Source organism: Cyclobacterium xiamenense (genome assembly GCF_009467825.1).
Taxonomy (GTDB): Bacteria; Bacteroidota; Bacteroidia; order Cytophagales; family Cyclobacteriaceae; genus Cyclobacterium; species Cyclobacterium xiamenense.
This window is the reverse complement of record NZ_WIOK01000019.1, coordinates 57672-115342: the sequence shown is the minus strand read 5'-3', so window position 1 is coordinate 115342 and position 57671 is coordinate 57672. Positions and strand designations below refer to the sequence as shown.

At 49.4% G+C, this 57671-nt stretch carries 43 protein-coding genes (2 of these 43 cut by a window edge); 33 read left to right on the top strand and 10 right to left on the bottom strand.

Annotated features, from left to right (window positions below):
* Positions 1 to 1098: the 3' portion of an N-acyl-D-amino-acid deacylase family protein gene (locus GCU44_RS15205; RefSeq protein ID WP_154857329.1), read on the top strand. 579 nt of this gene lie to the left of the window's left edge; only the last 1098 of its 1677 coding nucleotides appear in the window; its start codon lies beyond the left edge, outside the window; the stop codon is at positions 1096 to 1098.
* A gap of 38 nt (positions 1099 to 1136) precedes the next feature.
* On the opposite strand, the gene GCU44_RS15200 is transcribed toward GCU44_RS15205, so the two are convergent.
* Positions 1137 to 3398 carry a ligand-binding sensor domain-containing protein gene (locus tag GCU44_RS15200; protein ID WP_154857327.1) on the bottom strand — a complete coding sequence of 754 codons (2262 nt, stop codon included), beginning with the start codon at positions 3396 to 3398 and terminating at the stop codon, positions 1137 to 1139.
* Positions 3399 to 3717: 319 nt separating this feature from the next.
* On the opposite strand from GCU44_RS15200, the gene GCU44_RS15195 reads away from it, so the two are divergent.
* Together GCU44_RS15195 and GCU44_RS15190 are read left to right on the top strand one after the other, a co-directional pair.
* Positions 3718 to 5217 (top strand): sulfatase, encoded by a 1500-nt coding sequence (locus GCU44_RS15195; RefSeq protein WP_241684971.1) that lies wholly within the window; start codon positions 3718 to 3720, stop codon positions 5215 to 5217.
* Positions 5218 to 5240: 23 nt separating this feature from the next.
* Complete coding sequence (locus tag GCU44_RS15190; RefSeq protein ID WP_143057685.1) at positions 5241 to 5420, top strand: hypothetical protein; 180 nt, start codon at positions 5241 to 5243, stop codon at positions 5418 to 5420.
* Between the two features lie 227 nt (positions 5421 to 5647).
* Here GCU44_RS15190 and araD1 read toward each other — a convergent pair whose 3' ends face one another.
* Positions 5648 to 6610 (bottom strand): AraD1 family protein, encoded by a 963-nt coding sequence (araD1, locus tag GCU44_RS15185; protein WP_154857325.1) that lies wholly within the window; start codon positions 6608 to 6610, stop codon positions 5648 to 5650.
* Between the two features lie 338 nt (positions 6611 to 6948).
* Positions 6949 to 9843 carry a PVC-type heme-binding CxxCH protein gene (locus GCU44_RS15180; protein WP_154857323.1) on the bottom strand — a complete coding sequence of 965 codons (2895 nt, stop codon included), beginning with the start codon at positions 9841 to 9843 and terminating at the stop codon, positions 6949 to 6951.
* A gap of 325 nt (positions 9844 to 10168) precedes the next feature.
* Between GCU44_RS15180 and GCU44_RS15175 the strand changes: the two genes are divergently transcribed.
* The 12 genes from GCU44_RS15175 (at position 10169) to GCU44_RS15120 (ending at position 26749) form a co-directional block, all read left to right on the top strand.
* Entirely contained in the window at positions 10169 to 11572 is a 1404-nt protein-coding gene (locus tag GCU44_RS15175) for a Gfo/Idh/MocA family protein (RefSeq protein WP_154857321.1), read from the top strand.
* An 8-nt stretch (positions 11573 to 11580) separates the two neighbouring features.
* On the top strand, positions 11581 to 12573 hold the full coding sequence (locus GCU44_RS15170; protein WP_154857319.1) for a sugar phosphate isomerase/epimerase family protein: 993 nt from the start codon (positions 11581 to 11583) through the stop codon (positions 12571 to 12573).
* Between the two features lie 775 nt (positions 12574 to 13348).
* A complete protein-coding gene (locus GCU44_RS15165; protein WP_154857317.1) occupies positions 13349 to 16510 on the top strand; it encodes an FAD-dependent oxidoreductase in 3162 nt (1053 codons plus the stop codon).
* A gap of 20 nt (positions 16511 to 16530) precedes the next feature.
* The gene (locus tag GCU44_RS15160; RefSeq protein ID WP_154857315.1) at positions 16531 to 17610 is read left to right on the top strand and encodes a hypothetical protein; all 1080 of its coding nucleotides are present in this window, start codon (positions 16531 to 16533) and stop codon (positions 17608 to 17610) included.
* Positions 17611 to 17880: 270 nt separating this feature from the next.
* A complete protein-coding gene (locus GCU44_RS15155) occupies positions 17881 to 18735 on the top strand; it encodes a sugar phosphate isomerase/epimerase family protein (RefSeq protein ID WP_154857313.1) in 855 nt (284 codons plus the stop codon).
* Between the two features lie 210 nt (positions 18736 to 18945).
* On the top strand, positions 18946 to 19503 hold the full coding sequence (locus tag GCU44_RS15150; RefSeq protein ID WP_154857311.1) for a Uma2 family endonuclease: 558 nt from the start codon (positions 18946 to 18948) through the stop codon (positions 19501 to 19503).
* A 226-nt stretch (positions 19504 to 19729) separates the two neighbouring features.
* Positions 19730 to 20788 (top strand): zinc-binding metallopeptidase family protein, encoded by a 1059-nt coding sequence (locus tag GCU44_RS15145; protein WP_154857309.1) that lies wholly within the window; start codon positions 19730 to 19732, stop codon positions 20786 to 20788.
* A gap of 254 nt (positions 20789 to 21042) precedes the next feature.
* Positions 21043 to 21903, top strand: a complete 861-nt coding sequence (locus GCU44_RS15140; protein WP_154857307.1) for an alpha/beta hydrolase — start codon at positions 21043 to 21045, stop codon at positions 21901 to 21903.
* A 242-nt stretch (positions 21904 to 22145) separates the two neighbouring features.
* Positions 22146 to 23477 (top strand): hypothetical protein, encoded by a 1332-nt coding sequence (locus GCU44_RS15135; RefSeq protein ID WP_154857305.1) that lies wholly within the window; start codon positions 22146 to 22148, stop codon positions 23475 to 23477.
* A 13-nt stretch (positions 23478 to 23490) separates the two neighbouring features.
* The gene (locus GCU44_RS15130; protein ID WP_154857303.1) at positions 23491 to 25089 is read left to right on the top strand and encodes a BCCT family transporter; all 1599 of its coding nucleotides are present in this window, start codon (positions 23491 to 23493) and stop codon (positions 25087 to 25089) included.
* Positions 25089 to 25949 (top strand): universal stress protein, encoded by an 861-nt coding sequence (locus tag GCU44_RS15125; RefSeq protein ID WP_154857301.1) that lies wholly within the window; start codon positions 25089 to 25091, stop codon positions 25947 to 25949. Before GCU44_RS15130 ends, GCU44_RS15125 begins: the two co-directional genes overlap by 1 nt.
* 62 nt (positions 25950 to 26011) lie before the next feature.
* Positions 26012 to 26749, top strand: a complete 738-nt coding sequence (locus GCU44_RS15120; protein ID WP_092177515.1) for an NYN domain-containing protein — start codon at positions 26012 to 26014, stop codon at positions 26747 to 26749.
* Here GCU44_RS15120 and GCU44_RS15115 read toward each other — a convergent pair.
* Entirely contained in the window at positions 26746 to 28149 is a 1404-nt protein-coding gene (locus GCU44_RS15115) for a sensor histidine kinase (RefSeq protein WP_154857299.1), read from the bottom strand. The genes GCU44_RS15120 and GCU44_RS15115 overlap by 4 nt on opposite strands.
* Before the next feature lie 225 nt (positions 28150 to 28374).
* Here GCU44_RS15115 and GCU44_RS15110 point away from each other — a divergent pair, with 225 nt between their 5' ends.
* From GCU44_RS15110 to argJ, 11 genes are all read left to right on the top strand, one after another.
* Positions 28375 to 29652, top strand: a complete 1278-nt coding sequence (locus GCU44_RS15110; RefSeq protein WP_161993947.1) for a DUF445 domain-containing protein — start codon at positions 28375 to 28377, stop codon at positions 29650 to 29652.
* A 297-nt stretch (positions 29653 to 29949) separates the two neighbouring features.
* Positions 29950 to 30927 carry an endonuclease/exonuclease/phosphatase family protein gene (locus GCU44_RS15105; protein ID WP_154857295.1) on the top strand — a complete coding sequence of 326 codons (978 nt, stop codon included), beginning with the start codon at positions 29950 to 29952 and terminating at the stop codon, positions 30925 to 30927.
* 49 nt (positions 30928 to 30976) lie between these two features.
* Positions 30977 to 32404: a Ca2+-dependent phosphoinositide-specific phospholipase C gene (locus GCU44_RS23295; protein WP_154857293.1), complete on the top strand. Its 1428-nt coding sequence runs from the start codon at positions 30977 to 30979 to the stop codon at positions 32402 to 32404.
* A gap of 43 nt (positions 32405 to 32447) precedes the next feature.
* Positions 32448 to 34451, top strand: coding sequence for an alpha-amylase family glycosyl hydrolase (locus GCU44_RS15095; RefSeq protein WP_154857291.1), 2004 nt, complete (start codon positions 32448 to 32450; stop codon positions 34449 to 34451).
* Between the two features lie 110 nt (positions 34452 to 34561).
* Positions 34562 to 35908 (top strand): Trk system potassium transporter TrkA, encoded by a 1347-nt coding sequence (gene trkA, locus GCU44_RS15090; protein WP_092177502.1) that lies wholly within the window; start codon positions 34562 to 34564, stop codon positions 35906 to 35908.
* A gap of 2 nt (positions 35909 to 35910) precedes the next feature.
* Positions 35911 to 37362: a TrkH family potassium uptake protein gene (locus GCU44_RS15085; protein ID WP_154857289.1), complete on the top strand. Its 1452-nt coding sequence runs from the start codon at positions 35911 to 35913 to the stop codon at positions 37360 to 37362.
* A 17-nt stretch (positions 37363 to 37379) separates the two neighbouring features.
* Positions 37380 to 38141 carry a PhzF family phenazine biosynthesis protein gene (locus GCU44_RS15080; protein WP_154857287.1) on the top strand — a complete coding sequence of 254 codons (762 nt, stop codon included), beginning with the start codon at positions 37380 to 37382 and terminating at the stop codon, positions 38139 to 38141.
* 182 nt (positions 38142 to 38323) lie between these two features.
* Positions 38324 to 39148, top strand: a complete 825-nt coding sequence (gene argB, locus GCU44_RS15075) for an acetylglutamate kinase (RefSeq protein WP_154857285.1) — start codon at positions 38324 to 38326, stop codon at positions 39146 to 39148.
* A gap of 2 nt (positions 39149 to 39150) precedes the next feature.
* Positions 39151 to 40353 carry an aspartate aminotransferase family protein gene (locus tag GCU44_RS15070; RefSeq protein ID WP_154857283.1) on the top strand — a complete coding sequence of 401 codons (1203 nt, stop codon included), beginning with the start codon at positions 39151 to 39153 and terminating at the stop codon, positions 40351 to 40353.
* Positions 40343 to 41389 (top strand): N-acetyl-gamma-glutamyl-phosphate reductase, encoded by a 1047-nt coding sequence (gene argC, locus GCU44_RS15065; protein ID WP_154857281.1) that lies wholly within the window; start codon positions 40343 to 40345, stop codon positions 41387 to 41389. The genes GCU44_RS15070 and argC overlap by 11 nt, the downstream gene beginning before the upstream one ends.
* Positions 41390 to 41402: 13 nt before the next feature.
* The gene (argJ, locus tag GCU44_RS15060) at positions 41403 to 42614 is read left to right on the top strand and encodes a bifunctional glutamate N-acetyltransferase/amino-acid acetyltransferase ArgJ (protein WP_092177492.1); all 1212 of its coding nucleotides are present in this window, start codon (positions 41403 to 41405) and stop codon (positions 42612 to 42614) included.
* A gap of 60 nt (positions 42615 to 42674) precedes the next feature.
* Here the strand turns inward: argJ and GCU44_RS15055 are convergent, their stop codons facing one another.
* A complete protein-coding gene (locus tag GCU44_RS15055) occupies positions 42675 to 43259 on the bottom strand; it encodes an outer membrane beta-barrel protein (RefSeq protein WP_154857279.1) in 585 nt (194 codons plus the stop codon).
* 144 nt (positions 43260 to 43403) lie between these two features.
* On the opposite strand from GCU44_RS15055, the gene GCU44_RS15050 reads away from it, so the two are divergent.
* The 6 genes from GCU44_RS15050 to GCU44_RS15025 all read left to right on the top strand — a co-directional run bounded on the left by GCU44_RS15050 (position 43404) and on the right by GCU44_RS15025 (position 49590).
* Entirely contained in the window at positions 43404 to 45155 is a 1752-nt protein-coding gene (locus GCU44_RS15050) for a c-type cytochrome (protein ID WP_154857277.1), read from the top strand.
* Positions 45156 to 45502: 347 nt separating this feature from the next.
* Complete coding sequence (locus GCU44_RS15045; RefSeq protein ID WP_154857275.1) at positions 45503 to 45763, top strand: hypothetical protein; 261 nt, start codon at positions 45503 to 45505, stop codon at positions 45761 to 45763.
* Positions 45764 to 45956: 193 nt separating this feature from the next.
* On the top strand, positions 45957 to 46154 hold the full coding sequence (locus tag GCU44_RS15040; RefSeq protein WP_154857273.1) for a hypothetical protein: 198 nt from the start codon (positions 45957 to 45959) through the stop codon (positions 46152 to 46154).
* A gap of 994 nt (positions 46155 to 47148) precedes the next feature.
* The gene (locus tag GCU44_RS15035) at positions 47149 to 47727 is read left to right on the top strand and encodes a YceI family protein (RefSeq protein WP_154857271.1); all 579 of its coding nucleotides are present in this window, start codon (positions 47149 to 47151) and stop codon (positions 47725 to 47727) included.
* A gap of 19 nt (positions 47728 to 47746) precedes the next feature.
* Entirely contained in the window at positions 47747 to 49033 is a 1287-nt protein-coding gene (locus GCU44_RS15030) for a hypothetical protein (protein ID WP_092177479.1), read from the top strand.
* 20 nt (positions 49034 to 49053) lie between these two features.
* On the top strand, positions 49054 to 49590 hold the full coding sequence (locus GCU44_RS15025) for a hypothetical protein (protein WP_154857269.1): 537 nt from the start codon (positions 49054 to 49056) through the stop codon (positions 49588 to 49590).
* Positions 49591 to 49597: 7 nt separating this feature from the next.
* Here GCU44_RS15025 and GCU44_RS15020 read toward each other — a convergent pair whose 3' ends face one another.
* Together GCU44_RS15020 and GCU44_RS15015 are read right to left on the bottom strand one after the other, a co-directional pair.
* Positions 49598 to 50254, bottom strand: coding sequence for a DUF2911 domain-containing protein (locus GCU44_RS15020; protein WP_154857267.1), 657 nt, complete (start codon positions 50252 to 50254; stop codon positions 49598 to 49600).
* 158 nt (positions 50255 to 50412) lie between these two features.
* Positions 50413 to 53574 (bottom strand): AsmA-like C-terminal region-containing protein, encoded by a 3162-nt coding sequence (locus GCU44_RS15015; RefSeq protein WP_154857265.1) that lies wholly within the window; start codon positions 53572 to 53574, stop codon positions 50413 to 50415.
* A 58-nt stretch (positions 53575 to 53632) separates the two neighbouring features.
* Here GCU44_RS15015 and GCU44_RS15010 point away from each other — a divergent pair, with 58 nt between their 5' ends.
* Positions 53633 to 53809, top strand: a complete 177-nt coding sequence (locus GCU44_RS15010) for a hypothetical protein (protein ID WP_154857263.1) — start codon at positions 53633 to 53635, stop codon at positions 53807 to 53809.
* A gap of 14 nt (positions 53810 to 53823) precedes the next feature.
* On the opposite strand, the gene GCU44_RS15005 is transcribed toward GCU44_RS15010, so the two are convergent.
* From GCU44_RS15005 to GCU44_RS14995, 3 genes are all read right to left on the bottom strand, one after another.
* Positions 53824 to 54672: a DUF2490 domain-containing protein gene (locus tag GCU44_RS15005; RefSeq protein WP_154857261.1), complete on the bottom strand. Its 849-nt coding sequence runs from the start codon at positions 54670 to 54672 to the stop codon at positions 53824 to 53826.
* A 95-nt stretch (positions 54673 to 54767) separates the two neighbouring features.
* Complete coding sequence (locus GCU44_RS15000; protein WP_154857259.1) at positions 54768 to 56732, bottom strand: hypothetical protein; 1965 nt, start codon at positions 56730 to 56732, stop codon at positions 54768 to 54770.
* 115 nt (positions 56733 to 56847) lie between these two features.
* Positions 56848 to 57671, bottom strand: partial view of an arginine decarboxylase gene (locus GCU44_RS14995; protein ID WP_154857257.1) — the 3' portion only. Its footprint extends 568 nt past the window's final position; the window shows 824 of its 1392 coding nt (coding positions 569–1392); the start codon falls outside the window, past its right edge — the gene reads right to left on this strand; the stop codon is at positions 56848 to 56850.

The following is a 57671-nucleotide window of genomic DNA, read 5'->3' as shown; positions in this document are numbered from 1 at the left end:
ATGGAAGAGGGTGCCCTGGGCATCGGCTCTTCGTTGATCTACGCTCCTGCCTTTTATTCCACTACCGAGGAGTTGATTGAACTCAGCAAGGTGGCCGCCAGCTACGGAGGCATGTACATCTCCCATTTGCGTAGCGAAGGAAACCAACTGCTGGAAAGCCTGGACGAGCTGATTCGGATCGCAGAGGAGGCCGGTATTCGGGCGGAAGTATACCATTTGAAAATGGCCGGCAAGGAAAATTGGGACAAGTTTGATGTGGTGGTAAACACGATTGATTCGGCCCGCGCAGCGGGATTGACGGTCACCGCAAACATGTACACCTATACCGCCGGATCTACCGGGCTCGATGCCTCCATGCCGCCCTGGGTGCAGGAGGGCGGGTACGAGCAGTGGGCGGAGCGCTTGCAGGACCCGATCGTCCGAAAACGCCTGTTGAAAGAAATGGTCACTCCCACGACAGAATGGGAGAGCTTACTAATGGGGGTGGAGACCTACGAGGACATCCTCCTGATTGGGTTTAAGAACGATAGCCTGAAATACCTGACCGGCAAATCCCTGGCGGAGGTGGCGGAAATGCGCAAGACCTCTCCGGTGGAAACCGCCATGGACCTGGTCGTTCAGGACGGAAGCAGGGTGGGAGCCGTTTACTTTTTGATGTCGGAAGAAAATGTGAAAAAGCAATTGCGGCTGCCCTACATGAGTTTTGGATCGGATGCCCGATCCCTGGCGCCAGAAGGGGTTTTTCTTAAATCCAGTACCCACCCCCGTGCCTTTGGGAATTTTGCCCGGCTTTTGGGAAAATACGTTCGCGACGAAAACGTAATTCCCCTGGAAGAGGCCATTTACAAGCTCACCAGCCTGCCGGCTACCAATTTGAGAATTAAAAAACGAGGTGCCCTGAAGGAGGGCTTTTTTGCGGATGTGGTCTTGTTTGACCCGGGTGAAATCCAAGACCGGGCGACCTACGAGGATCCCATGCGGTACGCGACTGGAGTGATGCACGTATTTGTTAACGGGACGCAGGTGCTCAAGGATGGGCAACATACGGGTGCTCTGCCCGGTAGGGTGGTACGAGGACCCGGCTACCATCCCAACTGACCGGAATTCGGCAGGGTTGTTCGTGGTTTTTACCGGGCTTACCGTATCAATTGCTGGTACCTTCCCATCCAATAGGGTAGGAGCCAGTACACCGGTTCCCGTTCCTGGGATGGATTTCCGGCCAGGGCAAAGTAGGGGTTCCGGTCCCAGCGCATGGTCCGGTACTCGCTCGGCGGTCGGAGTTGATTAACCTGCACTTCTTCCAATATGGGAGATCGCACCAGTTGCAGGTCTTCTCTGCGACCATTGTCAATTTCCCAATCGACCAAACTGAGCGGTGCATCCTGAAGAAAGAATATGGAGGCTGCCAATTCCTCCGTACCGCCAGTTAGCAGGTTATACGTGAAATTTAAAAGGGGACTTTTTGTTTCCTTGAATTTTAAAAACCATTGATCCAGGTGTTGCCGGTAGGCAGCAGCCAACTCAGGATCTTCTTCCAACTGTAGCAGAGGCGGGTAGGTATAAAGAGCGAGGTAGGTGTCAAAATAGGTTTCCCAGGCGGGATTGGTGGTGAATAATTTCTTTGCATTTTCCAAATAATCGTGTTCGTTTATCAAACGCAGGTACGCATCCTGAAAGGATTTCTTACCGGTAATTGCATGGGCGAATTTCAGAAAGGAAAGAATTTCCAAAGAGTTTAGGGGTTGTTCCGGAGCCCATTCCGGATCTTCATTCAGGCTTTGAGGAGACCAGACGCCCCATTTGGTGGGCTTTCCGTCTACGCCAATCAGGTAAAAATCGTTGCGCACCAGGTGATCCATGATTTTCTCCACATGACTGGCAATCCGCGCTTTTTCCTCCTCGTCCGCAACCAGGAAATAATACCAGTAGTAACCAAAAAAATGGCCCGAGAGCTCGTCGCTGCTGGTATCTCCTTTCCACAACCACCGGCCATCCCGCGAGCGATGCCAGCGAATTTCAACTGGTTTTTGTCTTGGGTTGCGGATAATTTCTTCGGCATATTCCTGGGGGCTGTACGTTCGGTTCCCATCGTGTACGGGTTTGTCCCAGTCGGCTGGAACAACGGTTCGGGCAAAAAAGCCGTCCATGCCCGTCACTTCCCTCAAAAGGTGTAAAAAATCGAAGGCTTTTTTTGCCCGCTCTCTGGCCTCCTCACTTCCGGTGACCGCATAGCGGAAGGACTCCATGGCCAGGTACATGGCGGTGTATTCCCCGTCGTTATCGTCGTCGTCGGCCACCAGTGTGGACGTGTCGCCAGGTACTTCCAATTTGAATCTCCCGACGATCCAGGGTTCCCGGACGTGCCGATTGATTAGTTGGTCGTAAAAATACGCTGCCTTCTGTGAGAGGGTCATGGCTTGCCTCCGTATCGCACTGACTCCTGCGGAAGTGGCCACCCAGGCATTGCCGTTTCCGTCAAAGTCAATGTCCCGCACCTCGTCGGCTACCAGCCATCGTCTACTTAGTCGGACGGAGTATTCTTCCTTTCCGGGTTGAAATCGCGTAATTCCGTAGTCGGTACCTACCCACATGGTTCCGTCAGGAGCCCTTTTTACCACATTTACGTTGGCGTTGGTGATACCATTTGCCGGTTCCTTTTTGCCAATGACCCGATTCCCATTCCGGATGGTGACGCCTCCGAGCCCTCCTACCCAAAGGTTGCCCAATTCGTCAAAGTCCATTCCACGTACGTAGGCGCTAATCAAGTCTTCGTTTGCCTGAAACACCTTTGTCTCTTGCGCGGTACAGTGATAGAGCCCCACGTCGGTACCGATCCATAGTCCGCCCTGCTTATCGGAAGCGACGGCCCGCATGCTTCGGGCCTTTGTATAGTCCTTTTCTTTCCATTGATTTTCCTGGAAAAGCCATATTCCATGCGGTCCCAAAGCAACCACTCCCTGTTCGGTGGCGTGAACGCGCGCAATGGGTGGTGTTGGTCCGGGCATTTTCGATAGCTCCTTTCCGTCAACTACATACACCCCGTCCCAGGCGGCGATCCACACGCGTCCGGAGGCGTCTGAATCCAGGTCGTACGCTGGTCCGGGGTTTCTATCCGGTATTTTTTGCTGCCATTCGTCGGATTTGGGTTGTTTGGAAAAAACCCCTTGTCTGGTGGCGATCCAAACGGCTTTGTCCCGGTCCACATGAATGGCCCGTACGTCGTTCGCACCAGTCATTTCTTTACTGACAATAAACCCTTCGTGGTATTCTTGGACGAAAAGGGTATCGGCATGGCTTTTTTTGACGTCGGCAGTGGAACGGTCAGCAGCTTTTTGTTGCTTGCAGGCACTGGCGAGCAGCAAAAGCGGTAAGAGCGAGAGGAGGAAAGTGGGCTTCATTTTTTAACGGGTGATATTTTTTAAGAACGGTGGTAGGCCTGGTCCGTGTACGGTTATACTTCGGATATGCTTTCTGTGTATTACTGGAAAACAGTGAGTTGGTACCAATGGATGCATAAAAAAACTAGCCTTGAAGTACAAGGAGGAGCGGGGGACTAGCCAGCGATCCAAAAAAAATACGGTATATTTATCCCAATGTAATGTATGCGGGAAAAGGGATCCATTACCCTTCGAAAACGGCTTCCGTAGGGGTTTGTTCCCGGTTTTCGGAAAGGTTCTACCTGCTTTAATTGAATGTTAATTCCCAACAACGACAGCTATGAAGGTACATAAGGGCTGGTATGGATTGATTATCCAACTGACGATTTTAATGACTTATGGACTTGCTTCGCCGCTAGCAGTGGCCCAGCAGCCCAATATTTTGCTTATTATTTCGGACGACCTGAATACCCGAATCGGTCCGTATATGAAGGTGGCAGACCATACCCCAAATCTGGACCGACTGGCGGCAGCCGGAGTCCGATTTACCCGGGCTTACAGCCAGTTTCCGTTATGTGGTCCGTCGCGGGCTTCCCTGATGAGCGGCCTGTATCCCGAAACCAACGGAGTGACGCGAAACAACGATCAATTGGGCAGCTATCGAGAGGAAACGCCGGCGTTGGCAAACCACCCTTCTCTGGCCGGGTTTTTTCGGGAGCAAGGGTATTTCACCGCCAGGATTTCAAAGATCTTTCACATGGGTGTTCCCGGTGGCATCGAGCGGGGGGAGCCGGGAGGGGATGATCCGGATTCCTGGGACTATGCCTACAATGTACTGGGTCCAGAGACCTTAAGTCCGGGCAATCTGGAACTGCTTTCTCCCAAAAACAACCATTATGGGTCTAATTTTGCCCAGATGGTAATTGCCGATAGCCTGGAAGGAACGCAGACGGACTACCTGGCTGCCAGTCAGGCCATTGCGGTGTTGGAAAACAGGGCTGGAAAATTACCAGCCAATGGTACCAACAAGCAGCGGATAAAGAAAGAAGCCCCCTTTTTTCTTGCAGTTGGCTTTGTGCGCCCCCATGTGCCGTTGATCGCACCGGAAAGCAGTTTCTCCCCGTATTCGCTGGAAGAGGTGGTGTTACCTCCGGTCAAAATTGGTGAAAATGTACCCGAGATGGCCCTTCGCAGGCAAAACGAAAAAATCTGGGGTATGGATGCCTTGCAGCAGCGAAAAGCCATTCGGGCTTACCTGGCCAGCGTACGGTTTATGGATCAACAAGTGGGCAGGTTGTTGGATGCCCTGGATAGACTGGACCTACGAAACGAAACCATTGTGGTATTTCTGTCGGATCATGGATACAACCTGGGTGAGCACGATTGTTGGTCAAAAAGCAGCTTGTGGGAGGGGAGCATCCGGGTGCCGCTAATCGTTTCCGTTCCCGGCAAGGCCTTTGAGAAGACCTATGGAAGCATTTCCGAAACGACTACAGAATTACTGGACCTGTATCCAACCCTGGTGGGATTGGCGGGATATTCGGCCGAAACGCCCTCCATCCTTCAAGGAAAGAGTTTGGAACCGCAATTAAAGGGATCGGCTGAAAGTTCGGTACAGCGGTACGCCTACACCATTGCCAATGGGGGGTCGAGTTTGCGCACGAGTCGGTGGCGGTACACCCGCTGGGGAAGCAGCACCGACGGAGGCAACGAAGAACTTTACGACCATGCCACCGATCCGGAAGAATGGAACAATTTGGTTGGGCAAGCCAGCCACACGGCCGTTTTGGACAGCCTGCGAAATGCCCTGGATGAGGTCCAAGGGAATGTTCGTAGGTAAGCTAAAAACTAACCGAAAAAAGGATGAAAAAAATGCGTATTTTACTGGCCATCCTGGCATTAAGTGTAACTGGATTTGCGGCATTAAAAGTGCTACACGGACACCCAATGTATTCCGGGGGAATCGGGATAAGTTCCCTGCTATTTTTGATCACCCTGAGCTATTGGTTTATACGAATTAGCTGGAAAAAGCAGCGCAGCTAGCGGTCAGCCAAAACATCGACACAAGCCCACCAGGGGGCAACCCAGGAAAGGCTTGTTTTCCAGGCCGGTTGCCGTATTGGTTCGAACGATTCCTTTTCTAACCTGCGCCAGCAGTACCCCAAACCCAGTGTCTTTTTTTTTTAACTTCTCGTCAATCAGGTGTCTGAGCCTGTCGAAGGCCGGTGTCTGAGCCCGTCGAAGACCGGTGACTGAGCCCGTCGAAGTCCCTACAACTGCTTCAGCGGATTGACCAACGGCTTTCCAAATTCCGGAATGCTGATTTCGAACCGATCTCCATCCTGCACCACGATTCCATCGGCAAAGCTTGCCACGGCCGTTCCGAAATAGTGTACGTGCACATCTCCCGGTTGTCTGAAAAGTTCGTATTTGAAATGGTGGTGTTCCAGGTTCTCTATGTTGTGGCTCATGTTGGCATTTCCGGTCAGAAATTCCTTTTCCCAGATCACCGCATTTCCCCTTTTTATGGCACTACGCCCCTGCAGGTGATCCGGCAGTTCACTGATCAGCATTTCCGGACCATAGGCGCTTTGGCGGAGTTTGGAATGGGCCAGGTAGAGGTAATTGATCTTTTCCATTTTGTGATCCGAAAACTCGTTTCCAATGGCAAAACCTGCACGAAAGGGTTTGCCATCCGGATCAATGAGGTATAGCCCGGCCAGTTCGGGTTCCTCGCCGCCGTCCAGGGCGAAGGAAGGGGAGACCAGGGGTTTTCCGGAGGGAACCACACAAAGCCCGTTGCCCTTGTAAAACCATTCGGGCTGCACGCCGGGTTCGCCATTGTTCATTTTACCTCCTTCCAATCCCATCTGAAACATCTTCATGGAGTCGGTCAATTCATCGGGATCACTGCTGGCGAGTTTTTGGTGCATTTTGTTACGTGAGGCGGCTGACCCCAGGTGTGTCAGGCCGGTTCCGGTAATCCAGCAACGGTAGGGATCCGGATGGGTGAGCGGAAGGAGAATTTGGTTATTGGCTATCAGGGGCTCATAGGCGATCTTTTCGGTGCCAGCCCGGTCCTCAACGAGTTCGACGAGGGATTTGCCCGTTTCGAAGGCCTTTTGCGTCAACGCGTAGGTACTTTGCATATCCGTTACAACACGGAGGTGATCTCCGTCTACCAGGCCTACCTGGGTGGTGTTGTCCGCATTTTTAAATTGTACAATTCTCACGAGTAAATGGATTTAGGTTACGGAAACGGAAAAGGTAGCATGGTTCGGTATAAAAGACAAGAGAAAAAGCCAGCGAAAGGGATTTTTCAAGTCGGAAAAAGAGAGCGGCTGTACCTACTAAAATGGAATTTCCCGGTTACCCATCGTTTAATTACCCAAGCAACTATGTTCTTTCCCCAGCCCCCCTCAATCTGGTTCCTGCGCCCGCCGAAGGCTGTCGCCTGAGCCCGCCGAAGGCCAATCTCCCCTCAATCTCCCTCAATCTCCCTCAATCTCCTTCCATCTCCTTCCATCTCCCTTCCATCTCCTCTCAATCTCCTCCCTGAGCTTGTCGAAGGCTAATCCCCCTCCGAATTCAACCCCACCAGGTAAGCGGTAAGATGGGCTACGTCTGCTTCGTCCATATCCAGTTCCGCAGGTTCCGGCATGATGCTACGGGCAAAACGTTTCCGGGAAGCGATCTCCTCGGAAGGGATATTATAGGCTTCGTTTTGCATCCCCTCCAATACCACGATGGGGCCGTCTGCCTGAAGAAAACCGGCCGCTACCGTTTCGTCTTTGAGGGTTACCATCCACATTTCATAGCCAAAAGCTACCCCGGCACTTGGGTTGATAATGGCATCCATTAAACCTTGCTGGTCGAGTTTGGCGCCGATCATGCTGAGGTCCGGTCCTATATTCCGGCCTTCATTGCCGATCCGATGGCAGGTGGCACATTTACCCTGATACACCAGTTTTCCTTTGGTAGGATCCCCTTCCAGCGCGGTAATTTCCGATACGGATAGCGCATCAGGTTTGGCGGCATGGGTGAAATAATCTCCCGCCAGCACACGGGTGGCTTGCTCCGGATTTTGAAAGATTTCCGGGCTGATTTCGCCCATTAGATCTTCGGAAAGGGCCTTTTTTTCTGCCAGGGAGAGCAGCATGATGCCCCCGATACGGTCCCCCGCCATGGCTTTTCCTGCCTTGATTTTTTCGGCCGTGGAAGCAGTAGGGCTTTCCAGAATGGCTTTCAATGCAAGCATCTCTTTCTGAATTTCCGGGCTGATATTGGCTTCCAACTCGGGAATTTGCATGGCAAAGGCATTCCATTCGTTGTTTCTGCGGTACCGCAACCACCAGAGCGCCCGTTCGTTTACCCCCAGGATCTCCGAGGCGGCTATTTCCTGCATGGCGTTGACGGCTTTTTGGTCCGAAATAAAACCCAGCGCAGCGACCGACTGCTGCCGCTCGGCAGCGGATAGTTCGGTCGAAAGCGCCCTTTCTTTCAAACTTTCAACCGCCTGGCTTGGGTGCAAGCGCCATACCAGGTCGGCATAGCCGGGTTTCCAGGTAAGGGGATCCCCTCCCAGTTCCTGTTGCAGCACCGGGAATATCGCTTCTTCTTTTCCATCCATGGCCAATCCCAACGCTTCTACGTAGTACCGATCACCGCCTTCGTGCTGGGAGGCCAGGGCAATTAAAATTTCTTCTACTTGATCCTGGGGTAGATCCCGAAGGGCTACCGCCACTTCACGGCGAACTGCCGGAGAGGGATCGCTGCTCAATTGCCGGGCATAGGGTACGAAATCGGACTTCGCCTGCCGCAGCGCCCGGAAAGCCGTCATGCGGAGATCCGGGTTGTCGGCCTTCAACTGACCCTCTACAACAGCAAGGCCTTCCGCACCCATCGTTGCGAGCAGCCAAATGGCCCGTGCCCGATGGTAGGGATTTTCATCATTCAAGATTTCCTTTACCGCTTCCACAGCTGCGTCTCCTTTTTCAGCCAACAGCGCAAAACCCGCATTTCGCACATTAACGGCAGGATTCAATAGTGCTGCTATTTGCCCTTCGGTGCTGCTTAGGTCGATTTCAGGCTTCGGTAAATTTTTGCCTTTAGGGGTAATCCGGTAAATGCGCCCATACCCGATGCTGTCGATCATGCGATGGCCTCCCACCATCCCGTCGTACCAGTCGGCCACGTAGATAGCGCCGTCCGTACCCACCACCACATCGCTGGGGCGAAACCATTTTGTTTTATCTTCGCCAGTGGTCCGGCTTTGGGCTTCTTCCACCTCTTCTTCCCTAAGGGAGGTGATCAGGTTGTGGCGTTTTAACCGGAATCCGGCGCCCATTGGCTCCGGCTTGTAGGCCAGGATGACATTACGTCCTGCCTCACCTGCCAGTAAAGTACCGCGGTATTTTTCTCCCAACAAGTCACTTTCGTAAAAAGTAACACCGGTAGGCGATCCGGCACCGGTGCTGTCACCCATGGGAAGGACACCCGGATCATCCTGGTGCCAATGTGCCCTTACGGTAGACTGACCCGGACGGCGGTCTGCCTGCCATCTCCGCGACCCATCGGCATTGAAATAGCCCATATTGCCGCCTTCCATCAGCCAGGAAACACGTACGCCCTTATTGCCGTCGTCGTCGTTGTCATTTTGCCACATATTCCCATAGGAATCCAAGGCCAACTCGTAGGAATTTCGAAAATTATGGCCCAACACGGTCATGCCCGTGCCGTCCGGATTGATCCGCAAGGCAATGCCGCCTACCCACATTTTTCCATCGTCGCTGACCATGCCTGGTTTGTTATCCTTCATATGCGGAGAACCCCCATTGTACAAGCTTCCGGAGCGGAGTGTCCAGCCGCTTTTATCCGTCACAATATGTGGCCCGGCATTGCCGGCATTAAAGTAGTACTTGCCATCGGGTCCGGCCACCACTGCATGCAGGCCGTGGTCATGGTCCAATCCCCCAAAACCGGTTAAAAATACTTCTTTCTTATCCGGTTTATCATCCCCGTTTTCGTCGGTATAAATGATAATGGAAGGACCGCTCGAAACGATGACCTTGTTGCCGATAACCGAGATGCCCAAGGGTGCGGTCAGGTCACTGTCCTGCACAAAGACGTTGGAAGTTTCCGCTTTTCCATCTCCGTCTTTATCTTCAAGAATTACCACCCGGTCTCCTTCCTCGTGGTTTTTGAATTTGTCCGGGTCGTTCCGAAACAAGCGGTAGTTCAGGGCTTCGGTCACCCAGATTCGGCCCCGCGCATCCACATCCATATTGGTCGGATTAAAAAACTGAGGGGACTCCGCCCATAGGCTGGCTTCCAGATCACCGGGCAAATACAGCCCTGTACTGTCCGAAAAATAGCGTTCCTCCAGGGAAAATGGAGGAGCTGGCGCCTCTTTTTGGCAGCTCAGGAAAAATCCGCTGATACAAAGGGTCAGTAGCGTTGCAAGCATTTTATTGCTGCGATACCGTGTTGATTTAATCAACCTATAGGATGTTTTAGGAGAATTCATGGTATTTTATTATTCTTGTAATGACTTCTTTTGACGAGTTACTTCTTTTCAGAAGAAGTTAAAAGTAGGAAAAAATGAATAAAACGAAAAGACTATTTTCGTTTGCCCGAATTCTTTGATCCAGGCAAGTAAGGAAGCGTTCCACTAACACGGGGAGTAATCGCTCACCCAGGAAACTGTGGGCCTCTAAACCCGCTACCTTTGAATGTCCGATTGAATCGAATGTATTCGGAACCCTTTGTCCGTCACGTACAGTACATCCTTTATGACAAAACGCCGAGAATTTATAAAAAAGACCGCTCTGGGTTCCGCAGGGATCACCATGGCTGGTTTGGGTTTCAGTGCCAAAAGTTATGCCTCCATTATGGGGTCCAATGACCGCATTCACCTTGCCCAAATTGGAATCCGAAACCAGGGTACCGTACATATCAACAATTACTGCAGCCTGAAGGATAGCCACAATGTGGTGATAAAGGTGCTGTGCGATGCCGATGAAGCACTTTTTGAATCCAAAGCAAAAATTGTCAGAGAAAAAACCGGTCTCAGCCCCGAACTGGAGTGGGACCTGAGAAAGGTGCTGGAAAACAAGGAAATCGATGCGGTCTCCATGGCTACGCCGAACCATTGGCATGCCCTGGCCACGGTTTGGGCCTGTGAGGCAGGAAAGCATGTCTACGTGGAAAAGCCCGCATCCCACACCCTGTGGGAAGGCAGGAAAATGGTGGAGGCGGCTCAGAAAAGTGAGTTGACGGTGCAGGTAGGGTTGACCAACAGGGCCTTTACCAACGTACAAGAAGCAATCCAATTTCTGCACGAAGGAGGCATTGGAAAGGTGTACATGGCCCGTGCACTTACCTATAAGTTGCGCGATTCTTACGGTACGGCAAAAGACAGTACACCTCCGGATTCCCTTCATTACGACCTTTGGCTGGGCCCGGCCCCGTATCGGCCTTACAATGAGAAGCGCAGTCATTACAACTGGCATTGGTTTTGGGATACGGGCAACGGAGATTCAGGAAATACCGGAACTCACCAATTAGACATCGCCCGCTGGGGACTTCAGAAGCACGAGCATCCCGAAACCGTTTATTCCAGGGGAGGGATTTATGGCTTTGATCGGGATGCCTGCATGCCCGATACCTGCACTCCCGGCACCATGGTCTATGGGGATGTCGAAACCTACGGGCACGACCCTTCCATGCAGGAAACCCCGAATGTACAAACGGCCTTGTTTAACTATGCCGATGGGACCCTGCTGGAATACGAAGCCCGTGGCAGGTACACCAACCACGAGGGCAGTGAGGGCAGGGAAGTAGGAAACCTTTTTTACGGGTCGGAAGGCTGGCTGGAGATTTCCGGCACTTCCTGGAGGGCATTTCACCACCGGGACACCAAGCCCTTTGTCAGCTCAAAAGAAGCCGATTCCGGGCAGGAAGCCACACTTTTTTCCAACTTCCTGGAGGCCATTCGCTCCGGCGATCAAAACCAACTCCAATGCACCATGCAAGAGGGATTTTATTCCTCGGCGCTTCCCCTGCTGGCCAATATTTCCTACCGGGTCGGGCGCGAACTAAGATTCCTTGGAGACAGCGAGCAGTTTGCCAACGACCCCGAAGCCAATACGTACCTATCCAAGATTTACCGAGAACCATTTTCTTTTCCCAAATAACCGAAAAAATGAAAAAACATGTAGTTCATACCCTACTAGCGCTGCTCGTTGCATGCAGTGCTTTTGGCCAGGCAGTACCTACGGGAAATCCGGCCGATTTTGCCGTAAAGACCTGTTTGCATTCCATTGGTTATTCCGGACTGTGGCGGGGACAGGCGGTGCTTACCGTAGACGAGTTTTTGGTGAAAGCAAAGGAATTGGGTTACGACGGGGTGATGCTGATGGCGAAAGCCCCCCATCTCTCCCTGCTGGAATACGATAAAGAAGCCCGGGAGCGCCTCAAAAACAGGATTGCTGAGTTGGATTTAACCCTGGTGGGACTTGCCGGATACTCGGATTTTACTGCAGGTATCGATAAACCCGGAATCCCCCATACCGAGATACAGGCGGCCTATATTGGGCAGTTGGCGGAATTGGCCAGTGACCTGGGAACCGACATGATTCGTATCTTTACCGGCTACGAGCGTCCGGGGATACCCTACGACAAACAATATGCGATGGTGGTAGAAGGCATCCGCCTGGCAGGCCGGGAAGCCCAAAAATACGGGGTCACGCTGGCCATCCAAAACCACCACGATATCGCCATCCACCACGATGCCATGTACTGGTTGCTCAACGAGGTCAACCTGCCCAACGTCATGTCGGGCTGGGATGCCTGGTCGCCCACCCTGGAAGGGCTATCCACAGAGGAAATCAGAAATTCGGTGCGGAAGATGAAGCCTTTTTTGGTAAATACCATTCTGGCAGATTACATCCCCCTTCCCCGGTACCGTTACGAACATGCGCTCACCAACTACCGCTCGGAAAAGCCGGTAATGCGGGCCACGGCCATGGGAGAGGGGATCATCGATTACGAAAACTTTATCGGAGCGCTGAAAGAGATCGGTTACCAGGGGTACCTGGTCTATGAAATGTGTGAGGTGTTGGAAGGAGGCGGATCCATTGAAAACCTGGATGCCACGGCACGGAAGTTTCTGGACTACGTGAAGCAATTTGAATGAATCCTACAACAGGATTAAAGCCGCAACGCAGCCTGATGTTCCCGCGACCGAAAGGTAGTTCAACGGCTTTCTTTCGGGATGCGACAAAAAAATACCCGATCGTAACCTTATTAACCCCCAACATACATGACCCATGAGAAATCTATCTCTTCCTGTACTTGCTGTCCCAGGCATGGTTTCGGCCCGCACACCGGGCATCCGGTCCGGTTTTGAGGTAATAGCGTGCATGGCACCCTATACTTCCTACGAAGGCTACGTTAAACATGCGCTGTTACGCTGGATGCCTCGCAGGTCACGGACACCAAAGACAGGAAGTTTTCCAACCTTTTTGGATCAACAGCGGCGGAGATACGAAAACGGCCAGACGAAGCAGCATCCATTTATGCAAAGGCGCATACCGTATTGAGCTTTGAATGTCATTACCCCGTAATTGCTGCGGTCAATGGTACACCGATGTTTTACCTTAGGCAACCTGAAGACACAAATATATTATGACCTGGGATTTGATGATTGGGTAGTTGAAATCGGTCAAACCGAAGGGTATCAGATCGCAGATAGGCTTATGGAAATTTGGGCTGATTATAAGGAAACGAAACGCAAACTAACAAAGTCAATGGAAAAAATCGATCGGATATACCGTAAAAGTACCGACAGGATCCCTAAAATACGTGCGTAGCATGTATTTTTAGGGAATAAAAGATGGCGCATTACCGAGACAACCTGTCGTCGTTTATCCCGGTATCATTCCAAAAGAATCACGAGAACCCAACCTACCATGAACAGAAGAAAATTTCTAACAATCAGTCTGCCGGCTACCGGTGCCGTTTATTTGGCGCCAGGTATGATCAATTTAAAAGCACAGGCGGAGATTTACCAGCAGTTTTCCGGTGAAAGTGCCTTTGATACGTACGATCTGGTGATCAATGGTGCGGGCCTTTCCGGTTATTTTGCTGCGTTACATGCTGCGAAATCCGGAAAAAAGGTGTTGATCGTGGAAAAAAGAACCAGCCCCGGCTTTGAACTGTATGCGAAGCGTAAAATGTGGATGCATGCAGCGGGAATAGAACAATTCGATTCGGAATTGAGTCAACTTTTTTTACCCGAAGGGGAAATCGGCGAAATAAAAAGTACCCGGGGCGAGGGTCAAAATTCTAGTTTATTTGACGATGAACTGACGCTCTTCTCCGGGAGTATTCGGAAAGGAATGTTACGAAATTTACTTGTCCATAAAGTCCATGTGCTGTTGATGACGGATGTTTGTGGCATTTTCACGGATAAGAATACCATCAGCGGGGTATTGCTGGCAAGCAAGCATGGCTTTCACTCGGTGAATTGCACGAATTTTATCGATGCTTCGGACCAGGTTTTGTTTAGCCGTGATCTTTTAAACCAACCCTACCGGATCAAAAGGGCTGGATTTGTAATGGAATTGACCAACGTCCAGGATCCCAAGAAAAAAGTAATGGATGTCTCCCCGGAATTCGGCTTGTATGAAAACAAGCTTTATTCCCATCATGGAAAACTTTCAGACGAGCAGCTTTACCTGGAATTTGAATTTGCTGTTGGCAAGCAGGACCTGGAAGAAATCGAACAGCAGGCACGTCACAAGGCAGCCCAATTGGGGAAAAGGTTAAAAGATTTGGACGGCTCTTTTTCCAATGCCCAAATTTACCAATACGGCATGGAGACTTCCCTGGTGCTCGAAGACGATCGTTTACCGGAGGTGAAGGTAAAAGGCCACTACTTGCTGCCCGGAAAACCGGTCAGTGGCCCAGGAATCCTGGCCATGGAACAAGGGGCTAAATTGTTGATACAAAGCCTTTCCTTTTCCGGGAAACGTAGAAAAGCAACCGCTTTGCTTACGGTGGGAGAAGAAATCCCAATTGGAAACATTCGGTTTTCAGCGATTGAGGAGCCCCTCTTTTCCATTCCATTAAAAAAAGTAAGTTTTGATTATCAGACACATATTTCAAAAAAGGAGTACTGCCAGGTTTCTGTAGCTGGCGGGGGTACCGGAGGAGCTTTTGTCGCCAAAGGGGCTGCCGAAAAGGGAGCGAATACCATCGTGACAGATTATTTCAATGACCTCGGTGGCACCAAAACCATGGGTGGGGTTATGGGATACTACCATGGAGTCACCGATAATGGCTTTTTTAAAAAACAGAATGAGGAAGCAGAAGCAACGGCTTTTGAAAACAATATGACCAAGAAAATCGGAAGAAAATATTACCATCTAAAGGAGCTATTGAATTCCGGAGCCAGGTTTATTCCAGGCGCCATTTTATGTGGGGCCGTTACCGAAGGAAATACGGTGAAAGGTGTGGTGATTTGCCGGAATGGTACGCTGCAGACCGTAAATGCCGACATTACGGTTGATGCTACCGGAGATGGAGATATTGCTTTTTTTGCGGGAGCAAGCTACGGCATGGGTAATTCCCGCACCGGTGAAACACAGAATTATAGTCAATGGGACATCGCAGGAGCCGAGGCCGTTCCCTCCTCCCCAACCAACCGGGATTACGACATCCTGGATAACACCAAAATATCAGAACTTCAACGCGGACTATTTTTGTCGCATTACGAAGCTCATTTCTACGATTTCCATCCTTTTCTTACCGTGCGGGAGTCTCGGCGTATTGAGGGCAATTATAGTTTGGATCTTTTCGATGTGGCAGAGGGAACTCATTTTGAGGATGTCATTTCGCTGGCGAGCAGCGACTTTGATCCGCATAATGTGGGCAGTTCGGAATTTTCCAAGTGCGGATTTTTGCTTCCCCATTCCAATGATGTGACGGTGGAAATTCCCTACCGATGTCTGGTACCTAAGACAATCGACGGATTATTGATTTCCGGTCGGGGCATCAGTCAAACCAACAATGCCTTACAGTTTACCAGAATGACGGCGGATATCATTGTCCTTGGATACCTTACCGGGCAAATTGCCGCTGACCTGGCTTGGAATAACATGCGACCCCGAGATTACAATGTGTCCGCCCTTCAAAAGGAGTGGGCAAGTCAGGGATACCTGCCTGCAGACTACACCAAAAAGGGGACTGAAAACAACAGGTTCGCCGACGGCGAAGTCAGGTATCGGATTGAACAACTTTCCGGAGGAAAAAGAGAATACCTGTATGAATGCAGCCGTTTACCAAAGGAAAAAGCACTTCCGGTTTTAAGGGAGTATTTTGCATTGTCAACGGATCCTGAAAGCCGATTGCTGTTGGCAAAGGGGATAGCCTGGTTTGGTGGGAATGACGGTATGGACCTCATAGCGGCAGAATTACTGGAAATGTTCGGCCAGGAATTAAAAGACGGGTACCCTGAAGGGTATGTGGATAATTATGATTTTATCCGGGGAAGAGACAAAAATGTTCTGGAAGGCCTGTTTTGGCGCATCAATCAAAACATCGGTTTATTGGCCATGACCGGAGATCCCGGTGCAAATGACGCGATCCAATTTATTATGGAAAACACGGTTTCAGGAGGAGGGATGGTAGAACGCACCAATGACTATTACAATGGGAGGATTGATTTACGAATCATTCCATTTTATAACCGGATACTGAACCTGTGTTTTTATGCGGATAGAATCCCGGATCAAAATTTTATCCCGGCCATGGAAAAACTACTGAAGGATGAAAACATCGGAGGATTTAAGACCGTGGAATACGACAAAGTCAGATGGAGGGTGTATGGAGGGTTTCTTGAGCTGTCCATTGCCGCTACACTGGCCAGGTGCGGTTCCGAACTGGGTTATCGATTGTTAACGTCGTATATAGAGGATATTCACTACAATTACAAAAGATTTGCCGTGTCAGAACTAAAGGATTTGACCAAAGAGGATTTTGGATTCAACCCTTTGAAATGGAAAAATTACCTATCAGAACGCGTTTATCCACGGCAGCCGCAACGATTAGTAAAAGCACTTGAAGTTTAATTGTCAACAAATCAGAACCGATGGTTGCACCTACCTTTTTTCTATATCTCCTTCTTCCAGTCTGGATTCTATGGGCCAGAGACCCGGATCCGGTTTTCTTCCAAAGTGACAACCTGAGGGACTTAAAATTTGAGTCCCTGCCAGGCCACTATACTATTTTGGATGATGGAGGAGAGGAAATCTTCTTAACTGGCCTTAAAGACCGGGATGGTGTACTTTATTGGCACAGGAAGCTGCGAACACCTGTTTGTCTAACAGGGACGTGTAAACTCATTGACATCGGGATTTATTGGCACTGTACCGGTGATTTCCTCGGCCTTGAAGTCTACGGGGAACACCTTACCAAAACAGACCACAGTGATTTCTCTGCCGAGGATTACGACAAATTGATGGAGATTCTAACAAATGACTGGTCCAAACTGCGGGAGTATGAATTATCTGATCTGGTTGAAGAAGTGTATGTGGAGGAACCTGGTGTGGATGGCACTTCCGGCGCCACCAAAAAGGAAATTGCCGCCGAGGCCGTGAAAGATGCAGTGTACACCACCCATACGATTTGGCACTTGATTCATGTGGGTGAGAAAGAGCAGTTAATGAACCTGACGGCAGGGGAACTGAATAAAGATGCAAGCCTGATCGGGTCGTTACTTGCCAACGACCCCTCCGATGACTACCGGATAGTTGTATTGAAACTACTAGCTGATGGAAAATTAAGGGAGGGTAACTGGAAGAATTCCCTGGTTACCGAAAGCTTGGAAAATACCGATAGTAAGGAATTACAAAATCTGGCCATTAAATCCATTGCAAAATGCGACTATACAGATCCATCTTTCCTGGACTACCTGACAGCAGTTTTTCCGGATTTTCCAACGGAAAGAAAAATACAGTTAGTACGTGAATTTCAAAAATTACCATCCATTCCCGATCAACTGTACCGAGCTTTGGTTCATGATATTGAAAACCAACAAGATTGGTATATCATAGGGGTATTTCAACTTTTGAAAAATAAGGGGAATTACGGAAAAGAACTCACGAGAATGGCGGGCAAAATTGGCGAAACGGATAACCTGGCTCTAAAAAATATCTTGAGGGACCATTAACACGGAAACCGAAACGGTACTTCCGCGTAAAGGCCTAACTGAAATATGAGATGATTCTGACACATCGTATGAAATCCACCGGATTTCTATGCGCATGCGACCTTTAGTAATCCATGCTGGCTAACCGAATAAAATGAATGGAAGTCATAATAAAAACTAGCGTGCGAGGGGGATTCATTTACGCCAATACTTTGCTTTTTGTTTGGCAATCGTAGGATAATTCACTTAACTTGAACTGCAATGAACAAAAAACAAAACTGACCCAATAAAATGAAAAAAATAGTCCCTTTTTTAATCATCCTGCTCATTGGCATGGATAACCTCCTGGCTCAGGGCAACCGGCCCCTTTTCGAAGACATGCCGGGCATGGTTTCCTATACATACCGGGATAGCTTCTCCAAAGATGTGGCCGCCACCCTGGACACCTTGCAGGCCATGGGTATCAAAGACATGGAATTTTCCAACCTTTTTGGAACAACAGCGGCAGAAATTCGAAAACTGCTGGATGAACGCGGCATGCATTGTTCATCATTTGGTGTGGGGTATGCCGACTTGGTCACTAAAACGCAGGAAGTGGCAGCAAATGCCAAAACCCTGGGTGCTAAATTTGTCCGTGTGGCTTGGATACCCCATGAAGCTCCATTTGGACTTTCCGATGCCGAAAAGGCCATTGCGGATTTTAACAAAGCAGGAAAAATCTTAAAAGAGGAGCATGATCTCACCTTCTGTTACCATAATCATGGGTACGAATTTTATCCCTATAAAAACGGAACCCTCTTCGATTATATGATGGAGCAGACCGATCCGGAATATGTAAGCTATGAAATTGATATCCTGTGGACTTTTTTTCCCGGTGTAGACCCTGCGGCCCTGATCCATAAATACCCCGACCGCTTCAAATTGATGCATCTGAAAGATCTGAAAAAAGGGGTAGAAGGTAACATGTCCGGAGGCACTCCGAAAGAAAACGACGTGGTGCTGGGTACGGGCCAACTGGATCTTCCTGCCATCCTTAAAGCTGCGAAGGAAGCGGGCATTGAGCATTTCTACATAGAAGATGAAAGCCCGGTGTACTACCAGCAGGTACCCAAATCCATAGCATTTTTACAGGGTTTGAGGTATTGAACGTACCAAATTACCGTCAAGAAGCCTTCTTGAATGGAAAATCCGTATGGCCTTGTGTCAATCCCGCAAACGGGACCATAACACCCAATCTGGTTTCGTGATGAAGCAGGTTTTGATCGTGTTGATTAGCAGGATATCCGGACTCAACATTTGGATGCTTGATTTTGGCCGTTTAATTGCTAACTTTAAGAAGGTAAATTATTGAATACCATGGCAAATGAAGTAGTGAAACGCTTGATCAATGTGGATGAATATTACAAAATGGCCGAAGTTGGAATCCTAAAGGCAGAAGATGCGGTAGAACTTATTCAGGGAGAAATTTTTCAAATGAGCCCGATAGGAAGCAGACATGCAGCGATAGTTGATTACCTTGCCAAGGTGATGAATCAACTTTTTGATGGAAAAGCGATTGTCAGGGTTCAAAATCCAATTAGATTTGATAGTAATAACGAGCCAGAGCCAGATATCTCCCTATTGAAATATAGGTCGGATTATTATTCTACCGCACATCCAGGATCTACGAATGTGCTTGCCCTTATTGAAGTGGCCGGCTCTTCCATCCGTTTTGACAGGGAAGTGAAAGCCCCCCTGTATGCTGCACACAATATTCCGGAATGCTGGATAATTGATCTGGACAACAATCAAATTGAATATTTTTCCAAACCTCAAGGCCATACCTACACCGAAACCCGGGTAGTTGGGCCGGGGGCCGAGGTATGGCTAATGGGTGAAAAATTCGCTGTAAACGAGTTACTTATTTTGGACTAAACAAACAGGACTTATGCATGTAACCCCCGAAAGCTGCTGTGTTTCTTTCGGAATGGCAGTAGGTTGTTTTCTGAGATAAACCGTTTTTATCCGTTGGGGAGGACTACCTTATTCAGTTTTCCAGGTCCATAGGGTTTCTTTAGGTCTCGGATGATTATCCGTACCCTCGTTTACGAATCAAATTTTTGTGGTTCAAAAATTGCAAGTAGTTTTTCAAATTTGAAACATGAAACTATTCCAATGCAGCAATTGCCGGCAGTCGGTCTATTTTGAAAACACCCATTGTACGCATTGCCAGTCCCTATTGGGCTTTGACGCGGGGCGCTTGGAATTGATGGCGCTGCAGGCAGGGACGGAGGGTTTATTTCGCATAGATGAGGCGGAAGTGGTGTATCGCTATTGCGAAAACGAGCGTATGGGCGTGTGCAACTGGCTGATTCCCCTGGCTTCATCCGCACGCTTTTGCCGGGCCTGTTCGCTCAACCGGGTAATTCCCGATCTTTCCGTTCCCGCCTATAAACAACGATGGAAAACCATCGAGCAGGCAAAGCACCGGTTGGTATACGCCTTGCTGCGTTGGAACCTTCCATTTTTCCCGAAGGCCGGGCTGTCCGATGGTGGTCTGGGCTTTGATTTCAAAGCCAGCCAAAATCAGGAAAACGTCCTCACCGGGCACGCGTCCGGAATCATCACGATGAACATAGCCGAAGCCGATGATGTGGAACGCGCCATGGCCAAAAAGCAAATGGACGAGGTGTACCGCACGGTACTCGGTCATTTCAGACACGAGACGGGGCATTATTTTTGGGACGTTTTGGTGGCCGGGACCCGTTGGCACGAAGGCTTCCGTGAGCTATTTGGAGACGAGCGGGAACCCTATACACAAGCACTGGAAGCCCATTACCAAACCGGCCCTCCAGTGGGTTGGCAGGAAAATTTCATCTCTGCCTACGCCAGCGCACATCCCTGGGAAGATTGGGCGGAGACCTGGGCGCATTACCTGCACCTGGTCGACACCCTGGAAACGGCCTATTCCTTTGGCCTGACCCTCAGTCCCCGGCTGAATGAAGCGACAGAAACGAACGCCAGCCTACAGCTGGAAGATGGATATACTTGTTCCGATTTTTCGAGGCTTCTCCGGCAGTGGGTGCCCTTATCCCTGGCCTTGAATAGCTTGAATCGAAGCATGGGACTTCCGGATAGTTACCCTTTTGTGATTAGCAAGACGGTGGCCATGAAAATGGAATTTGTACACGAACTTATCCGCTACCAGGAGGATGCCTAGTGATCCTATTTTTTATTGCAACGGCTGGCAGTATTTCCGGTAATTTTCCAACCCTCCTGCTTCCGGAACCCTCGCTGGTGGAGGCAGTTGCAGACAACGAACGAATGAAAGTGGTTGATTGACTTACACTTCTCTGCATACACGCTGAGGAATGGTGTATGTGTAAAAAAAATAGTTTCGGTTGTTGCCAAATACCATTGGTATAGCTTATATTTCGAGGGTAGAACGTATTTTTTGGTGTTGATTGTAGCGGTATGAAAGCAAATATTTTCCTGGTGTCGATCCTGGCTATCGGCGGTTTACTGGTCTCCTGTTTGCCTCAGGAGGCAGATCCGGACACGACAGCCGCACTCCCCGTAAAAAATCTTATCAACCTGGCCTACGGAACGCATCCCCGTCAGGTGGTGGATCTATACCTACCTGCAAACCGGCATGAAAATACGCCCACGTTGATTTTGGTTCACGGGGGAGGCTGGATGGAAGGAGATAAATCGGATATGAATCCGTTTCGGGATTTCATCCGCGATCAGCTGCCCTATCTGGCGGTGGCCAACCTGAATTACCGGTTGGCAGATGCGGCCAATTCTCCCTACCCCATGCAGTTGGACGATATTCAGGCACTGGTAGCTCATTTGAACGAACACCGGGAGGAATACCGGTTGGGGCCTCGTTTGGGATTCATCGGAGTAAGTGCGGGCGGACACCTGTCCTTACTCTGGAGTTATACGCGGGATACGGAAGGCAGCGTTCAATTGGTATGCAGCGTGGTAGGCCCCACCGATTTGCTGGATGAATCCTACAGGACCGCGAGTGATCCGTCCCTTCGGAAGATGTTGGATTTATTTGGCGAAGGCGAGGAGTTACTGATGGCAGCGAGTCCACGCCAGCAGGTGACTTCCGACGCGCCGCCAACCTTGCTTTTTTATGGAGGGCAGGATCCGCTTGTTCCCAATTCGCAGGGTATGGGATTGCGGGATCGGTTATCGGAGCTTGGTGTGCCGCACGAATTTCATTTTTACCCCAATGAGGGACATGGCTGGCTGGGTTTGAACCTGGTGGACAGCCTGATTAAACTCAAATCCTTTGTAGAAAAGCGGCTTCCGGAAGAAGAGTAAAGCCGTACCGTTGTTCCCGCTACGCATGTTGATTGGCTTTTCCTGCCCTTTTTGGTCGGTGTGGTGATCGGGTACTTTTTACCTACTTCTAACGAAGAAAAAGGATTTACTGGCTTAATAAATTATATATTAATTTTTCGAAACAGATATAAATTGAACAAAAACAATATGCTATATGGTATTTTTTTCGTAATTAAGTAAAATTTCTTAGCTTTGAACTACTTGAACCAAACGAGAGGCGCATGCCCTATTTGCTACTGGTTGCATTTCTTTTCGGTAGTCACAGACAAGCGGAGGCAAAAGAGGACAGTTTAACCAACACCAAAGAAAACAAGGTGCTTGGCATCGGTCAGGATTATGGTACCGAAAAAAGCACCCTGGAATTGCCTATAAGCAGCTTTGAAGAAATATTAAAACGAGATACAACCTGGTTAAAAATTGGCGGGGCGTTTCGTTTGAATAACGTCTATGCCCACTACGAAGGACAGACTTTTCCCCTGGGAACTTTTTTACGAAACGAATGGACCTGGGATACCTGGCGGGTCAATGTAGACGCTTACAGTGAGGGCATTCAGCTTTCTTTCGAATACCGGTTTTATCCCACCTTCAACACCCATTTCCTAAAATACGGTTGGCTGGGGTACCAGCTGAGCAACGATACACAGCTGAAAGCGGGTATTACCCAGGTTCCTTTTGGCTTATTGACGTACGCATCGCATAGCTGGTGGTTTCAATTGCCCTACTACCTCGGCCTGGAAGACGATCACCAAATGGGGGTCCACTTCGCCCACGATACGGATAGCTGGCGTTTGGATGCGGCCTATTTTCTTTTGGCCGAGCCAAGGGGGACCAATGAAGCGACTTTCGGCGCTTTTTCTACGGCCAGGTACTCCTATGACGTGGTTCCGATCCCGGGCAATGCCAATATTGAGCGGCATCAAGTCAACTTGCGGGCTGTGCGCAAGTGGTCGGGGCAGGAACTGGGTCTATCCCTGCAGCGGCATGAATTGTACAATTTACAAACCGGACACAAAGGCTCCCAATGGGCTGCCTCTGTCCACCACGAAGGAAATTGGGGTCCCTGGAACCTGAAGGCAGAAGCCATTTATTATGCCTACAGTGATGTGAGAAACGATGCAGGAGAGGTACTGGACGTGGTACAAATGGGGGCATACGGTTTTGGTACCTACGATGTGGCCAGCCGTGCGGCGCTCTATGTACTGGGATTGGCTTACGATATACCGATGCACTGGGGGCCGGTGCGGTCCATTCAGTTGTACAACGACTATACCCTTATGCAAAAGTTAACCGAAGTGCCCGGTGGTCCTGCTTTTACCTTTCGCAATTCCCAGCAAAACGTCTTCGGCGCCCTGGTTTCTGCCGGACAGGTATACACGTATTTTGACATTGCCATGGGCTACAACCATCCCTGGATAACCGACACCTTCGGTGGCAACGCTCTGGGAAGCGGCAGGGGGGTCGATTTCCGGCAGCCGGTTTCGGACCTCAATCCTACCGATACGGATCCGGGTTGGAATACCCGATTAAACATAAATATTGGCTACTATTTCTAACGAAAACAACCTTATGAAAAACAAGTACTTCGACATACATGCACCGGTTTTTTGGCCTTCAGTGGTTTTGATTATCTTGTTTATCACGGTCACACTTTGGGTGGGCGAACCGATGGCGGAGGTTTTTGCCGCCAGTAAGACCTTTATTACCGATAAAGCAGGTTGGTTATTCATTATCGCAGTCAATGCTTTTATCGTTTTCTGTTTTTATCTGGGATTTAGTAAGTATGGCTCCATCCGACTGGGCGGGAAAAATGCCGAACCGGAGTTTTCTACCGGAGCCTGGTTTGCCATGCTGTTCAGTGCAGGTATGGGTATCGGGTTATTGTTTTGGGGGGTAGCCGAGCCGGTCTACCACTATGCCATTCCTCCCTATGGGGAAGCCTATTCCCTGGCTGCTGCCGAAAGATCCATGAACCTTACATTTCTTCACTGGGGCTTCCACGCCTGGGCCATCTACGCGGTGGTGGGCCTTTCATTGGCTTTTTTCGCCTACAACCGGAAATTACCGCTCACCATCCGCTCTGTGTTTTACCCCTTGCTGGGAGAACGAATGAATGGTTGGATGGGCAACGTGATTGATGTTTTGGCGGTGCTGGCAACACTTTTTGGACTGGCTACCTCATTGGGATTGGGCGTGCAGCAGGTAAGTGGGGGCTTGTTTTATCTCTTCGGCATTCCCAATACGGTGACCGTGCAGGTACTCCTGATTGCAGGAATCACCTTAATCGCCACCATCTCGGTTGTTTCCGGGATCGACAAAGGAGTAAAATTTCTCAGCCAGTGGAACGTACGGATTGCTGCGATCTTGTTGGTATTCGTGTTGATCGTTGGACCCACGCTTTTTATTTTCCGTTCGTTTGTCCAAAACATGGGAAACTACCTGGGGAGCATCCTGGAGGTGTCTACCTGGACCGAAGCCTACCGGGACAATGGCTGGCAGGGAGATTGGACCGTTTTTTACTGGGCCTGGTGGATCTCCTGGTCTCCTTTTGTAGGCATGTTTATTGCCCGGGTTTCCAAAGGGCGAACGATACAGGAGTTTATTTTTGGGGTATTGTTGGTACCGACCCTGCTTACCTTTTTGTGGTTGACGGCGCTTGGGGGAACCGCCATCTTTCTCGACATGCAGGAGGGAGCGCTGACGGGCAGTCATGCATTGGCGGAAACGATTACAGGCGATGTGTCCATCTCCATGTTTGTGTTTCTGGAAAACTTCCCCTTTAGTGGTATTGGGTCCATCATCGGTATCCTGTTGGTGACCAGTTTTTTTGTCACTTCTTCCGATTCCGGATCATTGGTGATCGATAGCATTACCGCCGGGGGTAAATTGGACGCCCCGGTAGGGCAGCGCATTTTCTGGGCGACCACCGAAGGTGCAGTCGCAGCCGTATTGCTTATTGGGGGAGGGCTAACGGCACTTCAGACGGCAGCGATTACCACGGGACTTCCCTTTTTGGTGATTCTTGTGTTTATGTGTTATTCCCTGTACAAAGGACTGGGTCAGGAGCATGCTCGGCTGAGGCAGTTTGACAAAGACCTGGACCGGGCGTCTTACGAAAAACGATTGTCGGATGTGATCATGAAAAAACTCAACAAACAAAAGAACTGATGCGTAAACTTAGCACTATTGGATTATTTATTGACCTGTCCGATCTGGACGTACTGTTGCTACAGTACATCAAAAAATTAGACGAAGTATTTCAATTTGAGCGGCTGACGCTGATTCATTTTGTCGCGCTGGAGGAAGTATCCAAAGAAATAGGCGATATGTTGCCCTATCTCGACAAATCCCTGGATGAAATTTTGGAGGAAGAGGTCCTGGAAAAGGTCGTCGAAGTATTCGGCGAACAAAAAAGCAGCATTCAGGCGAAAATCTATTCCGGGGGGCAATTGGACCAACTGGTAGAATGGGTGGATGCGCAGAAATTTGACCTGGTCCTTCTGGGGAAAAAGTCGGTTCATGGAGGTACTGGAGTATTTAGCAGCAAAGTCCTGCGGCTAACTGCTTCCGATACCCTGTTCATACCCGAGACGGCCAAAGCACGTATCGAGAAAATCGTATTGCCGCTGGATTTTTCAGACTATACCGAGGGCGTGGTCTCGCTGACCAAGTCCCTGGCTGCACACACGGGAGCATCGATTTTGCCGGTGCACGTGTTGAAGGTAGGCAGGCAATATTTCCCTTACATTCGCAAGCCTTCCGAATTTCACGAGGCCTTGCACAAGAAGGCAATTTCCCACTACCAGAGGCTGAAAAAGAAGGAAGGACTTCCCGATAGCCTGGAAATCATTCAGGGTCAGGATGAGCCGGTAAGCCGCAGTATTTACGATTATGCGATTCGTAAAGGGGCCGATTTGATCGTGCTGGGAAACAAAGGCAAGACCGACGACGATACCCTGCTGATTGGTTCGGTAGCCGAGCGAATGATCGCATCGGATAAGCACTTACCGGTATTGATTGTGAAATAATGCTTTTTTCCAAAAAAAGTTTTATAGCTTCGTTCCCGTAAACCAACCAGTTTCGGAGGCCTATGCAAGCGGAAATAAAGATTGCCGTATTGATTGATGCAGACAATGTCCCATCCAATCAAATCAAAGAAATGATGGAGGAGGTAGCCAAGTACGGCAATCCCACCATCAAACGCATCTATGGAGACTGGACCAGGCCGCAACTGGGCAAGTGGAAAAACGTGTTGCTGGAAAACGCCATTAATCCCATTCAGCAGTACGGGTATACCTCCGGCAAAAATGCCACCGATTCGGCGATGATTATCGACGCCATGGACATTCTTTACACCGGGCGGGTGGATGGTTTTTGCTTGGTTTCCAGTGATAGTGATTTTACGAAATTGGCCACCCGTCTCCGCGAAGCCGGCTTATTGGTAATCGGCATGGGAGAAAAGAAAACGCCCGATCCCTTTATCGTCGCCTGCGATAAATTTATTTACCTGGAGATCCTGCAAAAAGAAAGCGAGGGGCAGGAGGACAGCAAAGAGAAAGGCAAACCCAGACCCCAGGTCGATAAAATCAACCCCAAGCTGATTCAACTGATTTCTTCCACCATTTCGGATCTGGCCGATGACGACGGTTGGGCCTTCATGGGAGATGTGGGAAACCTGCTGCAAAAAAAGCAGCCCAATTTTGATTCGCGAAATTACGGCTTCCAAAAATTGACGCCCCTGATCGGCTCCATCAATAAATTTGAGGTAGAGCAGCGGGAAAACCAAAAAGGAAAATACAAACTAATCTACGTACGCAACAAAAGTTAAGGTTTTTTGTCCGAGCCAGTCTTGGGTAAGGAGAAATAAAAGGTCGTACCCTCGCCGGGCTCAGACTGTAGCCCTATTTTCCCTTCCAGACTATCCAAGATCTTTTTTACAATGGCCAATCCCATGCCGGTACCTTCGTACTCGTCCTTTTGGTGTAGTCGTTGAAAAATCACGAATATTCGTTCGAAGTATTCCGGATCGATGCCTATCCCATTGTCCGTTACCCGAAAAAACCATGTGTCCCCCTGATCTTCACAACTCAGGTGTATCTGCGGCGGGATGTTTTTTTTCGCGTATTTGAGCGAATTGCCGATGAGGTTTTGCAGGACCAGAAAGAGAAAACTGTGGTGGCTGACGATTACCGGAAGCGGGCCATGGCTTACCGTAGCATCTAGCCGGCGGATTTCTTGGGACAGCGTGTGAACGACCTCGTCAAAAAGCCGTTGCAGGTCCACCGCCTCAATGGGGTCCTTGCCCGGGTGGATGCGGGAGTATTTTAACAAATCCAGAATCAATTGGCGCATGCGCGAGGCACCTTCTACGGCATGGCGGATATAGGTCTTTCCCTTTGCGTCCAGTTGGTCCGCATACCTTTTTTCCAACAGTTGCATAAAGCCGGTCACCATGCGTAAGGGTTCCTGCAAATCATGCGAGGCCACGTAAGTAAAATGTTCCAAATCGTTATTTTTTGACTTTACTTCGGAAAGGGACCGCTTCAGGGCATCCTTTTGCTGTTCCAATTTGGTTCGGAGCAGGTATTGCTCGCGCAAACTTTCCTGCAGTCCCTTAAACAATTTTGGAATCAATACCACGAAGACAGCATTGAGAAAGATCAGGTTGGAAGAGATGGCGATCCATGACTGTATGTCTAAAGCAGCTGAAAAACGACTCTGTAGGGGAGCACCCATGTATATCAGCCCGCCAAAGAAAAAGCAGGTAGCCCCGTTCAAATACAAGCCCATCCATCCGGCATTGGCCGGCAAAACCAGAATTATAAAAACCGAAACGGCCAACAGGTACAGCAGTCCCGGACCAAAATTGCCCAAATAATAGATGAGAACGACACCAATGCCATAGATGATGCCAATGAACACCCATTTTCGAACGATCAATGGGATGCCAGGGACATGCGCAATCAGTAACAATCCGATGACGGCCAGGATATCCGCGAAAAGCAGGCCCGTATGGGAAGTAATGTACGAGAGGTAAACCCCCGGAATCAACGCGATGCTGCATAAGGGAATGATAAACAAGAGCGTGGTAACAAAAAGGTAGTTTTTCCAGTAATCCAGCGGATCCTGCGGTCGAAAAGCCTCCGCGCACGTCGTAAAAACATGTCGTCGGTACCTCTCGATAAACCTATTGGTAGCAGTTGTGTAGGTGCGATTCTGTGTTTCCATGGGTTATTCGTAGCTGTTTCTGCCTGCCAAAAAAAGTGGTAAATCCCGGCACTTTGTTTAAGAATTAAAACTAAGCAATAAATTTTATTTCTCCATGATTCTCAGCGGACGATCAACCGAAAACCAGTATCGCCCGGTTACTCCTATCGGGAAGAAATCCTGTCTGCCCGTAGATACTAGTCATTGTTGGTTTCATTTTTGTACCTTGGCATAAAATACAATCCCGTGAAAAGTAACATTGGAACCGTATCTCTTTTGGTGGCCATTGGTGGTTTCCTTTCCCTTGAGTCGGGGATTCATTTTGGCTGGCTGGAAGGTCCTCTTTGGCGCATTTTGGCGACGGGTTTTGAAGCCGGTACCATCGGAGGTTTGGCAGACTGGTTTGCGGTAAGCGCCTTGTTCTACGAGATACCCATACCCTTTGTCCGGCGACACACCAATATTATCGTCAAAAACCGAGAAAAATTGACCGAAGGAATTGTGGAACTGGTCACCACCAAATGGCTGTCTCCGCAAGTGCTTCGCGAACGGCTACAAGGCTTGTCCATCGCCGACTCGCTGCTACGCTCCCTGGATGAACCGGCCCAGGTACAACGGCTGATGGATTTTATGCGCTGGCTCCTTCTTCGTGTTTCCGGAGAGCTGGATCATCCGAAACTGGCGATTTTTATCCAGAAAATCAGTAACAATCAGCTGCGGGAAGCGGATATTGCAAGCCCATTAGGTGCCTGGCTCGAGGATGCGGTCAGGGAAAAACGGCACCATGGACTCGTACAAATGGCTTTGGGCCAATTTTCCCTCTCGCTTCAGGAATCCGAAACCCGGGAATTGTTACTAAAAAAATTGAGCAGTGCCCTCAAACAATATGCTCAGCGGGACTGGGTGAAAAAATCCGCGGTTTGGTTGGGGCAAAAAACCGGAGGGATTGATCCGGAACTGCTCACGGACCGGCTGATAGATCTTGCGCTAGTGCTGATGGAGGAAATACGGAACGATCCGGACCATCCCCTTCGCGAAAAGCTGGACGAGTACCTGTTGGAGTTAGCAGCCAATCTCAAAAATGGAGAGCAGCAGACGCTCTCCTATCTGGAACGGTTGAAGCAAAACCTGCTGCTCAACGATCGGTCACGTGTCCTGATTCAGCAGTTACTGGACCGCCTCAAAGCGGGGTTTCAGGACCAATTAACGGACAACGACCGGCCCCTGATGCACGTGATTCACCGGCAGTTGCTTCGCTTTCTGGAAGAGCTGCGCAACGACCCAACCAGCCGTGGGCAATTCGATCGGTGGATAGGGTCAACCGTGATGTCGCTGGTAGATCGGTACCATCACGAACTGGGGGCCATGGTACGGAGCAGCCTGGGAAGACTGGATGACAAGGGGATCATGCTTCAGATCAAGGATAAAGTGGGAAATGACCTGCAATACATCCGGCTGAATGGCGCGGTAGTAGGAGGCCTCGTCGGCATTGGGATCGCCCTGATTCGCTGGCTGCTCCTTTGAGCGGGAAAATGGGTCATTTTTTTGCAAATCGGCGGGATTTTTTCCGCACGGAGAAGGATTTGTTGCCGGGGGTTTTGATCCCGGCCAAAATACCTTATTTTTAAGGTAAGTTAAAGGGAACAGGCAAGTAGCCGGAGCTGTGTGCCGGTGCTGGATTGCTGGTGAAGCGTTCCGTTCATCGTTTACAGCTTTTTGCTGGTAGGATCCGCCGGAAGGACCACTTGATGTAATCCCAGTGATCCGTTGGTGCGTTTGTTCCCGAAAGTCAGTTTTCGCAGTGATCGAATCTTCCCGCCTATGAGCCAGAAAGTCGCAAAAATTGAAGAATTACCTCCTTCCGAGGTGTTGGAGGAAATTCGCTCGCTAAATCAGGTACTGGATGAGGTACTCCCCTTCAAGAAGCTGGACCACAATATCTTAATTGCTACCTGGAACATCCGGGCTTTTGGGGGACTGACCGAAAAGTGGGAGGCAGGGGATGCCGATTCTCCCAAACGGGACCTGCATTCCCTGCTGGCCATTGCGCAGATCATTTCCCGGTTTGATATCATCGCCATACAGGAACTGAAGGGGGATCTCAAGGCCTTTCGGCACATGTTAAAGGTTTTGGGAAATCATTGGAGCTTTATTCTAACCGATGTTTCGGGAGGCGATGAGGGAAATTCCGAAAGGCTGGCATTCTTATTCGACACCCGAAAAGTTAAATTGTCCGGACTGGCTTGTGAATTGGTGGTGCCCAATGAACAGGTGACCGGGATAAAAGAAGGGGCTTTTTCCCGGCAGTTTGCCCGAACGCCCTATGCCGTGGGGTTTCGGGTAGAGGACAAAACCTTCGTGCTCGTGAGCATGCACGTGCTCTACGGCAATACCCCCTCTGACCGTGAGGGTGAATTAAAGGCCATTGCCGAATGGATGAGCGATTGGGCCAGCTACATGCATTCCTTTGATCAAAGTCTGGTGTTGTTGGGTGACTTTAACATCGACCGAATCGGCGATCCCCGGTACGAAGCATTTGTGTCGACCGGTCTGAAAGTTCCCGAAGATTTATGGCAGGTTCGCCGGACCCTGATCGACCATCAGACCAAGTTTTATTCGCAGATTGCCTGGTTTGAAAACCACGCACGGATCCCCCAATTGTCCATTCAATACCTGCACGGAGGGGTTTTTGATTTTGGCCCCCACCTGCTGAAAAAGCGGGATTTGACTCCCTTTCAGATGAGTTGGCGCATATCCGATCATTTGCCGCTTTGGGCGGAGTTTTCCACGAAAAGCTGACTTTTTGATAAGTTTCGGTATCTTTACCTGACGTTAAACATTTCAAATTATGGTTAGACCGTTTTTTATTTTTGGCATACTGCTGTGGGGTTTTGCCTGCGGCGAAAAATCTCCGGAAAAAGCAGACGCCATAAAAATCAACCAGATTCAACTGATCGGGAGTCACAATAGCTACAAGCTACCCGTACCGGAAGGAATCATGGCCCAGCTTCAGTCAGAAAACACCGAATTGGCTGCCGGGTTGGATTACAGTCACCCGCCCGTTTGGGAACAGTTAGCTATGGGTTTGCGGTTACTGGAGTTGGACCTGTACCGCGATCCGGAAGGGGGACGGTTTAGCCAACCGTTGGGACAGGCCTTTCTGGAAACCGAGGCACTGGATTCAGTCAAAAAGGCGGCTTTTGACCGGTCCGGATTTAAGGTTTTCCACGTGCAAGACATCGATTATAACAGCCACCATCCCTTGCTGGTGGATTACCTGGAAGAGATGAAGCGTTGGTCTTTATTACATCCCAACCACCTGCCGGTATTTATTACCGTGAATGCGAAGGATGACAATTATCCCGAAAGAGGCTTGACCGAAGCATTGCCTTTTGATGCCCCATCCTTTCGGGAATTGGACCAAATTCTGCAGGAGGTATTGGGCGCGGAGAAACTGCTGACCCCAACCGAGGTTACTGGTTCGCATCCGGACCTGAAAACGGCCGTTACCGAATCCGGTTGGCCCTCCCTGGATTCAGCCCGGGGGAAGTTCATTTGGATCCTGGACGAAAAAGGGGAGAAAATGGAGGCCTACCTATCCGGGGCAAAATCTCCGGTGTTTTTTGTAACGGCCCCGGAATCGCATCCCATGTCGGGTATCCATATCCTCAACGATCCAATCGAGCACCAAGATGAGATCCAATCCCTGGTAAGCAAAGGCTACCTGGTACGGACCAGGGCCGATGCAGATACCCGAGAGGCGAGAAGTAACGAGACCTTCCGAAGGGAAATGGCCTTTGAAAGTGGCGCTCAATTGATTAGCACCGATTATTACCTTCCGGATGTGCGTTTTGAAGGGGGGTATCAGGTGTCTTTTTCGGATGGAGGGTATTGGAGATGGAATCCCCGTTTTTCGGTAGCTGCCGTCAACACGGAGCTGGCAGAAGCTCCTGCAAGCCGGGTGGTCGTGCTGGACACGAAGACCTTTCACTTTGGCCGGGCGCATTTTGACCCATTGGTTCTGGACGTGCGCACCCAGCCAGAAGTGGAGGAGGGCATTATTCCCGGTGCCGTACACATTGATTTTATGCAAGCTGATTTTGCAGATAAGGCAAAAAAATTAAAAAAAGACGAACCCGTATTCGTTTATTGCAAGGTAGGAGCCAGAAGTGCCAAGGCAGCAGAGGAAATGAAAAACATGGGCTTCGAGAACGTATACCACCTGGAGGGAGGGATCGACGGGTGGACTGCAGCCGGTTTTCCGTTATCTCGCTAGAGGAGACCTGCAGGGCATAGGCAATGATTTTTGACAAGGTAGTATGAAATTAAAAATAGTTCAGGAGGATCCCTGGTTGGAAGCGTACAAAGAGGAAATTTACCAACGCTGGGTACGGTTTCAGTTGTCCCGGGACGAATTGGTAAACGTGGCAGGGAGTCTTTCGGACTTTGCCAATGGGCACCACTATTTTGGGATTAATTTTGATACAAAACGGCATGGTTGGGTCTACCGGGAATGGGCTCCGGAAGCGGATGCCCTGTACCTCATCGGCGATTTTAATGCCTGGGATCGAAGCATGCATCCCCTGGTAAAAGATCAGTGGGGGATTTGGGAAATTTTTCTTCCCTTCGAGGCCTACAAGAAACGACTGGTTCACAAAAGTTTGGTAAAGGTGTACGTTAAGGGCGGTAACACCTCGCTGGACCGTATCCCTGCCTACATCCGGCGGGTGGTGCAGGATGAGGAAAGCAAGGATTTTTCCGGGCAATTGTGGTTTCCGGATACGCCCTTTTCCTGGACGGATCACGACTTTTCCCCGACGTATCCCATCGATGGCCCGCTTATTTACGAATGCCATGTGGGAATGGGACAGGAGGAAGAAGGGGTGGGAAGCTACACCGATTTTGCGGATAACATCCTGCCAAGAGTAAAGAAGCTGGGGTACAATGCCATTCAGCTAATGGCGGTAATGGAGCATCCCTACTACGGCTCTTTCGGCTACCATGTTTCCAATTTTTTCTGCCCTTCCAGTAGGTTTGGCACGCCCGAGGACTTAAAATACCTGGTCGATTCGGCACATGCACTTGGGCTTGCCGTGATCATGGATGTGGTTCATTCCCATGCCGTTCAGAATGTATCGGAGGGGCTGAATGCCTTTGACGGATCCGATCACCAGTACTTTCATGCTGGACCCAGGGGCTACCACGAAGTCTGGGATTCCAAATTGTTTGACTATGGAAAATGGGAAGTGAAGCGTTTCTTACTTTCCAATCTAAAATATTGGCTTGAAGAATTTCATTTCGATGGGTTTCGCTTTGACGGTGTTACCTCCATGCTTTATTTTCATCACGGGCTGATTACCTTTGATCATTTCGAAAAGTATTTCCACAAGGACGTGGATTGGGATGCCATTAGTTACATGCAGCTGGCAAATGCACTGATCAAAGAGGTCAAGCCGGGAGCCCTCTCCATCGCCGAAGAGGTGAGCGGCATGCCGGGGCTCTGCCGAAAGCCGGAGGAAGGAGGCATCGGGTTTGACTACCGCATGGCCATGGGCATTCCTGATTTCTACATCAAAATGTTAAAGGAAAAGCCCGATGAAAGCTGGGATATTTTGGAGTTTTGGAAGGAATTGAGCGACCGCCGATACAGGGAAAAGACGATCGCTTATGCCGAGTCGCACGACCAGGCTTTGGTAGGCGATAAATCCATCGCCTTTTGGCTCATGGACAAGGAAATGTACTTCCACATGCAGGTGGATGATCCGAACATCATTATTGACCGGGGGATCGCACTGCACAAGCTTTTTCGCTTGTTTACCAGTAGCCTGGGTGGAGAGGGGTATCTCAATTTTATGGGGAATGAATTTGGCCACCCCGAATGGATCGATTTTCCCCGCGAGGGTAACAACTGGAGCTACCAATACGCCCGCCGGCAATGGAGTCTGGCGGAAGATCCCAAACTGAAATACAAGTACTTGTTGCGTTGGGATCAGGCCATGATTCACCTATTGAAAAAATACGGCATTTTGCCTGCTGCATTTGCGGAGCAGCTTCACGCAGATCCGACGAATAAAGTGCTGATCTACCAACGGGCCGGTTTGGTCTTTGCCTTTTCCTTTCATCCCGAAGCATCCATTCCGGACTACCAGTTTCGGGCGCCGGCCATGGGACAGTATACCCTTGTGCTCAATTCGGACGATCCGGAATACGGAGGATTCGGAAGGATTCAGGGAACGAAATCCTATTTTACCGATCAAAACCAACGCTTGAGCATCTACATGACCAACCGGACAGCGTTGGTTTTTGCGCGGGTGGATGAATGACGGCCAATTTTTATTTGGTCATAAATACAAATTTGGTGAAATTGGGAAATAACTTGTGGTGTTTCTTCTTTTTTGCTTAATATTACGGGTAAATCGTTGAACGTTAGCCTATGGCCATGAACATCGTGATTGCGGGAGCAGGGGATATGGGATATCACTTAGCCGAGCAACTGTGCTACGAAAACAAAAACATCATCCTGATCGACCTGGACAAGGATGTGTTGGACAATATTGGCTCCAGACTGGATGTGATGACCATCGAGGGAGACTCGGCCTCCATTGACGTTTTGAAAAAGGCCAATATACACAATGCGGAGTTGATGCTGGCGGTGACCACGTCCGAGAAAACCAATATTTGCGCCGCTGTACTCGCCAAGCAACTTGGGGCAAAAAAGGTGATAGCCCGGGTACGGAATCACGACTACCTCTATCCCGAAAATAAAGTGTATTTTGAGAATCTGGGAATCGACTCCATCATTTCCCCCTCCTTACTTTGCAGCAAGGAAATTTCCCGGCTCATGAAGCGTTCTACTTTTTCTGACGTTATCGAGTTTGAAGGGGGGAAATTAAGCGTGGTGGGAATTACCCTGGAACACGACTCCCCATTGGTAAACAAACGGCTGTCGGACACCACCACCGACCCGATATTCGAAGACATTCGGATCATCGCTTTGGTACGGGATCACCGGACCTTGATACCCCGGGGAGATACTTACCTCCGAAACAACGACCACGTTTTTTTTATCTCCAATAACAAGTCGGTAGATACAGTAAAAGAATTGGTACGGCACAAAGGCAAGGAAATCCATAGTGTGATGCTGATCGGTGGAGATGACCTGGCCTATTCCACGGCGCGGGAACTCGAACACGAGTACGGCATTACCCTGGTGCATAACGACAAAGAACGCTGCAAGTGGCTGGCCGAGCGGCTGGACAATGCCCTGGTTATCCACGGCGATTACAAAAATATCAACCTGCTGATCGAAGAGGGGCTGGAGACCATGGACGGCTTTTTGGCGTTGACAAACAGTTCGGAAACCAATATCATTACCAGCCTGAGTGCAAAAAATCACGGGGTATACAAAACCATCGCACACGTAGATACACGGGAATACATTCATATTTCCCATAGTATCGGCGTGGATTCCCTGATCAATAAAAAGCTGGTGGCAGCCAACCACGTAAGCCGCTACCTGACCAAAGGAAAAGTGGAGGCGGTTTCGGGCATTCATGGGGTGGAGGCCGAATTTGTGCAGTACCTGGTGAGCAAAAACAATCGACTTACCCGGCGAAACTTGCGGTCCCTTCATTTTCCGAATTCGGCCATCGTGGCAGGGGTGATTCGTGGAGAAGAAGTATTTATTCCGGACGGGGATTTTCAGTTGCAATTGAACGACAAAGCCATTGTTTTTGGCCTTCCCGAAGCGAAGCCGGTCCTGGAAAAACTATTTAACTAATCATGATTCATTACAAGGCCATTTTAAAGGTAATGGGCGGATTAATGATGCTTTTGGGAATTCTTATGTTTCCCAGCATTGCCTTCTCGTACTATTACCAAAGCGGGGATCAAATCACCCTGATCGGTTCGGCCTTGATCTGCCTGGCTGTCGGCGGAACATTTTTTTATTCCTTTGCCAAGCAGGATCAAAACATCCGAAAGCGGGAAGGGTACATGATCGTAGCATCGAGTTGGGTGGTTATGTCGGTGTTCGGCATGATGCCGTATATTTTCAGCGGTAGTATTCCGGTGGTTTCCGATGCCATTTTTGAAACGGTATCCGGATTCACCACCACCGGCGCCTCCATCCTTACCGATATCGAACGTCTACCTGAGGGGATTTTGCTTTGGCGAAGCATGACTCAATGGATCGGAGGATTGGGTATCATTGTATTGACCGTTGCCATTTTTCCGCTGTTAGGTATTGGGGGGATCGAGCTCTTCGTTGCCGAGTCGCCCGGTCCCACCTCGGATAAGGTACATCCACGGATTCGGGAAACCGCCAAAAGGCTTTGGCTCATTTATTTTGGCTTGACACTTGCCCTGGTTGCCTTGTATTACCTGGAGGGGATGACGTTTTTTGATGCCATGAACCACGCCCTTACTACCATGTCAACCGGCGGTTTTTCCACAAAAAACGCAAGCATGGCCTATTTCGACAGCCCCGTGATTCACTATACCGCCATTTTGTTTATGTTTCTGGCCGGAACCAACTTCACCCTGTTGTATTTCGCCTTTAAGGGTAGGTTTCGCCGCATATGGGCCAGTGACGAATTCCGGGCCTATAGCATCTCTTTGATTTTGTTGATCTGTGGCATTGCCGCCGCCATGTACTACCTGGTGCCCGGCGAGGTGGAACCCACCTTTCGAAAGGCCATGTTTCAGGTAGTTTCCCTGGTGACGACTACCGGCTACGTGACAGCAGACTATACAGCGTACAGCAATGGGTTGACCATTGTTTTTTTTATGTTGTTGTTTATGGGAGCCTGTGCAGGTTCCACCAGTGGAAGCATTAAATTTATCAGGCATCTGACCTTTGTGAAAAATTCCACCCTGGAATTTAAGCGCATTGTTCACCCCCGCGCAGTGGTGCCGCTCAAAATAAACGGGGAACGGGTGACCGGAAAGATCATCACCCATATCATGAATTTTCTGCTGTTGTACCTGATGATATTTGTCCTGGGATCCATTGTGATGTCCATTGCCGGGTACGATCTGATCACCTCCTTTGGGGCGGTGGCTACGGCACTCGGCAACGTGGGGCCCGCCATCGGTCGGGTAGGACCCGTAGATAATTTCGCTTTTTTCTCCCCGTTTGCGAAATTATTTCTCAGCTTTCTCATGTTATTGGGAAGGCTGGAGTTGTTTACCATTTTGGTGCTCTTTACGCCCTACTTCTGGCGGGCCAATTAATTCCAAACCTTTTGCCCATGCATCCACCCATTATTGCTGTTTTTACTGCCCCAGAACTTGGTTTTCGGGGGAATCCTGCCGCTGTGGTACGCTCCAAACACGCGCTTACACCGGAACAAATGCAAGCCCAGGCACGGGAAATAGGCATGCCGGCGACCTCGTTTTTGCTGGAAGATGCAGATGGCAGCTATCGGGTGCGTTGGTTTGCACCGGATGCAGAAATTGCGCTTTGTGGTCATGGAGCTGCTGCTGCGGGTGTTTTTCTAGCCCGGCAAACGCAGGTCGAAACCGTCCTGCTGCAGTACAGCGGAGGCCAGATCGCCGTAAAGGTTGCAGGAAACCGGTTTGAGATGCGCCTGCATGCCATTCCGGTAACGGGGCAGGTTGCCGTACCCCAAGCCATAAAAGACGGACTCGCTATTCCGGTTTTGGAAATGTACCAAACCGAAAACAAGCACTTGATTTTGACCGATTCGGAAGCATCGGTAGCGGCCATGCAGCCGGATTTTGACCGCTTGCGTGAGTCCGATATTTTTGGGTATGCTGTGACGGCAAAAGGGGATACCGTGGATTTCGTGAGTCGGGCGCTGGTCCCACACGTGCAGCAACTGGAAGACCATGCCACGGGCTCTTCTCATGCCCTGTTGGTGCCCTTCTGGGCACCAAAACTGGGCAAAAATCAACTGGTTTCCCATCAGTTAAGTCCCAGAGGTGGGCGATTCTTCGCTGAATTAGCCAACGATACGGTGGTCCTTTCCGGAACCTTTGCCAGAGAGTAGGGCTGCCTGACAGCTTGGCAGTCCGTTGTTCTGGCCTTTGACTATTTGAATATTGGATGGGAATATTTGGTGTAAATCCCATTTCCTGTGTTTTTCCATATTTTTTTCGCTCGCTGGTACAATTATTGCTTTTTTATTTCGCAAAGTTTTTTCAAATCAAAAAGCGACAAAATCTAGAAAAGATGCAATACCGAAAAATTCTCATTAAATACGGTGGGAATGCGATGATCAATGAAGCACTAAAAGAAGCAATTTCACAGAAAATAAAAATCCTGCAAGAGCAAGGTACCCAGGTAATTCTGGTTCATGGTGGAGGCCCGTTTATCAACAAATCTCTGGAAGAGGCGGGAATAAAAACCGAATTTTTTGACGGGCACAGGCATACCACTGTGGAGGCCTTGCGCTGTATCGAAAAGACGCTTAAAGGAGAAGTTAACAGCTCCCTGGTCAACTTACTAAATAAACAAGGACTAAAAGCCGTTGGGCTTTCCGGAAAAGACGGGCAGCTGGCCATCGCAGAGAAAAGATGGCATATCGTAAAAGATAAATCGGGTGTCGACAGCCGCCAGGACTTGGGGCAGGTAGGCGATGTGCAAGTAGTCAATCCCCTGTTGCCGGACCTCCTGCTGGAGAATGGCTTCACTCCCGTGGTCACCTGCATCGCTTCGGATACGGCGGGCAACGACTATAACATCAACGGAGACGTTTTTGCTGGAAAAATTGCCGCCTCCCTGCAAGTTGATGCCTACATCGTGCTCACCGATGTGGACGGCTTGTACCGGGACTACCCCGATCCGGCTTCCATTCTGAAAACATTAAAGGTTGAAGCCGTGGAGGCGTATATGGGGACGGTTATTCAGGGAGGCATGATACCCAAGATTGAATCCTGCCTGACCGGGCTTAAAGGGGGCGTGAAGAAAGCCGTCATCCTGAACGGTACCCAGCCGGAGCAAATAACCGATTACATCATCAACCATCATTCTATAGGAACAACCATAACTCACTGAACATGCAAATTTCCAACGAATATTTATATGAGGAGGACAAAAAATATTACTTACCAACATTCAAACGCTTCCCGCTGGCCCTGATCAAGGGAAAAGGAAGCCGGGTGTGGGATGCAGACGGGAAGGAGTACATCGACATGTTGGCCGGTATTGCCGTCAACAACCTGGGGCATTGCCATCCCAAGGTGGTTCAGGCCATTCAGGAACAAGCGGCCGAGTTGATTCACATTTCCAACTTTTTCGTTAGCCCGCCACAGGTTGCCTTGAGCAAGCTGTTGGTGGATCTCAGCCGCATGCAGCACGTATTTCTTACCAACAGCGGTGCGGAGTCGGTGGAAGGGGCCATTAAGATTGCCCGAAAGTATGCCTTTAAACAAGGCAAGGGTGGAGACATTATTTCCATGAAAAATTCTTTTCATGGCCGAACCCTGGCCACCATTGCAACCGGGCAGGCAAAATACCAAAAAGGGTTCGCACCCATCCCTACGGGATTTGCGCAGGTGGACTTCAATTCACTGGAGGCGTTGGAAGCGGCCATTACGCCGGACACGGCAGCCGTAATTCTGGAACCCATTCAAGGCGAGGGAGGGATTGTTCCCGCAGAGAAATCCTACCTAAAAGCGGTGAGAAAGCTTTGTGACGAAAAAGGCCTGCTGTTGATCTTTGACGAAATTCAGTGTGGTATCGGTAGGACCGGCCACTTTTTTGCCAAGGATTACTACGAAGTGCAACCCGATATCCTCACCCTGGCCAAGGGCTTGGGAGGAGGTATGCCCATCGGTGCTGTCTTGTGCAACAAAAAGGTGGGAGATGCCATCGACTTTGGGGATCACGGGACTACCTTTGGCGGAAATCCCCTGGCCTCTGCAGCCGCCCTGGCTACCATCAAAACCATTTTGGAAGAAAACCTGACGGGTGCAGCACAGGAAAAAGGAGACTGGCTGATGGGAATCATCCGCTCTTGGACCAAAGCGCATCCGATGATCCGGGAAGTAAGGGGATTGGGACTAATGATCGGGGTTCAATTGGACCGGCCCGCCGCACCCATCGTCAAAGCACTTATGGACGAAGGGGTCATTGCCAACGCCACCGCCGAATCGGTATTGCGATTGGTTCCCCCCTTGAACATACCCGAAGAGGACCTGGTACAGGTTCTGGATAAATTAAAAGCGATTCTCCGTTTAATCGAAGAAAATGAACACTAAAACCTACCGAATAGGGATTGTGGGTGCATCGGGCTATACCGGCTCGGAACTGGCCCGCATCCTGATCCATCATCCCCAGTCCAACCTGGTTGCAATCACCTCCGAATCCCACCGGGGAAAGCGGTTTTCAGACCTTCACGGGCAATTTTCCGGAATTCTGGACACCGTCCTCATTGGGGCAGACGAACTGAATACCGGAGACCTGGATGTATTGTTTCTGGCACTTCCCCACGGAGTGTCCATGGAATTTGTAAAACGCTGGAAGGACTCTGGAATCAAGTTGATCGATTTGTCCGGAGATTTCCGGCTTTCCAGTCCGACCGTTTACGAGGAATGGTACAAAAAGGACCATACTTTCCCCGAAGGTTTTGAAACGGCCGTCTACGGCATGCCTGAATTGCACGCGCAAGCCATCCGAAAGGCCCGTCTGGTGGCCAATCCAGGTTGCTACCCGACGGCATCTATTTTAAGTTTGGCGCCGCTCTTTCATTCCGGAATCGGAATCGATCCGGACGGAGCCATCATCGATGCCAAGTCGGGAATTACCGGAGCAGGAGTAAAAGCCAGCAACACCACGCACTTTTCCAATGTCAACGATAACTTCAAGGCCTATGGTATTGGTAGTCATCGGCATACGGTGGAAATCCAGGAACAGCTTTCGTTTTTAGTAAAAAAATCGGTTAATTTACAGTTTACTCCGCACCTGCTGCCGGTGGACCGGGGGATATTGGCTACCTCCTACCTCCGGATAGAGGGGGGCATGACGCAGCAAAAACTAAATGCCCTGTATCAGGACTTTTACCACGACCAACCCTTTGTCCGCATCCGAAAGCAAGCACCGGCCATAAAGGAGGTGCGAGGCAGCAACTACGCGGACCTGTTTCCGTTCTGGGATTCCCGGACAAACCGGGCCATCGTCATTGCCGCCATTGATAACCTGGTAAAGGGTGCAGCCGGGCAGGCCGTACACAACATGAACCTCATGTTGGGAGTGGACGAATCCATGGGGCTGTTACAGGTTCCCATGCAACCATAAACGAAACAAAACCATGATTAAAAATATTACCAGTGTAAAAGGAATCAAATGCTGGGGTGCCCATTCCGGCATCAAATCCATGCGACGTGACCTGGCCATAATTTTTTCGGAAGTGCCTGCAGCCGCCGCGGCAACGCTCACACAAAACAGGGTGCAGGCCGAGCCCATTAAAGTCACCCGGAGAAATCTGAAAAATAATCGGGCACAGGTAATCGTGTGTAATGCCGGAAATGCCAATGCCTGTACCGGTGAACAAGGAAGAAAGGGGGCTGAAGCCATGGCAGCGACCATCGCCGAATCCCTGTCAATTTCGCCGGAAGATGTGATCGTCGCCTCTACGGGGCTGATTGGAGAGCCTTTTCCCACCGAAGAAGTCCTCGAAGGAATCAAAACGACGGTACCGAAGTTGTCCAACGATGCCAAAGCCGGTTCCTTTCTGGCCAATGCCATTTTGACAACCGACACCTTCGCCAAGGAGGGGTTTGTGGATTTTGAATGGGAGGGCAAAACCATCTCCATCGGCGGCGTGGCCAAAGGATCGGGGATGATTCATCCAAACATGGCGACCATGTTGTGCTTTTTGGCCTCGGATATCGCCATCGATGAGAACCTGCTCCAATCCACCCTTAAATACTGCGTCGACCGCTCTTTTAACTTGATCACTGTGGATGGAGATACTTCTACGAACGACATGGTGGCGATTCTCGCCAACGGAATGGCCGGAAACACCAAAATTACCAGTGAAAGCGACCCGCTTTACCCGCTGTTTAAAGAGAAATTACAAGAACTACTCATCCACCTGGCCAAATTAATCGTATCGGACGGAGAGGGGGCCTCCAAGTTTGTGGAATACAAGGTATCTAAGGCTATCTCCGAAAACGTTGCCATGAAGATGGTACGAGCGATATCGGATTCCACGCTGGTAAAAACCGCCATGTTTGGCCGGGATCCTAACTGGGGCCGAATTATTGCTGCCTGTGGAAATGCCGGAATCAGCTTTAATTATAAAAAAGCCAACTTGTACCTGGGCGATGCAACCAATCAGGTATTGGTATTGAAGCGCGGAACGCCTACCGAATTCGACAAGAATTACATGAAAAAGTTGCTTCGGGAATCGCATATCAAGATTCACCTGGAACTCAATACCGGTAAACAGGAAGCGACGGGCTGGGGATCGGACCTCACCACCGATTACGTGATGTTTAACTCGGTTTACACGACATAAAAGAAGTAGTGCAGCAGCATGCAAGCAGCCGAAGATCCCTTTCGATCTTCGGCTGCTTTTTTAGTAGCCACCAAGGGGAAGCACATAGGCTGCCCGAATACCCAGGAGACCCAGGTGAAAGGGAGAGGGGCCGGCGTGTTGGTACCGAAGGCTGAACTCCACTTGTTGCAACCGATAGCCCATCTCCACAGCAAAAGCAAACTCCACCTGCCTTTCGGAGTAGGTATCGGGCGAATTCTTAAACCGGTTGACAAACAATGCCCCGCCAAGCTGTGGTTCCAAAAAAAACGGCTTAAAATTCAGGCGGTAACCGGCAAGTACCGGGACCACGTGCAAACTGAGATTTTCTCCATTGGCCAGGGGAATGGAAGAGTCAATGGGAAAATACAGGTAATTTCCCGTTATCGACCATTGTCCAGTCGGTCCGGCAGCAAGCAAACCCTTGATAGAGGCGCCAAATCCCGCGGGGAATTGCTGTTGATAGAATTCATTTAGGCTAATACCTGCATCAAATCCGAGATTTACCTGGCTCTGTTGCGCCTGGGCCAGGCTTTGCCATCCGAGAAGAAAAAAGAGGAAGCAAAAAAAGAGCGATTTGATCATGTCTACAGCATTGAGTAAGGAAACGAATAATCCGAATTCCAAGATAGCAAAAAATAGGCAATCGGTGGGCGTTGTTTCGGGGGAATTGGTAGCGACCTATCGGAAAATTTTTCCCAAAATCAGTTTGGGCAGGAAAGGGTATTTTCAAAAAAATGTATAAATTAAGGGGTTTTGTCGTGAAAACGTATGCATCAGACCCCGAATACCTGTATCGTATGGTTTGTTTTAGTGGGCGCCTTCCTGGGTTCCTGCTCCCCAAAAGAAACGGAGGATTCCGAGGCAGTCTGGACCGTTCCGGAAAGTGCCGCAGCGATTGCCAACCCGATACCAGAAGCAGCGGAACACCTCAGGGAGGGACAGGCGATTTACCGATTGTATTGCGAGACCTGTCACGGTGCCACCGGTGGGGGAGACGGGGCAGCCGGTCAGGCCATGGGGAGCCAGCCTGCCAATTTGCAGTCCGAACCCATCCAATCTCAGTCTGATGGCGCCCTGTTTTTTAAGCTTACCGAGGGAAGAGGCGTCATGCCATCGTTTCGGGAGGTATTGACGGAAACCCAACGCTGGCAACTGGTGCATCATATTCGGAAGTTGAAAAATGCAGACGCGCATGCCGATACGGCCGCCTTGCCTCGGGCGCTTGTTCCGGGTATTTCCATCAGTAGCTGGGCGAAGGTGGTACCCCGTGCCGTGCGTATTTGGGCATCTCGGGATGGGGACTACCTCTGGTACGCTACCTTGCCAGGAGAGGTGTACCGATTGTCTACCGATCGATCGCAGGTGCCAGAGAAAATGCTGGATGTATCCGATCACGGAATCCCACGGCTACAGGGAGCCACCTACTGGCAGGACACCCTTTATTTAAGTGGAAACGTTCGTGTAAACGACAACAAAGGTACCGAGGGCAGGCTGGTGCGGGTTAGTTGGAATGCCGAAGGCAGGCCCAGGGTGGAAGTGGTGTTTACGACCGAAGCGTATGGTACCACCAATACGCCCTTCGATCACGGCTGGTCCGCATTGCAGGTAAGTGCTGACGAAAAACACCTATTTGTCGTTAGCGGGAGCCGTACCGACCACGGAGAGGTTCAGGATAACCTGGGTGCCTACCCCAATGCCCGGGATGAAGCCCTGACGGCAAAAATTTTCAGAATTCCGCTACACAGCAAGGACCTTTTTTTACCGAATGACCGGGATAGCCTGCAAGCCATGGGCGTCCTTTTTGCAGAGGGGATTCGCAATGCCTACGACCTGGCGTTGGATGGGGAGGGCAGGCTGATTGCGGTGGTGAACTCCGGCGATTACGACCAGAACGAGGACATGATTTGGGTACGGGAAGGACACCATTACGGGTATCCCTGGATGATGGGCGGTATGGAAACACCGCAACAGTTTCCGGATTGGCTGCCCAATCCCGAGACCGACCCCTTCCTTAATCCGGGGGCCGCTGCCTGGCCCGATGATTTTTACAATGATCCCGATTTTCCCAAGCGGCCAGCTGGCAGGCGGTTCACGCCTGGCTTCCTGAATTTTGGACCCGATGCCGATAAATTCAGGGATAGGGAAACCGGATTGATTCGGGATGCCTCCGATCTGGGGATGGGCATGACGACCTTTACTCCGCATTCTTCTCCGCTGGGTCTGGTTTTTGATACCGAAAAACAACTGCCCGGTAGGTTTAAAGGCAAGGCATTGGTCCTGCGCTATACCAATGGGCAGCGTTCGGTGTTGATGCAGCCCTTTACCCCACATGGAGAAGATTTGTTGCTATTGGATCTGGAACCCGATGGTGCCGGAACGAATTTTACGCTTAAAACCTACCGGGTGGCCGAAGGCTTTACCCAACCGGTAGATGCCGTTTTGCTGGGAAAATCACTGTACGTCATTGAATACGGCGGCAGAGAAAAAGGGGGAACCCTATGGAACGTTTCATTTGATTAATCTACCAAGTGTATGATGCAAATTTGTTGGAAAGTAGCGTTTTTCCTGGTCCTGTTGAAGGATCAGCCGGATCAGCCTTTTTTTTGCCGGTAAATTCACCTGTACCAGCGGAAGAACTTGGTTTTTAGATAAATTTTCCGAGATATTTTTTAGTTAAAGTAAATTTTTCATAAAATCAACCATTCCTTTTGTAAAATAATTTTTTTCTTTACCTTTGTAATGTCATCAGGGATTTCCTGAGGCGGTAGCACCTCGGAAGAGGTTCAGGAGCTGGAAAAACCAGCGAAGGTTCGAATCCTTCTGTTACAGCTTGGTTATTTTGGGTTTATTGTTAATTGACTTAAGCTATGAAATTTTATTTCATAGCTTATTTTTTTGTCAAAAAACCAGCGCTATTGGCCATACTGGACAGCTATGGGGCAGACTGCGGCCTGGAAAGGTACGCCAGTTCAGCCGTGATTGTTTGTCTTAGGGATACCCTGATAAGCCGTTCTTATCAAAGTATGGAGAAGCGTTCTTTCCATTCCACAACGGCCAATAATGAATTTTATTCAAAGAATTTCTCGGTTCAGGTTTTTGAAAAGCAAAGCCAGTCACTGGCTACCTGAAATGCAATAGATCAGCAAAAAGCAGCATGGTACAACGAGCAGGAAACAGAACAGATAAATCAGGAAATGATGATAAGCATGCGTTTAACCGGACCTTCCCAGGCTGAAAGCGGCGGTAAAGAAACACCATCCGCTGGGGTGAATCAAATACACAAATAGCTCGTTTACTTTAGCATGTAAAAAAATAAATTTGATGAAAGGGATAAATTACGTAACCGATGAGAAGGACAGGAAAGTGGCTGGCCAGATAGACCTGAAAACACACGGGAAACTGTGGGAGGATTTTTATGACACCATAGTAGCGGAGCAGAGGAGGGACGAGGAAAAAATACCGCTGGCCGAGGTGATCAGGACCTTGAAAGAGGAAGGCAGGCTGGATGAATCAATATGAGATAACCGTTAGCAAGTCGGCTGCGAAAGAACTGTCCAAGTTGCCCAAGCAGGTGAACAATAAATAAACTCATCGAAGCCATATTGGCCCTTTCAGGGGACCCAAGGCTGGCCGGTGCCATAAAGCTTCGGGGAGGGTCTGAAAACTGGCGTATCAGGGTAGGTGATTATAGGGTGGTGGATGTCATAAAACTAGACCACAGAAAGGACATTCACGACTGATCAGCCACGCTGTTTCTCCATGAGTATAAATCCCCAAAAGGTCGCCAAGATTAAGGACAGCGTTCACAGCTAAAGTGGCGTTCGTCATCGTCATCCGGCAAAAAGCCACGCCAGCCCGGCGCAGCAGCCTTCCACGAATAGTTTAAAAATATCAGGTGTTCCAGGCAGTTGTGCCGTTCGCCCCAGGCGGCTGCTCGGCTGTCCGCAAACCGCCCCACTCCCTTGCTTTTTGCCCATACCCGCCGGATCAGGGGCTTTCTTTTTTTCCGTTTTTTTTAAAGAATGTTTACAAAAAGGAAATCCGGATACCTCTTCTTTTTCGTACCTACAGGCAGATAAATTTTCAACTGAAAAAGAAAAAACTATCTCTATGGTTGTGGTTGTCCAAAGGGGCGAACCGTTTTATTCGAACAAGACAAAACTCCATGACAGGTACGGCCAGCTCAAAAGGTTGATATAGTTTTCGACAGGCATCGGATTGAAACACCCCGCTTTTTCACCAAATGGGCCAAATCCTTTACTATTTTTTCAAAGGGGTCTTGGGGCATGGTTTTTGCGCCATTGCAAACAGGAATCTCGTGGGTGTACTTGCGGGAAAGTAGGCGATTTCTCACTAAAAGTCTACTTTACCTATAGAGAAATACATCATGATTTGTAGTGATTTTTGTCATGTTTTTCCCTATTTCCTTCTTCTACCTTTGAACCATCAAAACAGCCTGGTAGCACACCGTTAGAGCAGTATTTGCTATCATTTGACCTAAACCAATAATACCATGAATTATTTTACAAAAACAGCTGCATTGCTTTTAATTGCGGTTTTCGCGATCGGCAGTAACCGGTCTTTTTCTCAGCAAGCCTATGCGATCGGGCCCGATCCCGAAATGAAAGTTTCAGGTACTTCCACCCTGCACGATTGGGACATGGTTTCGGAAGAAGCTACGGGCGAAGCAACGCTTCGTGTATCGGCAGGGAAAGTCACGACCATTCAATCTGCCCAAATTTCAATGCACGTAACGTCCCTCAAAAGCGGAAAGGGGCAAATGGACAACAATGCCTACAAAGCCCTCAATGCTTCCGAGTATCCGGAAATAACTTTTGAACTATTGGAGGCCAACCAGGACGGGGGAAACGATTGGAAAGCATCCGGCAGGCTTCAAATTGCAGGCGAGACCCGCACGGTACCCTTCCAATTGCAATTGTCCCCGGAGGATGAGTCAATTTCTTTGTCCGGTACCGCGGAAATTAAGCTAACCGACTTTTCTGTCGATCCACCCACGGCGGTTTTTGGCACCATCAAGACCGGGGACGAACTGACCCTTCACCTAAAAATGAAACTAAATCCAATAAATTAATCCAATAACTTTTACCATTATGAAAAAGAATATTTTAATTCTGGCAGGGGCTATTTTATGCTCATTCAGCAGTCTGGCCCAGCAACGAGACATGCAATTTTGGAGAGCGTATGACCAGCGCGGCATCAATGTGTTTGAGACCGGAAAGGCCGACACCGTTGCTTTTGACGGCGTTCGGGTGCGCATTGGTGGCGCATTTGCCCAGCAATTTCAATCCCTGAGTCACGAAAACGCCGCCACCCCTTTTCTAAATGACAATGGCATCAATACCAATCAATTGATGGATATTGGGTCGGGTTTCAACCTGGCTACGGCTAACCTAAACATCGACGTGGCCCTGGCCGATGGGGTGCGCTTGAATCTAATCACCTACCTGTCTTCCCGACACCACCCGGAAACCTGGGTAAAAGGAGGCTACTTGCAGTTCGATAAACTCCCTTTTTTAAAGAGTGAAACATTTGATCAGATCATGGAGAAACTGACCATCAAGGTAGGACACATGGAGATCAACTACGGAGATTCCCACTTCCGCAGGTCTGACAACGGAAACGCATTTTATAACCCCTTTGTAGGAAATTACATCATGGACGCTTTTGCAACGGAGATCGGAGCAGAGGTAATCTATCAGGACAAGGGTTTTTTGGCAGTCGCTTCGATGACCGGTGGGGAGATACAAGGAGGCGTAACCAACCCCTCCCGACGGAAGCCGGCGTTCATCGGAAAGCTAGGCTACGACAAAACCCTGGATAACGAGCTCCGCCTTCGCTTAACCGGTTCGATGTACACGACTTCGGGTTCCGTCAACAATACACTGTGGTCCGGAGACAGGGCTGGGTCCCGCTACTACCTGGTCATGGAAAACACACTGGCCTCTACCTCTGGAAATTTTACCTCCGGGCGATTCAATCCGGGCATGCGGGATAACGTGACCGCTCTGGTACTCAACCCATTTGTGTCCTACGGCGGGCTGGAGCTTTTTGGCACCCTGGAGCAATCCAAAGGAAAAGCCGCGAATGAAACCGAAGACCGCACCTGGAACCAGCTCGGTGTCGATGCCGTCTACCGCTTTGGTTCCATGGATAAATTTTACCTTGCAGGTCGGTACAATCAGGCGGGCGGCGAAATGCCCAACGGTTTGGAACCCAGCATCTCCCGGGCGCAAATTGGAGCCGGGTGGTTTATTACAAAAAACATCCTGGCCAAATTGGAGTACGTTAGCCAACAATACCAGGACTTTGCACCAACCGACATTCGAAACGGCGGTTCGTTCAATGGCCTAATGATTGAAGGCGTGATTGGCTTTTAGAAACCGATAATTTTGATCCAATGCGTATCGCTCTGTTACTGGCTTGCTGCCTCACCCTACCGGGGCTTGTCGAAAAGGACACCCTGATTATTTATCACAAGGAAATCATTGTGAAGGGAAAAACCTCCGTGGGAAGTTTTGAGTGCAGCTACGACAGCCAGTATGGGGGCGATACGCTTGTTTTTAATAGGCCGGCTCCGGTAAATTCCTCTCTGGATTTCGAAATTCCGGTAAAGGATTTCGGATGCGGAAATTTTTTACTCAACCACGATTTCAGAAAAACCCTAAAAGCCGAAGAATATCCAACCTGCGCGGTAACAGTCGATCGGCTTAGCAAAGTTGATCAGCAAATTTTTGGCACGATTCGCGTGCGTATGGCCGGGACTGATCTGTGTTTGGAAAAGGTTTCGTTCGCTCAACGAGAAGGCCGGTTGCAGGGAAACCTACGGCTTTCCATGGATCAACTCGGACTGGATGCCAGCAGCCGACTGGGCGGATTGGTACAGGTAAACGAGCAGATCGACCTGGAAATCAACCTGTACCTGGAGCCTTCCTGAACCCTGCCTAAATGTCTTCTATGGGTAATTCCAGTCGAATTTTGTCCCAGCTCATGCTGAGAATGCCCTCCCCATCACCCGTTGGCTCAATCGCATAAGTGAGACGCTGAACGGTATCGGCCAAAATAATGGGGCTAGTTTCAATACGCAACAAATCTTCTTCCGGATCGTATGCTTCGGCCAAATGCTGATCGTAGGTTTTATTTAGAATCAGGGTCCATTTCTCCCGTCCCGGAATGGTGAAAAAACCGTACCAGCCAGGTGGTATCGATTGCTGCTGTATGCGAACCTCCTCCGAAAAGTGCACGGCCGTTGCCCAATGGGAACCGGTGACCCAGACCTGATCGTAGGAGACCAGCCCGTTCCAGATTACCCGGCCTCTAACACCGGGGGATCCATAGTTGACCGTGATTTGTGCATCGCCAATGGTACCAATCGCTTCCCGCCGCGCACTCCCTTTGAAGGTATCCGCAAGGTACCCCATATTTACGCTGTCGGCGTACGTCTCCATATAAAGCAGGTGTTCTCTTTCCAATTGGGATAGGCTGTCTGATTCGTCCAGATTGTCAGACGTACCGGCACCATTTTGGTCTTTTTCGGTGGATTGGCAGGACACTGCAAGTATACTAACCAGGATAAGGAAGGAAAAAACTACTGGTTTCATGGCTAAACGAATGAGTTTTGGTTTTAGGAAAATACCTGGTAGCAAAACTACAAATTATGCCCAATTCCCACAACGATCGTTGCGGACTTATCGCTAGTTAACAGGAATATAACACGGCTGAGCCGAACACTCCAGTTCGAGCGGTATAGGTAATCCGATCAGCGGTTTTTCTTGTCCTTTCCCAAACGGAATTCGTATTCTTCCGGCGTTCCTTTTACGTTGATGTTGATAAACCGGGTACGCCTGTTCGGATCCCGGTAGATGATTTCGTCTTCCTGCTCCGGGTCAATGCCCTCTTGTTTGTTGCCGGCGAATAGAGAACGCATGCCCACCTGCGTGACCAGACCCAGGGGGATGCGGATAAAGTAGTCCATGTTCAGGTCCAGCCCTTGCATGCCCGATAATTCGATAAAGCCCAGGCTGGAATTGACGGTCATTTTGGGAATGTGCAGGACCCCATTTTTCAAATCAAAGGTGTTTTCGAGCGTATCAAACCGCACCAGATTCAAATTTTTGTCTTTAAAATAAGCGGACATGGCCTGGAATGGGGTGAAATTTACCAGGCTGCCTTCCTGTACGGTTAGCTCCATATGGGCTTCACTTTGCTCCAGGATAGGGGTTAAGTCGGGGTGTACCAGAAATTTGCTGGTAATGGTGCCACTGACTTTTCCGTGCAGGTTTTCGTTGATTAAATAATCCTGCCCGAAATTTTCAAATTTCACCATCAACTTATCCAGGTCAAGCTTATCTGCGCGCATGGTACTGTGAAAGTAGATGTGGCTGGGGTCGGAGCCGTTGAAATAGCCCTTCATGCCCAAGCTCCCCTCGGCCGTCCGTAGCGACAAGGTATCCACGTAGAGGTAGTGGTCTTCGGTGGTGCGAAATGCTGCTTTCACCTCTTCCAGCCAATACCTGTGGTAGTTTAATTTTCCGATATCCACCGCAAAATCCATTTCGGAAAAGGGAAGGTTGAATACATTGAATGCCGTATCGTGGGCCACTTTCGCCGTGTCTTCGGGATGATAGTTTAGGAGTGCATCCAAATCCAGGGCTTCTGCCTGCAAGGAAAAGAAATTTGGACGGGCTTTTACCGTACTGTCGGCTCCGGAAAAGTAGCTCATATTCAGCGTAAAGTCGCTTTCTCCCAACTGACCGCCAAAATTCTCTACCAGGGTAGTGCCGTTTTCGTAGTGTACCCGACCCGCAAAATTCTCCAATTTAATTGGGTGACTCCGTAGTTTTCCATCCATTTGGGAAAGGTGTAGGTCAGCGGATTGAAAGACCGTATCGTAGTGAAGCGCCAGACTTCCCGAAAGGTAAAACTCCGAAAGCGCTTCGTCCCGGTACGATTCGGGCAGGTAGTTTTCCCCGTTATAGGTCAGCAGGTCCTTGATTTTCAACAGCTCCGACTGCAAGGTAAAGTCAAAACGACTGCTTCCTTTGTTGACTGGATCAAACCAGTTGGTATAGGGGGAGAGGCTCCCGGAAAACTGAAAATCGCTACCATCAATTTCTCCGGAAAATGTATCCACTTGCAGGGAACTGTCCGCTAGCGTTAAGGAAACATCAAAATCATGAAAGGCGTGCGGGTAATGGGTGAGTTTGGCGTGAAAGTCTTCCACTCTTACCCGTGCCTTTGGTAGGTAGTTGAAATTAGTCAGTTCGTGTGCGTTGGCTTCCAAAGCCAGGTTCAGCTGAAATTCGGTTAGTTGTTCATTGGGGTTTAGTATTCCGGCGGAATCGAGAGGTAGGAGTTGGGCCAGAAGGATGCGGTCCGAATTGCTGCGCACATGGATTGAAACGTCTTTGTCCAGTCCATGAAATAGTGCAGGGAAGTCACTGATGGATCCGGAGAAGTTAAAATCGGAATCGCCGATCGTAAACGATAAATGGTTCAGTTGGATTTTGCCATCCTGCATCGTGGCCAGGCCATTGGCTTCGCTGACCGGATGGAGCTGCCCGGGAACGAGGAAGGACAGGTCTTCGATGCGCAGCTCGCTATCGATGCCGTCTTTAAGTTTAGCCATACCGAGTTTAGGGACCTCGCTGTCGATTATTTCGTCCAGATCCATATCCAGGATCACCTGCCCCTTCAGCTTTTCCAATCCTTCCACTTCAAAAAAGGCTCCGATAAACTCCAGGTCCAGGTCGGCATGTAGTTCCACATTGATATAGGGATCTTCAAAATCTCGAATGACCAATTTCCCCTCAAATACACCCTCTTCCGGCCTGGCGTAAAAATTTTGCAGGCGGATTTCAGAAGTTTTGAGGCTACGTTCCTTACCGTTCGTATAAAAGCCGGAGAAGTTTAGCTCGTCGATGCGCTTGTTTTGGTTGGTATTCAGGAAATAGGCGTTTTCGCAACCAAATTCTACGGCTATGGCCGGCGAATTTCCAGCCGCCGCTTTGCCAACAATGGTTCCTAGAAAATAAATATGTCCTTCGTTCTGGTATTTTCTCAGCGCGTCCGTGACTTCTTTTGGAGCGAATGCCGTAAAAATGCTAAAATCTGGCTTTTCCCCATACAGTTTTAAATCCGTATTCAGTTCATCGTCTACATCGACCGTTCCCTCCAGGCTAAACAGCCCCTCGTCCAGTTGCATGCGTGAAGGCAGCACCGTCAGCTGATTATCGACCAGGTCGTAGTCGATTAGCCAATCCAGGTGAACATCTTTGTTGGAAAAAAAGGTGGGTTCTTCGTTGTCCAGCAGATTTACAATCAAATCTGCCTCCACTCCCAATAACAGTTGCTGCTCGTTCAATTTGATTTGGGAACGCAGTAAATCGATGTGTGTGCGAATCGTTTTGGAATTCATTTCATCGATATAGGACAAGGTAAAGTCTTTTAGCACTAGCTGCTTTAACTCGATAGAAAAAGCCTCCGATTTCTCCTCGGTTTCGGAGGAAGGGCGCATGTTTTTTGCCCGTAACAGATTCAGCTCACCCCGATCGTCTCGGACGATGTTTATGTATCCCGATTGAATCTGAATGCGTTTCACCCGGAAGTGCCCGAGCAAAATATCCAGCACGCTGAATCCGATGTACACATCCTCGGCTTCGTACAGGGGATGGGTTTGCTTAGACTTGGTCTCAAAGAATTTCACCCCTTGCAAATCCACGGAAAGGTAAGGGAAGTTGGCAAATGGAGAAATATGGGCCTGTCCCACTGCGAGCTCGCCTGCGAATTGTTCGTTGACAGAAGAAATTGCTCGTTGGGTGAGCAATTCCTGATTTTTATACAAACCGTAAGCGCCTGCGGCAAGCACGACCAAAGGCGTCAAAACCAACGCCGCTATTCCAACCAGTTTTTTTCTTCGCATGGTCCACACAGGTTGTTTTAAAAGTTGGACCAATGTAATCCAAAAAAAGATACGGTTGATGAAATTATCGCAAAAAATTACCCTCCCGGATCCGTCGCGGCTGCGTTTTTTCTCGGCTACCGGCGCCAGTATTCGCACATCCTTGGGTACGGACCACCGTTGCCTGGGTGCAGCTGCTGTGGGCACGTTGGTTTTCTCCGTCGACTGGCTTGTCCGGTTCGATTCCGTTCCCTGATGGGGCGGTGATCCCTACAAAACCGGGTTGATTTCCTGGATTTTTGGTCGATTCTTTCCTCGGGTAAAGTCCAGGTTATGGTACACACTAAATCGGATAATGTCCCGGTTATTTAGATCGAAGCCTCGCTCCCGTTGCTGAATGCTTTTCATATAGCCTGCCTGGAGCTGGAATTTTTCATTGATCACGTATCCTAGTCCCAGAAAAAGTCGGTTATCTTCGAAATAGTTGTACAAAACCGGTTTTCCGGCTTGAATAAAGATTTCGTTGTACCCAGAAAAGAAGAGCGTTTTGTCCTGCAATTTTGGCTTATTTAACGGGATATACGTGGTAATCTTGTAGCGCATCCGATGGGTCAACGTGAATGGAGATCCGACCAGATAGTCCCGTTTCCAGCGCTGTTCGGTTCGGATTTGGTGGTAGATTTTGACCCGGCCCATGCTTTGTATGAATAAAAACTGCTGCCAGAATCGAAACTGATTGACCACTTTGTCAATTTGTTCCTGGCTGGAATACAGGTCTTCCGGGGCCCAGTAAAAGGGGGTGACGATGCCGCCGGTTACTTCAAATTTTTCGTTTACCAGGTAAGATAAGCCAAAGCGAAGGTAAATCTGGGCCATGTTTTGCACCAATTGATCCCGTCTACGCATGTGGTATTCCCCGTAATAAAAGAGTTTTTCCCCGATTTTATACTTGGTATACATGCCGATCCATAATCCAGACTGCCTATTGTATTCCTTTTCGGGTAGCGATGTCCCATCCGCCTGGGTTTCCATAAATTGCCCATACGAGAGGTTACTTAGCAGGAAAAAGAAAACCGCGCATGTAATGGCATAAAGATAGTTAGTACGGCGTAGGTTCATTTTATTTTTTTTGATCGGGAAAAACTAGGTCCTTATGTGAATTGGGTTTATTGGGACTGGCACAGGCGAGGTGGCGGAATAGGCCGGGCTGCCTGCTAAAGATCCAGCAAGGACCGAACGCGCTCCGGGTTTTTGGTCCTTCCCAGTTTTCGTTCCAGTCCTTTTGTGGAGCGATCCCTAAGGTCGATTAGTTTTTGCTGAAGGAGCTCGATTGCATCCAAATGGTTTTTGATTTGACCATAATCCGCTTCGTTGGTCAGTTCGGTCAGGTAGTAGGGCAGCAGGATGTTCATACCAGCTTCGTACAACCTGGATTTTGCCCGTGCCTGATACCGGGTATAGGTAAATGGATCGAAGGTTTCTTCTTTGTATAAGGCATCAATCTCCTCGTTTCTCGGAAAAATCGCAGCAAGTTCCGGATAGCGGAGTTCCAGTTCGGTCAAAAAATCCAGCAGTTGCTTGCCGCGGGTGACTTTTTCTTCCGGATCATCCGCTGTCGCATAGCCGGAGAGGTTTTCCTGTAGCAATCCGTGCAGGAAATGCCCGGAAAATTTCTCAAAAAACTGCTGTTCCAGCGCTTCACTCGATTCGTGGTTTTCGTAAAGCGTTTCTACCAGGGAGCGTTTTTCCGTCAGCTCTTCCTCCAACGCGACCAGGTTTTGGCTGACTTCGATGGATTGGAGTTGCCGTCTGGCGTACCTGGCTAAGGCAATACCGAGGGTCAGTTCCTCCTCCAGGTGGCTGTCGACCCGCTCCAAAAAGCTCCGGGGGTTCGCATAACCGACTTCCCGGTTGATTATTTTTCGTTTGTCCTGATCTTGATAGGAATAGTTTATCAAGTCCAGCGGTGAAAGGAATCCGACGCCTTTGGCGGTGAAATTCGTTAAATCGTAATACCGGATATCTCCACTGCGGATCAGACCCATCAATTCTTCCATTTGCTTTAGTTTCTCCCGGCGGTTGGAAAAAAAGGCATGGGTGTATGCCAGCGAGTCACTTTTTTCCTTATTCAATGCCAGCGCGTTCATTCCGGCATATTTTTCCGTGCTGTCTTTGAGCACCTGGTATTTTTTACGGATAGTGGCAATTAATTCATCCAATTCGTCGTAGATAGCGTATGCAAATCGCCTGGTTCGGATGGGGTAGGGGTCGTTTTGCGCCTGTTCAGACCGCCTGTTGTCGTACTGAAGAAGTTTGGAAATAAAATCGTTGATAAACCGATTTCCAGATTTTTGAATTTGTACCGGGAGGCTGTTTGATTGGAACCCGTCGTTGTAAACCAATCCGAAATCCCGGTCCGCGATTTTGTAGGCTTTTTGTGGCGCTTCCTCCAGTTTTTGTAGTTTTTCGATGGTTTTGTGGAAGATCACCTCGTTTACCCGGGCACCCGTTTCCAGGTTACGCTGTTTGATTCCCAGAAGAAAGCCTTTTTCGTAATTGCGAACTTCGGAGATCAATTCTCCTTCTTTCAGGTATACCAGCGCCCACTCCCCGTCCAGGTAGCCTTCAGCATTGACCTCGCCCCGGATCAATTGGGTGTAGTCTCCTTCAAATGCGCGGTAATCAATGTTTTCGGTAATCTTTCCTTCAGTAAAAGTGATTCCGTTTGCCTCCGCTTTTGGCCGCAATTCTCCGTTTACAAATTCGTTTTGTTTAAAAGCCCAGGTGCCCGTTTTTTTACCTTGATTGTATACGGCTTCTACATAAATCTTATCGCTGTGCAAGCTGCTAACAACCTCAAAATTGACTACGTCCTGCACATCAACGCGGTGAGTTTCCTGGTCAAATAGCCAATTACCCGAACGTTCGTTTTGCTCGTATTCTCCGGTTACCTGAAATTTGTAGAGAATTGTTTGATCCAGACTGTCTTTTTCCAGGTAGTTAAAGCGGAAAAAACCGTCAAGAACTGTGTTTTTCGCTTCGTTTTGCAAAAATTCAAAAGTAGCTGTACCCGCTTTGTCGTGGAAGGTGTAGGCCCCTTCAAACACGCTGCGAACCTGAGCCGACCCCAGGCTTCCTTGCATAACGAAAAGTAAAAAAAGGATCTGTTTTATCTTCATGTGCTGTTTCAATCAATTTCAATGCTACTATGTCCATGCAGAAGAAAAAATAGTTCGCAAATTTCAATAAGCAAATTGCCTGCCACAAAAAAATGAGGGCCATTGCCCTCATGCACTACTTGTATCCCAGTATTTTCATCATGTCTTTGCTCTCCTGTTCTGGGGCAAAGAGCCAATGCCGAATGCTGCCATCACTCTCCCGGTCGATGATGACGTGTTTAGGTGCGGGAATGAGGCAGTGCTGTATACCTCCGTATCCACCCAGGGACTCCTGATAGGCCCCGGTATGGAAAAAACCGATATACTGTTGATTACCCTTTTCCAATTTGGGAAGGTAGATGTTAAACTGGTGAGCCTCTGAGTTGTAGTAATCCATGCTATCGCAGGTAAGTCCCCCCAGCGAAATGTTGTGGTACTCTTTGTCCCAATTGTTGACAGCCAGCATGATGTACTTTTGATTGAGCCCCCAACTGTCGGGAAGCTGGGTAATAAACGAACCGTCGATCATGTACCAGAGCTCCTTGTCGTTTTGCAGCTTTTCATCCAGAATGGAATACAGGACTGCACCACTTTCTCCCACCGTGTAGCTACCAAATTCGGTAAAGATATTGGGCTCAACCGTATTGTTTTTGGCACACATCCACTTGATATTTTTGATGATCTGATCGGCCATGTATTGGTAGTCGTAATCAAAAAATACGTTGGTCTTGATCGGCCATCCTCCTCCCACGTCCATGGTATCCAATTCGGGCGCTACTTTCTTCAATTCCACGTATTTCTGGATAAAACGGGTCAATTCCGACCAGTAATAGGCGGTGTCCCGGATACCGGAATTGATAAAAAAATGCAGCATTTTAAGGCTGACATTTGGGTTGTTCTTGATTTTTTCTTCGTACAGGGTGATGATATCGTGGTAGCGAACCCCCAAACGTGAGGTGT

Excerpts from the sequence above, each read along its gene's own strand:
- GCU44_RS15200 (WP_154857327.1), bottom strand. The coding sequence starts at position 3,398 with ATGAAGCCCACTTTCCTCCTCTCGCTCTTACCGCTTTTGCTGCTCGCC.
- GCU44_RS15195 (WP_241684971.1), top strand. The coding sequence starts at position 3,718 with ATGAAGGTACATAAGGGCTGGTATGGATTGATTATCCAACTGACGATT.
- GCU44_RS15190 (WP_143057685.1), top strand. The coding sequence starts at position 5,241 with ATGAAAAAAATGCGTATTTTACTGGCCATCCTGGCATTAAGTGTAACT.
- GCU44_RS15180 (WP_154857323.1), bottom strand. The coding sequence starts at position 9,843 with ATGCTTGCAACGCTACTGACCCTTTGTATCAGCGGATTTTTCCTGAGC.
- GCU44_RS15175 (WP_154857321.1), top strand. The coding sequence starts at position 10,169 with ATGACAAAACGCCGAGAATTTATAAAAAAGACCGCTCTGGGTTCCGCA.
- GCU44_RS15170 (WP_154857319.1), top strand. The coding sequence starts at position 11,581 with ATGAAAAAACATGTAGTTCATACCCTACTAGCGCTGCTCGTTGCATGC.
- GCU44_RS15165 (WP_154857317.1), top strand. The coding sequence starts at position 13,349 with ATGAACAGAAGAAAATTTCTAACAATCAGTCTGCCGGCTACCGGTGCC.
- GCU44_RS15160 (WP_154857315.1), top strand. The coding sequence starts at position 16,531 with ATGGTTGCACCTACCTTTTTTCTATATCTCCTTCTTCCAGTCTGGATT.
- GCU44_RS15155 (WP_154857313.1), top strand. The coding sequence starts at position 17,881 with ATGAAAAAAATAGTCCCTTTTTTAATCATCCTGCTCATTGGCATGGAT.
- GCU44_RS15150 (WP_154857311.1), top strand. The coding sequence starts at position 18,946 with ATGGCAAATGAAGTAGTGAAACGCTTGATCAATGTGGATGAATATTAC.
- GCU44_RS15145 (WP_154857309.1), top strand. The coding sequence starts at position 19,730 with ATGAAACTATTCCAATGCAGCAATTGCCGGCAGTCGGTCTATTTTGAA.
- GCU44_RS15140 (WP_154857307.1), top strand. The coding sequence starts at position 21,043 with ATGAAAGCAAATATTTTCCTGGTGTCGATCCTGGCTATCGGCGGTTTA.
- GCU44_RS15135 (WP_154857305.1), top strand. The coding sequence starts at position 22,146 with ATGCCCTATTTGCTACTGGTTGCATTTCTTTTCGGTAGTCACAGACAA.
- GCU44_RS15130 (WP_154857303.1), top strand. The coding sequence starts at position 23,491 with ATGAAAAACAAGTACTTCGACATACATGCACCGGTTTTTTGGCCTTCA.
- GCU44_RS15125 (WP_154857301.1), top strand. The coding sequence starts at position 25,089 with ATGCGTAAACTTAGCACTATTGGATTATTTATTGACCTGTCCGATCTG.
- GCU44_RS15120 (WP_092177515.1), top strand. The coding sequence starts at position 26,012 with ATGCAAGCGGAAATAAAGATTGCCGTATTGATTGATGCAGACAATGTC.
- GCU44_RS15115 (WP_154857299.1), bottom strand. The coding sequence starts at position 28,149 with ATGGAAACACAGAATCGCACCTACACAACTGCTACCAATAGGTTTATC.
- GCU44_RS15105 (WP_154857295.1), top strand. The coding sequence starts at position 29,950 with ATGAGCCAGAAAGTCGCAAAAATTGAAGAATTACCTCCTTCCGAGGTG.
- GCU44_RS23295 (WP_154857293.1), top strand. The coding sequence starts at position 30,977 with ATGGTTAGACCGTTTTTTATTTTTGGCATACTGCTGTGGGGTTTTGCC.
- GCU44_RS15095 (WP_154857291.1), top strand. The coding sequence starts at position 32,448 with ATGAAATTAAAAATAGTTCAGGAGGATCCCTGGTTGGAAGCGTACAAA.
- trkA (WP_092177502.1), top strand. The coding sequence starts at position 34,562 with ATGGCCATGAACATCGTGATTGCGGGAGCAGGGGATATGGGATATCAC.
- GCU44_RS15085 (WP_154857289.1), top strand. The coding sequence starts at position 35,911 with ATGATTCATTACAAGGCCATTTTAAAGGTAATGGGCGGATTAATGATG.
- GCU44_RS15080 (WP_154857287.1), top strand. The coding sequence starts at position 37,380 with ATGCATCCACCCATTATTGCTGTTTTTACTGCCCCAGAACTTGGTTTT.
- argB (WP_154857285.1), top strand. The coding sequence starts at position 38,324 with ATGCAATACCGAAAAATTCTCATTAAATACGGTGGGAATGCGATGATC.
- GCU44_RS15070 (WP_154857283.1), top strand. The coding sequence starts at position 39,151 with ATGCAAATTTCCAACGAATATTTATATGAGGAGGACAAAAAATATTAC.
- argC (WP_154857281.1), top strand. The coding sequence starts at position 40,343 with ATGAACACTAAAACCTACCGAATAGGGATTGTGGGTGCATCGGGCTAT.
- argJ (WP_092177492.1), top strand. The coding sequence starts at position 41,403 with ATGATTAAAAATATTACCAGTGTAAAAGGAATCAAATGCTGGGGTGCC.
- GCU44_RS15050 (WP_154857277.1), top strand. The coding sequence starts at position 43,404 with ATGCATCAGACCCCGAATACCTGTATCGTATGGTTTGTTTTAGTGGGC.
- GCU44_RS15045 (WP_154857275.1), top strand. The coding sequence starts at position 45,503 with ATGAAATTTTATTTCATAGCTTATTTTTTTGTCAAAAAACCAGCGCTA.
- GCU44_RS15040 (WP_154857273.1), top strand. The coding sequence starts at position 45,957 with ATGAAAGGGATAAATTACGTAACCGATGAGAAGGACAGGAAAGTGGCT.
- GCU44_RS15035 (WP_154857271.1), top strand. The coding sequence starts at position 47,149 with ATGAATTATTTTACAAAAACAGCTGCATTGCTTTTAATTGCGGTTTTC.
- GCU44_RS15030 (WP_092177479.1), top strand. The coding sequence starts at position 47,747 with ATGAAAAAGAATATTTTAATTCTGGCAGGGGCTATTTTATGCTCATTC.
- GCU44_RS15025 (WP_154857269.1), top strand. The coding sequence starts at position 49,054 with ATGCGTATCGCTCTGTTACTGGCTTGCTGCCTCACCCTACCGGGGCTT.
- GCU44_RS15020 (WP_154857267.1), bottom strand. The coding sequence starts at position 50,254 with ATGAAACCAGTAGTTTTTTCCTTCCTTATCCTGGTTAGTATACTTGCA.
- GCU44_RS15015 (WP_154857265.1), bottom strand. The coding sequence starts at position 53,574 with ATGCGAAGAAAAAAACTGGTTGGAATAGCGGCGTTGGTTTTGACGCCT.
- GCU44_RS15010 (WP_154857263.1), top strand. The coding sequence starts at position 53,633 with ATGAAATTATCGCAAAAAATTACCCTCCCGGATCCGTCGCGGCTGCGT.
- GCU44_RS15005 (WP_154857261.1), bottom strand. The coding sequence starts at position 54,672 with ATGAACCTACGCCGTACTAACTATCTTTATGCCATTACATGCGCGGTT.
- GCU44_RS15000 (WP_154857259.1), bottom strand. The coding sequence starts at position 56,732 with ATGAAGATAAAACAGATCCTTTTTTTACTTTTCGTTATGCAAGGAAGC.